This is a genomic window from Vibrio sp. 10N.286.49.C3, from assembly GCF_041469545.1.
Taxonomy (GTDB): Bacteria; Pseudomonadota; Gammaproteobacteria; order Enterobacterales; family Vibrionaceae; genus Vibrio; species Vibrio tasmaniensis_A.
In genome coordinates, this window is sequence record NZ_JBFRKT010000033.1 from 1 (window position 1) to 57671 (window position 57671).

Sequence of the window (57671 nt, forward strand, 5' to 3'; positions counted from 1 at the left end):
TGCCCGAAGGGTTCGAGCTGGGCGCCCCCGCAAAAAGCGTTTTACTCTTTGTTGAGGGAGATTTGCTTAGAATGACTAGGCTACTTCCCCTCGCCGCGATTAAAACGCTTTTATCTCGAACAAAATTTAACCTCGAAAGGTCAACACGCCCTAGTGTGAGCAGTCCTTTACTTCGTTTATTAACCAACTGTCATATTCAACTATTTTTTAATTTCGCTCTCGAAATAAATAAACTAATGACTCAGATCAACTTAATTGTGTTCATTTGGTGCTTTTTGCAAAACAAAAGTTGAAAGATTCAAAAATTATTGAATAATGGGCTTAACTAAAATTGAAGTAAACACTTCATCCAATTCGTACTGAAACAGGATCCATATCCAATGTCTAATTCGTTTGTTCTGGTTATTAACTCGGGTAGTTCATCCCTAAAATTTGCTGTTATTGATTCTGTTTCTGGTGAAGCCGTATTGAGTGGCTTAGGGGAGTGTTTTGGTCTTGAAGATGCTCGTATGAGCTGGAAGTATCAAGGTCAGAAAACTGAAATTGCCATTCAAGGTGAAGATAACCACCACAAAATTGCCATTGGCAAACTGGTTGGGTTGATGGAAGATCTAGGCTTCACTGCTGATATAGTGGCTATTGGTCACCGTATCGTTCACGGTGGCGAGAAGTTCACTCAAACGGTTCGAATTACTGAAGAAGTAACGAGTGAGATTGAGAGCCTATCTGACCTAGCTCCACTGCATAACCCTGCAGGTGCTATTGGTATCCGCGCTGCGATTGAAGCTTTCCCTTCTTTACCTCAATTTGCTGTATTTGATACGGCTTTCCACCAAACAATGCCACAACGTGCATTTACTGGTGCAATCGCAAAAGAACTATACACAGACTTCGGTGTTCGTCGTTACGGTTTCCACGGTACGAGCCACTACTTCGTTAGCCGGGAAGCTGCGAAAATGGTCAACAAGCCAGTTGAACAAGCTAGCTTCATCTCTGTTCACCTAGGTAACGGTGCATCTGTATGTGCTATCAAAGACGGTAACAGTGTTGATACGTCAATGGGCTTCACACCGCTTTCTGGCCTTATGATGGGCACACGTTGTGGTGATTTAGATCCAGGTATCATCGAATACCTACTTAAAAAAGGTTGGTCACAAGAGCAAGTCTTTAATTCTCTAAACAAGGAGTCTGGTTTCCTTGGCGTGTCTGGTCTAACGAGCGATGCTCGTGGCATTCTAGAAGCGATGGAAGAGGGCCACGAAGGCGCTAAGCTTGCTTTCGAGGTGTTTACTTACCGCGTTGCTAAATACGTTGCTTCTTACCTTGCAACGCTAGACTCTTTAGACGGCATCATCTTCACTGGTGGTATCGGTGAGAACTCTCTACCAATTCGCCGTGAGATCCTAAGCAACCTTAAGATTCTTGGTTTTGTTGAAGACGTAGCAGGCAATGAAGCCGCTCGCTTTGGTGCAGAAGGCATCATCGCTAAGTCTGAAATGTTAGACGCGGTAGCAATGGTTATTCCAACCAATGAAGAATTCGTAATTGCTCAACAGTCGGTAGAACTTCTGTAATCCAAGCAGCCGCTTAATAAAATATAGACAATGTGAAAGCGAGCCCTAGTGGCTCGCTTTTTTTATTTTCTTGTTCGGGATGAGTTGTAGTAGATCTGCTTGTTACCTGTCTCCTCTATTCGTTATCGAAGGAGAAAAAAGGCTACGAATGTAGCCTTAGAGTCATCTTGTATCGAAGCCCGCACCACTCGAGGGTGATACGCGCTATGACGATGTCGTAAGTTATGTCGTTTTGAGGGGAATGCTCGTTAGTTGAATTCCCCGTTTCTGCGAGAACGCTAAAAGACGAGAATATGGCATGCCTTCTTTGCTAATCATGTTTGTCAGTCAACATAGGCTACTGAGCTTGGTTCTTTGTAGATACAATCAACTCCAGTCACATTTCCGTTGTTGTCTTGAATTATTGAACATTATTTTGAGGTGTGACCAGTTAATAGGCACGCCGTACTAAAGGGTATTAATCCCATCCGTTACCTGGCTCAAACCTTTATTTATTTGCTGTCTTTCTCCCTATCGAAAAGTCCTTTTTCTAAGTATTCCCAACCGTCGAACCTCGTTTTTACCTACTTTTATACGACATTATCCAATGTCTTAAGAGGCTTGTTCTTTTTATGATTTTGTTTTTATTGATTATTTTGTAAATAGCAATGTTGCATATCGTGCTGGAGGGGTAGGCGGTAAAATATATATTGCAAATATAAATGATATTTGTTCTTATTCGCGTCCGTTGTGATTTATAAACTAAACCGGAATTAGAATATGAACGTTAGATTGGCTTTCACCCCTCTCGCCTTGGCAATTGGAGGTGCATTAACCACAGTGGCTACCGTGTCGAATGCAATGGCTTCAGAAGAAGTAACGGTGGATGAAACCGTGCAAGTTATTGGTCATCAGTACGAAGGCTACGCGGAGCACATGCCGCAATCGGGTACCAAAACGGATGTCGAATGGCTCGATGTCCCACAAGCCGTTTCAGTGGTCACTAAAACAGAGATGGAAGACCGTGGTGCGGTCCGTTTAGTGGATGCTCTTGATGGTGTTGCTGGTGTCAATAATACCTTAGGTGAAGGCAGTCGAGATCAGTTCGTTATTCGTGGCTTTGATGCACTGAATGACATGTATCGTGATGGCATGCGTGATGATGGAACTTTACAGTCGTATCGAAGCCTATCCAATATTGAGCGTGTTGAAGTGGTAAAAGGCCCTGCAGGTGCTCTGTATGGTAGGGGTTCTGCTGGCGGCATCATTAACTTAGTCACCAAGCGAGCGAATGGCGACAATTTTACCAATGTGAACGGCAGTGTTGGCAGTAACAGCCAATTTGTAGGGCAGGTGGATAGCTCAATGGCGTTTTCAGATAAGGTCAATGGACGTATTAACCTGGAACACCGACAGGCTGATTCGTATGTTAACCATGTCGATTCGAATGATTTCTTTATCGCACCAACCATTCGAGTGCTGCCAGCTGAAGGGCATACCGTTGACTTAGATGTCGAATATGCACACCAAGAGCTGGTGCCATATCGTGGTGTTCCATCCAAAAATGGCAAACCTGTCGATGTCTCTGAGAGTTCTTTCTACGGTGGCACTAACGATTATCAAGAGTCCGATAGCCTGCGTGTTGGCATTAATTATGAGTGGAGCTTGAATAGCGAGTGGGTATGGACAAACCGAGCTGCATACAATCATATCGAACTTGAGCAAAAGGGCACGCGTCAAGGTACTGTGGCGGGAGATAAAGTTTCTCAAACCGTGAACAATTTCGGTTATGACCCTCGAACCACAACGACGATGCAATCCGAATTAGTGTGGGAAACCGATTCTAACCAAATGATGATTGGTGCGGATTATAACCAGATCAATATCGATTTAACGCTAGCAAGCGATAAAACCTTACCTCCGAAACACATCTATAATCCCGTCGTAGGAGCAACGCCTGATCCGGGTTTCAAGCCTTTCCGTGATAACACAACGACGACGACGGGTATCTACCTTCAAGACGTTTACACCTTGGGTGATCTATCGGTGATAGGTAACGTGCGCTATGACTCTATGGAACTTGAGCAGCAAAAAGCCGGGAAAGCCCAAGAGAAGCTAGATGATAACAAAGTGAGCTACCGTGGTGGCTTGGTCTATCGTATCAACAACGATATGTCGGTATACGCAAGCTTAGCTCGTTCGTGGCAATTGCCTTACTCCGGTATTTATATCAACCCTAAACTGGCTGAATTCTTCCATACCGATCTAAAAGAAGTGGGTGCGAAAGCTTACTTACTCGATAACGCTTTGATGCTCAATGCCGCTATTTTCCAAATTGATCGAGAACAACCACAAACCAATATTAATGGCGACGTTATCAATAAGATTGAAGCACGTCACCAAGGTATTGAACTGGAAGCTCGCGGTCAGATTACAGAGTTGTGGGATATTTCAGTTGGTTATAGCTACTTAGATGCAGAAGATAAAGATACAGGTAAAAAGCCGAATGATGTATCCGATCATCTGTTCTCACTCTGGAGTACTTACCAATTATACGAAAACTGGCGTTTGGGCGGTGGTGTGAAATACGTAGGGGACCGCTACGCAGGTAACAATGAAGCCGTCGCATTAGGTGATTACACCACTGTTGATTTGATGGCAGCGTACACCACGGGTCGTCACAAAGTTCAAGCGAACGCTTATAACGTACTTGGCGAGAAATACATTCTCGGGGCAACCAGTGGTAAGTCGGGTACTAACCAGATTGGTTACGGAGCGCCAGCTGAATTCATGCTCAGCTACGGCTATCAGTTCTAAAAGCGAGTTCTGCTCGAAGATTTAGTTTATTTCTAAGCGTTATTACGTTTCTAAGAGCTAGTACGTGATTAAAAGCTATTTCAACAGAAAAAACTATTGATTTGTTCGCTACGAGTGAGTGAACAGTTGGCCTCATTTTGAGGTCGTTTAGCCCAATGGGTCAAAGCGTTGGCATAACTTAAAAGCACAGCCTTTGACCCTAATTTGCCTACTTAGGAGATTTTCATGCCTTACCAGAATTTGGATGGTAAACCCCACGCGCAACATAAACTGCGCTTGACCGTACTTGCAACAGCCATCGCTTCAGTGACTTCCATGAGTGCATTCGCTGCGTCTGATCCGCAAACGACGACCATGGAAACGGTTGTCGTGACGGGCAGCTTGATCGGTAATTCAGAATTAGAAGATGTGAAAGAGTATCCGGGAGCGCGTACCGTTCTAACTAACGAACAAATTAAAAAGACTGGCGCACTCTCTATTGATTCAGCATTTCAAAGTGTACCGGGCATTAAGGTTCAAGACGAAACGGGCACGGGTGTATTGCCTAACATCTCGGTGCGCGGCTTGAAAGCGAGCCGCAGTGGTCATGCTCAATTTCTAATGGATGGTGTACCACTGACTCTTGCGCCTTATGGTCATACCGGACAATCTATTTTCCCAGCAACGCTATCTATGCTTGACCGAATTGATATCGTACGTGGTGGCGCTGCTGTGCAGTACGGGCCAAACAATGTGGGTGGTGTGATCAACTTGGTGACTAAGCCTATTCCACACCAATGGCAAACTGAAATCAGTAATCGCTTTACGGTATTTGAAGATGGTAATACACCACTGAATGACTTTTACCTACGTACCGGTGGTTGGTTAACCGATACGCTGGCACTTCAAGTGGAAGGTAACTTCCTAAAAGGTGAAAGCTTCCGTGATCATTCAGATACAGATGTAAAAAACTTCCAAGCGAAGTTGCAATGGTTACTCAGCGATACCCAGGAGCTACAAGCATTCGTTCAGCGTTACGATGCCGACACCCAAATGCCGGGCGCTTTATCGCCAAAAGATTACCAGAAAGATCGTACTCAATCGAAGCGACCATATGACGAATACAAAGGCACATCAACACGTTGGAGCCTGAAGTATTTGCATGATTTGAATATTGCAGATGGCGCAGAGTTAGAGGTTCTGACATTCGGTCACCACTCTGAGCGTTTCTTCCAATGGGGCTTTAATAGCGCAGGCGGTCACTGGGCTGATCCAGCATTACCATCAACAGATATTCGCACCTCACCACGTGAGTTCGCTGTTTATGGTGTGGAACCTAAGTTAGCGATGTACTTTGACGGTAATACGGTGACGCAAAACTTGATTGTGGGTGCTCGCTATGTAAATGAAGATATCGATTACAAGCTAACGCAAACGCCAATTGCTGGCGGAGTAACAAAAGTGCCACGTGATTGGAACTTGAATACCGATGCATTCGCAGGTTACATCAGCAATGAAGTTGGCCTGTTTAACGACGTGCTAAAGGTTACTCCAGGTATTCGCTACGAATCGATTGATATGACCTTTAATGATAAGGGTAAAGCTCAGAGTACAGACAACAAAGTGACGGAGTGGTTGCCGGGCTTAACCGTGGCATACCATTTAACTGAGCAATGGGTTGGGTACACCAATGCGCAGAAATCTTTGCGCGCACCACAAATCGCTTACATCCGAGGCAAGGGTGAAGAGGGCAGTGAGCTAGCATGGAACTACGAGTTGGGTGCTCGTTACAATCAAGATTCAACTAGCTTTAATGTCGCGCTCTACCGCATTGATTTTGAAGACCAACTCCAATGGCAAAGCGGAACACAGACCTTTGATAATATTGGTAAAACGCTTCATCAAGGTATTGAGCTCTCAGGTCGTTATGTTCCGCAGGCTATGCAAGCTCTGAGTTTAGGCGCGGGTTATAACTATTTGGATGCGACGATAGAGGCAGAAGGTGCAAACAAAGGTAAGCAACTTCCTTACACATCTGAGCATCAACTTAGCTGGGATGCGACTTACGCCTTTAGCAGGGTAGATACGACCTTATCTGGTTACTATTTCAGTGAGTCTTATTCTGACAATGCCAATACCAGTGCTGAAGATGCAACGGGTGCGAAAGGCAAAGTACCTGCTTACATGGTATGGAACTTAAACCTAGGCTCAGACTTGTATAAAGATGAAAACAGTAAGTTACGTATGAATGTTGCAGTGAACAATTTGTTTGCTGAGGACTACTACTTCCGCGGTATTGATACCAGTCCGGTTGGCCGCTATCCAGCGCCAGGGCGTTCATACACTTTGGATCTGAACTATCAGTTCTAATCGGTAATTGATTAAAAATAATAACGAATATAAGTCGCCAATATTATTGGCGACTTTCACGGTTCTAGTGTTTAAGGAAAAGTAAATATGGAAAACAGTTCTCGACTTTTATTTTCGAATCAATGGCTGCTGCCGAACGGACTGCTGTCATTCAAAAGGCATTTTTTATTCAGCAGGATAGCGATAACCTTAGCTTTGTTGGCTTTAAGCTTGTTCTCATTCTCCAGTTCAGCAAAAACGAGGATCATTCAAGATGAGCAAGGTCAGTTTGAGATAGCGACTACCCCGCAACGCGTTGTGGTGTTGGAGTTCTCATTTGTCGATGCGTTAGCTGCGGTAGGCGTGTCTCCGGTTGGTGTTGCCGATGACAATGATATTTCGCGAGTGATTCCGGCGGTGCGTGAATTAGTGCAACCATGGGAATCGGTTGGGATGCGTTCGCAGCCTAGTCTAGAAGCCATTGCGGTATTAAAGCCCGACCTGATCATTGCCGATGCAGAGCGTCATCGTACGGTTTATCAAGATCTACAGCGAATCGCACCAACTCTGCTGCTCAAAAGCCGTGGAGAGACTTATCAAGAGAACTTGGAATCTGCGCTTAAGGTTGGTATCGCCCTCGATAAGCAATCGGCAATGGAACAAAGAATTCACCAACATCAACAAGCCATGGTGGAATTTAAAAGTCATTTCTCGCTTAAACAAACTGTCCAATTTGCTGTCGTGTCGGAAAAAGGAATGTGGCTACATAGCCCTGCTTCTTATGCCGGAGGTGTACTCACCACATTAGGTATTGCTAGCCCAATAGTGGAGCCGACAGACAAGGCGTACTTACCAACCAGCTTTGAGTTGTTGTTGAAAACGAATCCAGATTGGTTGCTCCTTGGTGCTTACTCAGATCCAAATATCGTTGATGATTGGCAGAAAAACCCACTGTTTAATGTCTTAACATCCGCGAAGAATCAACAAGTGGTAGAAGTGTCACCAGCACTATGGTCATTGAATCGAGGCATGTTGGCCGCGGAACAAATGGCGAAAAATCTAGAGCAGATCTTGGATCGTTCATGAGTTCGATGTTGCTCTCTAGAGGTAAGCGACGTTCGCTTATAGTGTCGTGGCTTACGGTATTAGTGTCGTGGCGAGTCACGTTATTTACGGCTTTAGTGTCGTGTTTGGCGATGTCTGGTTACGTGGCCTCGATGCTAGGTTGGTCGAATTTCTCCCTAACATTGAGTGACTTAGTTCACTATTGGTTTGCGTTTGATGAGAGCAATATGACTCATCAAATATTGGCGACACTTAGAGCTCCAAGGGCTCACGCTGGGTTATTGATTGGTGCAAGCTTAGCCGTCGCCGGACTGTTGATGCAGGGATTAACACGTAACCCACTTGCGTCTCCATCAATTTTAGGTATTAACGCTGGCGCAGCCTGTTTTATGGCTTTAGCTGCGATAGGCATACCTGTGGTGAGTGATTTAACCCCGATCCTTAATGCTGTTCTTGGTGCATTGCTAGGCGGTGGTGCTGTGATGCTCCTCGGTGGCTTCTTCTCCGAACGTTCTCATCCGTTACGTTTGGTTTTAGCGGGTATCGCCATTACTGCTTTATTGATTGGGTTAACTCGAGCAGCGTTGATTCTAGCTGATGATATGGCTTATAGCGTGCTGCATTGGCTTACCGGTTCATTGTCTAGCGTGGATGAGGGACAGTGGCAACAGCTTTGGCCGCCAGCAGTGATTGGTTTGGTGTTGGCTGTTAGCCTTGCTCGTAACCTCAACTTATTGGCGCTTGGTGAAGAAGTGGCTGTGGGGTTGGGCAGTAATATCCGGCTTACTCGCCTCATGAGTGGATTGGCTATCGTGTTGCTTGCGGGTGCCAGTGTCGCTATCGCTGGTCCCATTGGCTTTGTAGGATTGTTGGTTCCTCATTTGGTTCGGCCCATGGTTGGGCACAATTACCATCTACTGATTCCTATCTCCGCAATGGCAGGTGCAGCATTAGTGTCTTGGTCAGATGCGTTGTCACGATCGATTGCTTTCCCGACTGAAACGCCCGTTGGTGTTATTACAGCCCTACTTGGGACACCTTGTTTTATTTTGATTGCGACGAGGAGATCTTAATGCACCATCACACTAAGATAGTTTTGTTATCAGGGATTCTCATATTAGTGGCATCTGCGGGCTTGTTTGTCGGTGCTGCGTCACTTTCTATTCCTCAAGTCATCGAACATTTGGTCGCCTTTTCCAGTGACGACTTTGTTATCCATCAGTATCGGCTACCACGTATGTTACTCGCGATAAGCGTGGGCGCAGGGTTGGGGCTATCCGGCGTATTAGTGCAAGGTGTGATACGTAACCCGTTAGCATCGCCTGATCTTATGGGCATTAGCGCCGGGGCAGGGCTTGCTGCGACTGCGAGTTTAGTGTGGTTCCCTAATGCGGCAGTTAGCGTACTGCCTGTGGTGGCGATGTTCGGTGGGGTATTGGCTGCTGGGCTGATTGCGCTATTGGCATGGTGGTCAAGGCCAACACCCGCCAAGTTGGCCTTGATTGGTATTGCAGTGAGTGCGTTTCTGGCGAGTTGTATCGACTTCTTGCTTGTCACTAACCCCATCGAGATCAACACTGCGATGGTATGGCTAACTGGCAGCCTCTGGGGACGAAATTGGCAGCAAGTTCCCTTTATTTGGGGAGCATTGCTCTTGTTGTTGCCAATGGCATTTTGGCTTGCTTGGCGATTGGATGTGATGGGGCTTGGTGAGGAAAGTGCCACCACATTGGGTACTAAGCCAAAACAGATACAAGCTCTTGCACTATTGGCCGCAGTGTTGCTTGCCAGCGTCAGCGTTTCAGTGGCTGGAACGATCAGTTTTGTGGGTTTATTAGCACCTCACTTAGCGCGCTTGTTGTTTGGGCATAATCATAAGTTGTTAATCCCGGCGTCTGCTCTGGTGGGTGCGATTCTGGTTACTTGTGCCGACGGCTTGGCAAGAGGTCTACAACCACCGATTGAATTACCTGCAGGGGTACTTACTTCTGTCATTGGCGCGCCTTATTTCATCTTTCTTCTCTATCGTTATCGAGGTTGGTAACCATGCTAAAAACGCAAAATCTTTCCGTCGCGTACGGCAAACAAACGATCATACCGAACCTTTCGGTGTCCATCCCAAAGGGAAAAATCACAGCCTTAATTGGACCCAATGGATGTGGTAAATCTACCTTGTTAAAGACGTTAGTCAGGATCAATAAGCCGGTGACAGGAGAGGTGTTATTTGAAGACAAACCGTTGTCGAGCTATGGCGATAAAGTGCTCGCGCGTTCGTTGTCGCTTCTGCCGCAAATATTGGTCAGCCCTGAAGGCATTTCGGTCAGAAAACTGGTTGAATATGGCCGTTCTCCTTATGTGTCCCATTGGGGAAGGTTAGGGCAAGAAGACCAAGCTATTGTCGAACAAGCAATGCATGATACCGGCGTACTTGAGTTTGCTGATAAACCGATTGAGTCACTGTCGGGTGGGCAGCGTCAAAGAGCATGGATAGCGATGATAATAGCGCAAGACACAGATGTCGTGATGTTGGATGAACCGACCACTTATCTTGATATGTCTCACCAAGTTGAATTAATGAACTTGATGCAGCAGATGAATGACAAGGGAAAAACGGTGGTGGTTGTGCTCCATGATCTGAACCAAGCGAGCCGTTACTGCGATCATTTAATCGTTTTGGAAAGAGGTGGTTTAGTGGCTGAAGGCACCCCCGATGAGGTCATGACCGAGACATTGCTGAATGATGTTTTTGATCTCAAAGCGAGCGTATTTCGTGACCCTATATCCAATACGCCGATGTGTGTGGCGATTTAAGCAAATAGCCGATGATTAAAGTTGTCAGTATGGCTTGCTGTGCATCTGGTTAAAATAATCAGAGCGAATCAATTTTTGGTGTTGATTGAGATAGTATTTTGCTATAAAACGCGCATAATCTCGCTATACAACACTTAAAGAAGAAATTACCTATGACTACCTTTCAATACTACTTTCACCAACTACCTTGCTTCGACTGTAAAAAAACGACAGTAAGTACTGATCTTGGTTGGTTAACGCCTGCGATGAAAGATACTGCTCTAGAGCAAGTGACAAAGACACTTGCGGAAGGTGAAGTTACGCCTGATCTTTCAGCAAATGTGGTTTGTACCAAAGACGAAGCTCGCGAGTATCTATTACTGAATTTCTTCGGTTATTCAGAAGAAGAGTTAGCGAGCGGAATTGAAGCTGATGATGAGCAAGAAGTCGCGGATGAAATTGCAGAACTTCTAGAAGAAGGCCAAGATACAATCACCTTCGAACATGAAATTGCGCTTCAGTGCTGTGCTGATTGCGATGTTGAAGAAGAGTCAAACTAAGCACTCGCATTTAAGTATTAGTATTAATGTAGATACATCCATTAATACAGGGTGATGTTCAAATGAAGAAAGGCGTTAGTGGCTTAAAAGTTCACTAACGCCTTTTTTATCTCTAGATCGCTAAGACTTTTGAGTATCTATAATGCTTTGTTTGCTCAGTTGAGAAAGGATCTCTGCGGTTTTCTCGCGGAATAAATCTCTTAATAAGCGAACCGTTGGTGTGATGGATTGACGACTAGGGCAGACTAACCACAACTCGGTTGGTGTTGGTTTAAATTCAGGCATAACTTTAACCACTTCGCCCGAAAGCAAATGCTTCGACATATCTAAACAAGACTTTATCGCCAAGCCTTTACCGGCAACACACCAACGTCTAACAAGGTCAGCATCGTTCGATGCACGATTCCCTTTCAGCTTCACTTTGTGATCCTGCTTACCATCGTTAAACACCCATTCGTCTTGCAACATATCATGCAGCTGATAAAGCAAACCATTATGTTGAGCTAAGTCACTCGGGTGTTTTGGTGTTCCCATTTCAGCCAAATATTCAGGAGCCGCACACAATATTCTCGGCACATCGCAGATCTTGAAACCATACATGTTGGCGTCAGTAGGGGAGCCATAGCGAAGCGCCATATCAACGGAGTCACGGTAAAAATCGATATTACTGTCACTGATGCTCGTTCTAAGTGATGCTTTAGGGTATTCAAGCAAGAACTCATCTAACCAAGGTGTGATGAGGTTGCGGCCTAGATCCGATGAAAGCGCAATGCGGATTTCTCCATCGAGAATACCAAGCTCTTCGCGCATGCTGAGCTTGGCTTGCTCTAATATTTTCAAGGCCTGTTCACACTCAGGTAAATAGCGTTCGCCTGCTGAAGAGAGCCTTAAATGGCGAGTGGTTCTTACAAACAGTTCAGCGCCTAGTGCGGCTTCAACTCGTTTGACGGCAGCACTCGCGGTAGCAGTACGCATGTCTAGGTTGGTGGCTGCTGCGGTGATGCTGCGAAACTCCGCCACTTTTAAAATGACCTGTAAGTCTTCAAGAAGCATCTTATCTACCTGTGTTTGATAATGTTCTAAACATTGTATTGAAATCTTTGCTAATCACAAAGCGGGTTAACCCTTATTTGCCTCTTCTAAGCTAACTTTATACGCTTAATTATCAAAATATATTTGAAAATCATTCAAATGTTAGACGGTTTATCTAGAGTGAGAATTGACTAAGATTAACTCGTCTAATTCAAGGAGAAAGCACAATGTCAGTACCATCAAAAATGAAAGCTATTGGATTTACTCAGTCATTTGCGATTACAGAGCAAGACAGTTTATTTGAGTTTGAAACGAGTCTGCCAGAACTAAAAAATAATGACTTGCTGGTAAAAGTGAGCGCGACTTCTATCAACCCTGCTGACGCAAAAATTCGTATTCGTAGTGCTAAGGATAAAACACTCGAACAACCTAAAGTGCTGGGCTATGACGCAGTCGGTGAAGTTGTCGGTAAAGGTACAGACGTTGAAGGTTTTGAATTAGGTGACCGTGTTTACTACGCTGGTGACGTCACTCGCATGGGAGCTAACGCGGAATACCAAGCCGTTGATTACCGTATTGCGGCGAAAGCACCAAAGAGCCTTTCTGATGAAGCTGCTGCTGTGATGCCGCTAGCGACACTCACTGCGTGGGAAGCGTTGTTTGACCGCTTGCGTGTTCGTCCTGAAGAGCAAAAGTCGATTCTGATTATTGGTGGCGCTGGTGGCGTAGGTTCAATCACTATTCAATTGGCGAGCCAACTGACTAACCTGACTGTCATTGCGACGGCTTCAAGACCTGAAACCAAGCAGTGGGTAAGGGATATGGGTGCAGACCATGTGGTGAATCACCGTAACTTGGTTGAGTCTGTGCGCGAGCAAGGCATCCAGCATGTCGATTACATTTTTAATGTCGCGGATACCAAAGGGCACTGGGAATCGATGGTGGAGCTGATTGCACCACAAGGCATGATCAGTTCGATTGTGGAATTCGATGGTGGAATTGATTTGTCGGCGCTTCAAGGTAAGTCTGTCGGTTTTGTGTGGGAGCTGATGTTTACCCGTTCACTGTTCAACACAGACGATATCCAGAAGCAACAAGACATCTTATTCCAAGCTGCGAACTTGATTGATGCAGGCCGCATTAAATCGACACTAACGACGACGTTGAATGGTTTTAGTATTGAAACTCTGAAAGATGCGCACCAACGTATTGAAAGCAGTACGTCGATTGGAAAAACAGCCATTAAATATTAATAGTTAATGATTTAGATCTTTGACGGTTTGAAGCATTGATCTTTTGAACGCTTGAATAGAAAGCCCCTGATATCTATCGCGAATCGGTAAGATATCAGGGGCTTTTGTTCGTCTGTGGTTTATTCAGACTTTACCTTATTCCAACAAAGCGTTACTCCGTTTCTTGCGAGGTTTTAAATTGAATCTGAAGTAAGTTTAGCTCGAAGTGCAGAGGCTGTTTATCTGCAATCAAAAAGCCGATCTGTTTAATGTGTTGAGCTTTAAGCCCCGGAGCTTCGTTGAGTAACCGACCTCTAAACACCGCTTGAAAGTCGTTTAGTCGGAAGATTTTCTTGAGTTGTACACCTTTAATTGTCTCAAAGTTGTGCTTGTAGTTGGTCCTGTTTCCATCTATCCATGTTGTGAACCTTAATTGGTAAGTACGACCATCACCCACAAACGTCAACTCTACGCTGTCCGTTTCAGAACTTAGTGTTTTAACAGAGCGATTGATTGAACTGAAGCCACCATTGTTCTCTAACGATAGCTCGCCCTTAAATTGACTCGTCTCGCCATCATGAATAAGACCGCCTGTTGAGATGCCGCCCATCACATTGTCGTTGGTCGCTGTCCAATTCTTCTGTTCGTTCGCTTGTGTAAAATCAATCATATCTATTCCTGCTACAGATACTTGAGACCATAAAAAAGAAAGGCTGAGTATTAGGCACAAAGAAGCGATTCGTTTACGCAGTAAGTGCGTTTTAAAGTCAGTTTCGTGCATGATTTTCTCCATTAGTTGCTAGGGCGTGTTGACCTTTCGTACTTATGGAGAAGGCTCTGTAGCAAGCATAGCCAAACAATGGTTTATGAAGTCTTCATAGTTCGACGCTTTGTCGTATTCGATTTTTAATGAACCGTGGAACATCAGGGTTACCGTAACGTCTCTGTAGCTTAGCCAACAGGTGTAACCGTCGTAATCGTGCCAAGCAAACATCTCACCTAATTGATATTTATTGTCCAGCTGTTCGCCCGTTGAACGAAGGTAATCGAACACTCTGAGAAATTCTTTGATGGTAATTCTGCTGTCCATGTATCACTCCCGCTACGCAGTCGACTAAAAAATACTAAGTGCTTGTATTTCAATTAACTACGGTTTGGTTCTGCATTGCGATCACTGAGGGGAGGCCTGTATACAGCATCCATTTCATCGGCTCACTTTGTGGAAGGTGTAGTTTGGATAGAACACCTCCCATAAAGTCACTGGTATTAAGTACAAAGAACATAATACGAGGCAAGAGAGTTACATTGGATTAGGTCGTCTAAACTTACAGTTTGTATGTAGTCAAAGCAGAGCCATTTGGACTCTAAAGACGTTCTCGAAAATAAACGTAAATTAGTTCTTTACCTCAACTTAACTTGAGGTATTAGGATATGCAACGTTGCTTAAGAGAATACTTTAAGGAGAGAAGAATGATCCAACTTGAACATGTAAATTTAGTGGTTAAAGATATCCCAGAGATGCTGACTTTCTATAAAGCAGCTTTCCCTCACTGGTATGTGCGTGATGAAGGGCAAGGCGAATGGTCTGGCAAGCCACGTAACTGGCTACATTTTGGTGATGAATATCAATACATCGCGTTGAGCGATCACGGCGAAGGAGAAAACAGAGATTTGGCTGGGCATTCTGTCGGTCTCGCACATTTTGCTTATGTAACCAACAATATCGAGAGCGTGATTGAGCGCCTTATTGATGCGGGTTTCCCAATAGCCAAACCCGGCGCCGACGAACCTTATCGCAAAAACGTTTACTTTGTTGATCCAGCGGGCTTTGAAATCGAGTTTGTAGAATATCTGAGTGATGATCCCAAGCTGCGCAATGCCACGTAGTAGAACTCGCAATCGAGTTGGTGTACTAGAGCTAGATTGTTTGAAATAAAACGTCTAAGAAAGGGTGCTAGGAAGACTCACAGAAAAGGGCATTGTGGAATATTCCGCAATGCCCTTTTTAGATCTATTAGCTGATTGGCTAACTGATATTTACTCTGTTAGTCGCTTAGTCGCTTAGTCGCTTAGTCGCTTAGTTGGTTACTTAGCTACTTAGCCTTGAATGGCACTAACAACTGTTTGCCAAACACGTTAATGAGTGCGCCCGTGACAATTAGACCACCACCTAGGTAAGTCCAAACTGATGGAATCTCATTGAAGATCCACACGCCTAACAGCGCTGAGAATACGATTTGAACGTATGAGTAAGCCGAAGCTTTACCGGCAGCTTGAGTTTGCATCGCTTTGGTTAAACCGTATTGACCGATCTGAGTGAAAATCCCGACCAGAACCAACATAACGGTTAAGAATAAGCTCGGCCATACAAAGTCGTTCCAGATCAGGGCTGTTGAGATTGGAAGAGCAACCAGCGGGAAGTAGAAGATGATCACCGAGCTATCTTCAGTTTGGCTAAGCTTTCTCACAATTACATAAGCAATTGAGCTACCAAACGCGCCCAATAACGCCACCATAATGCTGAACATGGGTAACTCGCTGTTTACGCCACTGTTCATGCTTGGTTGTACCATCACCAGCAATCCCGCGAGGCAGAATGCAATGCAGATCATGGTCGACTTTTGCACGCGCTCTTTTAAGAACAACACGCCAAGCAACGCAGTAAACACGGGATGTACGTATTGTAGAATGGTTGCTTCTGCTAATGGCAAGGTGGTGACAGCGTAGTAAACACACATCAACGCCGCAGTACCAACAGCACCACGAACAAACAACAAAGGTTTGTTATTACCCCAGATCGAGATGCCTTTTCGTTTCACATCGATATAGCTGATGATCAAAGAGACCAAAGCCCTTGCTGCAACAATTTCAAATACAGGTATACCGTAGTTGCTGATGTATTTCACACAAGCAGACATCAGTGCGAACCCAAAAGCGGAGAGGATCATGAACCTAACCCCAACAGGGATCATTGAAACAGAGAAAGAAGGCATAAAAATATCAATCGGGTGAGGGAAGGGGAATCATAGCTTAATTTAAGAGAGTCGACCAAAGCCTTTGTCTTGCTCTATTACACCAAACCATTGATATTGCTGTGCGAGTGATTTCAGCAACTCGATCTCTTTTGCTGTCTCTTCCCTCAGCCATTCAATAAGGTCATTGATGATAGGCGTGTGTGTACGCTGGTGCATGAAGTAAGTCCAAGCACTGTGTTGAATCTTTGCATCCTTAGGGCAGTACAAGAAGCCCCGTTGTAGATCCTGCAAAACCAACAGTAAATCCGTCACCGTGACCCCTTCACCCGACAAGCAAGCACTGAGTGCCATATCCAAAGACAAGAAGCTGGTATTTCTAACGGGCTTTTTCGGCGGGGACTCGACATCAGCAAGCCACACTTTCCAGTCGTGATGATCTAAGGTTGGGTGGAGCCTTGGTAAGGTTAATATTGAATCGAGGTCAGTATCTTGGTTCGTTAAACTAGTCGAACAGACCGGCGCCATAAACTCTTCACGTAAGAAGGTGATGTTAGGTGCCTTGTCATAGCGTTTTTTGAAGCGTGTATGGAAGATCAGTAGGTCATATTCGCTGCTGTTGATCGATTCGTCTTCCTCAATCACAGGCACAATGACGATTTCATAATCTTGATAACGCTCGTTTAATTCCCGGACTTTAGAGATCAATACGCGCGTCGCGAAACTCAAAGTCGCTTTGATCACAATACGTTTCTGCTTTGGCTCACCCCAAGAAGCAATAACCGTTTCGACATTGGCATAGCTTTCACGTAAAGCCACGTACAAATCGTGACCATGTTCTGTTAGTTCAATCGCTCGATGCTTACGAATAACCAATGATGCGTTTAACTCATCTTCAAGCTGTTTAATCTGACGGCTGATCGCACTTTGTGTCACATGCAGTTCATCGGCGGCCAACGTAAAGCTCATCAGCCTTGCAGCAGCTTCGAAGGCTTTTAAGCCATTATGGGATGATGGCAAGCTAGGATATGGGGTCATAATTCGTTCGCATGAGTTTATGGAATGTTAGAGTCGCAAATTTATCAATTGAACGCCAGCTTCATCGATCGTATTTTGGGCGAAATTACCTGAGGCGCTCATGAAAAAAATACTCACACTTGCATTCCCTTTGATCATTTCACAGCTGATCTCTATGGCGTTAGTCCTTACTGATGTTTGGATGATGTCGCGTATCAGTGTGTCAGCCCTTGCGGCTGGTGGCTTAGGCGCCTCTATCTACTTTTTCATCTTTATTATTGCGAGTAGCACCGTGGGGTGTGTCGCGAACTTGATTGCGATCGCTTACGGTCAGCGCGTAGCTCGCCCTGAGTTTGGTAATACACAAATCAGATTGGCGGTGAAAGGCGCAACCATGTTGGCATTCGTGCTCAGCGTGACCTTAATGGCCAGCTTCTGGTTTGCTCCGTTGGTATTAGAAGCAGCCAAACAGCCACCAGAAGTGATCACTTTAGCCATGGAATATGTCCATGCTTTGAAGTGGGTGATGTTGCCTTCGCTTATCTTGTTGGTACTGCGTGGATTAACCAGTGCGTTTGGCAATGTGCGTTCTATTCTTGTGATGTCTATTATCACCGTAATTCTGAATGTGCCAGTGAGCTATTTCTTAACTTTCCAATTAGACATGGGTTTAACTGGTTTAGGGTTAGGTACGGCTATCGCGGCCTTTATCGTGATGGTTGGATACACGGTTTGGGTATTCAAGCGTGACGAATTCAAGCAGTTCGCCCCTTGGTTAAACACAGAAGAGTATTCAATCAAATTAATGAGCCCTTTATTGATGATGGGTTTGCCTATTGGGCTCGCTGCATTACTTGAACATGGCTTGATATACGGCGGAACTCTGATGGCGGGGACGATCAGTATTGCTTCTCTAGCACTGCACCAAATCCTACTGCAATGCTTAAGCTTTACTTGGAACTTCAATTTCGGTTTCTCACAAGCTGCGGCGATTTTGGTTGGCCGTGATTTCGGTGCGGGTAACTACGAAGGCATCAAAAGAACCTCGATTCTAAGCTTTATATTGGTGTCGGTGTTGAGCGTAGCCTTATCTGCCGTGTTCATCATCTGGCCAGAAATGATCGCGTCTATCTTCAAGTTAGACGATGGTACGGGCGCAATGACTTCGCTATTGGCCTCTGTTATTTGGGTGGTTGCGTTGTGCTTTATTGTAGACGCTTGGCAGTTATTGGCGATTAACCTGTTGAGAGGGATGAAGATTGTCTCAATGCCAACCGTAATGACAGCCATTGGTTACTGGGTATTTGGTTTGCCAGCGGCTTGGTATTTGATGTCTAAGTTTGAATTGGCAGGGATCTGGGGCGGAATCGGTGTTGGTTTAGGTGTGACAGGGATTCTGCTGCTTATCCAGCTGATGTGTGTCATTCAAAAGAACAGTAAGTCTCCGGATCTCTCGACTCATGCTTATTCGTGATCTGCTTGTGATGCTCGCCTTTACCATGGAACCTTGAACGATAAACTTTGTAATACTGACCAAGAACTATAAATTACCAGTTACCAATTTCTAATTACCAACAATGGGCTATAAGCTAAAAGCTAAAAGCCCTGAATTGCGTACTTCGTAATTTAGACCTTGGTCTTACAGAAACCGAGCGTAAAGGTGGCTAGAATGATTTAAGTCGCTCACCGTTTTATCAAGGAAAATACAAATGGAAGTTGGATTGTTTTGGGCTGAGAAAGGAATGCTAGTACTTGGTGCTCTGTTTGTTTTGACGAGCATGATGCAGTACGGAAGACGCAGTAGTGATTGGAAAGGCGTGATTACTATGTTTTATAAGCGTATCCCAATGAATATTGCGGAATACAAATGGTACCGTTTGGGCATCGCTTTACTGGTGTTTGCTGTGGTTATTCGTTTCGCATTACTGATTCTATGGCCTACATATCAGTTTTAGCTCCCTTGTACTCATTATGTAAAACGGATAAAAACGTCAACCTGATAAACGCGTAGTAGGCGATCAACACGAACAGTTGAGCAACATGTATAGTTGAGCAAACATGTATGGCTGTTGCGTGAATCGGCAAGTCGAGCCTTAGTAGGCTACTTATTAAGGCTTTTATTCTATAAATTATCGCAGTCATTTCATGAAATAGTGCAATTACTTTATAAAAAGGCTTATTACTATCTCTGTAGCATATTGTTTTTCATAAAGAATAATCAGAGATAATCGAATATCCGCTTTTCCCATCAATCTGACTAATAATCTACATATAAATTCATTCACCCCGTACCTGATACGATAATGATCTGTTACACTCCTCGAAATTAGCTTTAATTTGTCGGTGGTGCATTTATGTCGTTCCCAGTTCTTATATGTGATGATTCTGCATTAGCAAGGAAGCAGATGGCTCGATCACTGCCTAGTTCTCTAAATGCAGATATAACTTTTGCTGTTCATGGGCTTAATGCACTTGAAGAGTTAGCTCAAAACCAGTTTAAACTGATGTTCCTCGACTTGACCATGCCAGAGCTAGATGGCTATGGCACATTGGAAGAGATGCAACGCTTAGGTGATAACACACCTGTTGTCGTTGTTTCCGGTGACATCCAGCCAAAAGCGCAGCAGAGGGTCATGGACCTTGGTGCTAAAGCGTTTTTACAAAAACCGATCGATAAAGAAGCCTTAAAAGGCATTTTACGTGAACTTGTTGAGCCGCCAACACAGCCTCAGGTTGTTACCCCTACCGCTTTAGATCTTCCAATACTACGCAGACGCGATATCTACATGGAAGTGGCGAACGTAGCAATCGGCCGCGCCGCCGATGCGCTGGCGCGCCATTTTGATGTATTTGTCCATTTACCACTACCGAACGTGAATATTTTGGAAGTGAGTGAATTGCACATGGCACTTCGCGACTTAGCAGACAACGACCAAGTGTCGGGTGTTTGCCAAGGCTTTAGTGGAGAAGGTATTGCAGGTGAAGCGTTAGTCTTGCTGAGTGATTCCAGTGTGAGCGATCTTAAAAAGCTCATGAAGGTGCCAACAGAAAGCGAACAGTTAGAAGAATTAGAGCTGTTGATGGATGTGTCTAATATCCTTGTGGGTTCATTCCTGAATGGGTTAGGTGAGCAGTCAGAAGTTCGTTTCTTCCAGAGCTCTCCGGTGTTGCTGGGTCAACACATCTCAATCGATTCCGTTATTGAAAATACCGGCGGCTCATTCAAGAAAACGATGACTTTCGAAGTCAGCTATAACATAGATGGCACTTCAATCCGTTGTGACCTTCTATTCATGTTTGTTGATGAATCTTTGCCACTTCTAGATAATAAATTGGCCTACCTAATGGAGGAGTTTTAATATGTTGAATCTTCCTGCTGAATTTGAACAGTTCCACTGGATGGTGGACATGGTTCAGAACGTCGATATGGGGCTGGTGGTTATTAATCGCGATTTTGAGGTGCAAGTTTGGAATGGCTTCATGACTCACCATAGCGGTAAGCAATCACATGATGCTATCGGTAAGTCGATCTTTGAGTTATTCCCTGAAATCCCAGAAGAGTGGTTTAGGCTGAAAACCAAGCCAGTCTATGATTTAGGTTGTCGCAGCTTTATTACATGGCCACAAAGACCTTACTTGTTCAAGTGCCGCAATGTTCGCCCTGTCACTCAACAAGCTGATTTCATGTACCAGAACGTGACGCTAAACCCGATGCGTTCGCCTACTGGACAAATCACGTCATTGTTCTTGTCGATTCAAGATGCGACGGCAGAAGCGTTAAGCGCTCAAAAGAATTAGCACCTGTCTTAATTCGATACTCATAGCTTGTAAAGAACAATTCAAAACATCGAATAAAAATGGCTAAGGTTAATTACCTTAGCCATTTTTTTTGTTTTTTATCTTCCAACCTAATCTTCCCCCTAGCTTTTCACGTTAACCAATTCTCTTTTTCCATGCGCTTTACTGAATGTTTTAGGTTAAATCAACGAAAGGGCAGCCACGAAATGTGCTTTCGGCGCGGCAATGCTACGGGTGAATAGAAAGTGGATTTATAAAGTTTGAGTTTGAAAGCTTCATTTAATGGAGTGCGAGGGCTGAATTATCAAACCCAAGTGAGTATTGGCCTCTAGATTGAGTCGTTTTCACTCTACTTTTCCAAGTGACCGCAAAACAGAAACGTCACGAGACTGCCCAATTTGGTCAAAAACCGATAAAAATTAGAAAAAAATCGAATTTATTTATGAAAAAAGGCATTTTTTTGTTGGAGAAAAGTGTGGTTTTTATGTGATTTCGAGGCACTTTCCTCACATATTTGCTTTGTGAGGGGGATATTACGTAAAAAAGGGAGGAAAACGATTGCGCAATAAACCAACAGTGTTTGCGTGAATGGTTCGCTAAGTTATTAATTAGTAAGAATTTAGTGGGAAAGTGTCACTAGAGGAGTTTTAGCAGGTATGGAATCTTTGAGAGGATAGCATAAAAAAAAGTGAAATATCAGACTTGCTGTTACTAAATCACGACCTATAATGCTGAAAACCGGAGCGTCTGCCAACGCTCCGGTTTTTTTGTGTCCGAAGAAAAGTAAACTCGTCTGCCAACGGTTTTACTACGCATTTCGCGAGAGACACATAATTTTATGAATCAAGGAAAACACCATGCGTATCGAACAAGAACTTAAGTTAGGTTTCAAAGATGTACTCTTCCGTCCGAAGCGTTCTACCCTTAAAAGCCGTTCTCAAGTTGAATTAACCCGCGATTTTACATTCAAGCATAGCGGTCGTCAATGGTCTGGTACTCCAGTAATTGCAGCTAACATGGATTCGGTAGCAAGCTTTGAAATGGCAGCTGCTCTAGCAGAGCATGGTGTTATGACTGCAGTACACAAGCACTACACAGTAGAGCAGTGGGCTGAGTTTGCTAAAACAGCAGACAAGAAAACTCTGAACAACGTTTTTGTATCAACAGGTACATCTGAAGCTGAGTTCGAGAAAGTTAAGAAGATCATGGCGCTTAGCGAAGAGTTTGTATTCATCTGTATCGATATCGCTAACGGCTACTCAGAACACCTAGTTGAGTTCGTACAAAAAGTACGTGCTGAATTCCCGACTAAAGTTATCTCTGCGGGTAACGTTGTAACGGGTGACATGGTTGAAGAGCTAATTCTAGCGGGCGCAGACATCGTTAAGGTTGGTATCGGCCCTGGTTCTGTTTGTACTACACGTGTTAAAACAGGCGTAGGTTACCCTCAACTTTCTGCAATCATCGAGTGTGGCGACGCGGCACACGGCCTTGGCGGCATGATCATCGGTGACGGTGGCTGTTCATGTGCGGGTGACGTATCTAAAGCGTTCGGCGGCGGTGCTGATTTCGTAATGCTAGGCGGCATGCTAGCTGGTCACTCTGAGTCAGGCGGTGAAGTTGTAGAGCAAGACGGTAAGCAATACATGAAGTTCTATGGAATGTCTTCACAGTCAGCTATGGACAAGCACTCAGGTGGTGTTGCTAAGTACCGTGCTGCGGAAGGTAAAACTGTTTTACTTCCATACCGTGGTTCAGTTCACAACACAATTTCTGACATCCTTGGTGGTGTACGTTCAACTTGTACATACGTAGGCGCAGCGAAGCTTAAAGAGCTAACTAAGCGTACGACTTTCATTCGTGTACAAGAGCAAGAGAACAACGTATTCGGTAAAGAGTAATCTGAACGAGTTCGAATAGTTTGAAAATCAAGAGCCGCTTTTGCGGCTCTTTTTTTGTGTGGTTGTTAGACAGCTCAATACGTATCGTTATTTTCTGCAAAGTGATGGTTCAACGGCAAATTTCTTACCAAAAAAAGGAAGGTAAGACGTTGGAATACCAGAGCATGCTTTGAGGCCTGCCTCTTCATACTTTGACTCGTAAATCGAAGGGGTCATGAATGTTAAAACTAAAGCAATCCCGGCTAATGCTATTGCTGAAAGAGGTAAGGCTCCACCATACCTATCTTCCCAGCGTGTTTCGGTAAATATGAAATATGTTCCCACTATAAAAAATACAAGCATTATTAACCCTATAGGAATTAGGGCAAGATCAAATCGAGAGTATACAGCGACATCACCAATATCTTCATTCAGTGAAATGATATTATTGATTCCAAAGGCTAGGCTTACAAATGACAAAGTTAATCCAATAAAAACTGCAGGAATAAACTTTGAGACTCTTTTGAGTTTGTTTATCGTACTTCTAATGTTCATAATTCTCTTGGTAAAAGCTCATTTAGTGAGTTTTTGACGAACGTTTTAATTTCAGTTTCTATTACTTCTTTGCTCGTTTCGAGCACTCCAGATACTAACATCGCTGCCAAATCAATAACGCTGTCTTAAACTTCTTATATTTTTGCTCGTCAAATGTTAAGGCTGCAAAGTTTAGCCCTCATTTCTTGCAAAGAGATGGGTCAATAGCATATTTCTTTGCAAAGAAAGGTAGGTAACCTACAGGTGTACCAGAGCATACTTTGAGGCCAGAATTTTCGAAGCGTGACTCGTATATTGATGGTGTGATTAGTGTTACTAACACAGATAATATGAATGAAATCATTATACTGTAGCTAACAGTATTCCCAGAAACGTCATCAAGACGTGTTTCTTTTACTACAAAGTAAACGGCAGCCACGAACAATGAAGTCAAAGCACCAGCTATCGGAATCATTGCTAAGTTAAACCGATAATATACCTCTACATCAGATACTTCATTTGAAAGAGAGAGGAGTTCGTTAATCCCAATGTATAAGCTAACAAGGGCTAGGAACACCACTAAAACAGCCCCAATAAATAGTTTGTAAACTCTTTTAATTTTTTCTAATGCTGATTTAAGGTTCATAATGGTTTCAAAACTAATTCATTTGGTGGTTTTTTGAACATGTTATTTTAACCTTTACTATTGGCCTTTACATAATTCTGGAGAGATTACATAAGTTCGATTTGAATACCTCAATGTATTTGTATTTTTACTTGTGCATTCAATATAGCCTTCTAAATTTTTCTGGATTTGATTATCAGTCATGTAAGTAAAGATCGGAGCCATGATTATCAAAACAAATAGGATAGATTCTCGTTTAGAATGGGGAGTGGTAAGTTGAAAATGAGAGCTAGTGAACCACTTAACGAAGCCAGAGCAACGAAAAAAACACCATATGTGGAGCCAATGTTCATAATTCCATCAACTTTAACCACATCACCAACTTTTTGAACCATGAGTATGTTTTGGTAGCTAAAATAACCGGATAAAATGATCGTAAAAACTATAATTAACAACTTCACGTACTTGGTCATAATGCAGCATTCCTTAAAGCGTCTGACATTGAATAGCTGTAACCGTTAATGTCCTGGATGTAGTCCTCGGCATCTTCTTTTGCTTTATTTTGTGTATAGCCTGTTATAGCGTCTTTCTATTCCTCGAAAGCAACATTAACAGCTTGACCAACAAAATATGATACGGCTACAAATAATAAACCAGCCCCTATAATTGACACTGTAGCTATACCAGACAATAAAACAGCGGTTACAGTCGCCGAAGCTGCTAATGCAACGATACCCTTTACAATATCTTGTGCAGAGCTGCCTATAAACTGCTCCAGGGTAGCATCATCTCTTAAAATGTAGTCGACAGCATTGCTTCCTAGTGAAAATGCGACTTCTAATCCAGTATTTACCCGAACAAAGCTTTTAAACGCCTGAAGATCCCTGATACCTAATCCCATTTTTATCACTTGAGGGTTATTCATTTTCCATTTGTAACCACTCATAATTGTTTGTTGATGGAAGCGGAAGTTTTTAATGATAAACCAATCGACGTTATGTAAGGCATCAGGAGAAGAAAGAGCGCGTGGAACAGCAGCAATTAGCGCTGGACTAAACAAAGACTCCTTTTAGGGGGCTCACACAAAGCCACCTTCTTTAGAAGGTGGTAATTTACTTGCTTGTTAGGCAGCTCAATACGTATCGTTATTTTCTGCAAAGTGATGGATCAGCTGCAAATTTCTTACCAAAAAAAGGAAGGTAAGAAGTTGGAACACCAGAGCATGCTTTGAGGCCTGCCTCTTCATACTTTGACTCGTAAATCGAAGGGGTTATGAGTGTTAAAATTAACGCAATTCCGACGAATACTAATGAAGATAATGGTAGCACTCCACCATATCTGTCTTCCCAACGTTCCCCTGTAATAATATAGAAAATGCTTATAATGGTCATTACAAGTGTAAAAATTCCCATAGGAAAAAGGGATAAGTTGAATCGTGAGTATGTTTCGACCTCACCTATAGGTTGCCCAAACTCTAAAATATTTAAGCATCCCGTATAGAGTGCGTACACAGTGATAGTCGCAAAAATTATGACTCCTGCTACGAGGGTGCAAACTCTTTTAAGTTTATTTACAAAGGATTTCATATCAGCTTGTATTCGTTCTTTGTTCGTGTCGAGGCTCTCGCGACCAACATTGAAGCTAAATCAATAACGCTGTCTTAAACTTCTTACTTTTTTGCTCGTCAAATGTTAAGGCAGCAAAGTTTAGCCCTCATTTCTTGCAAAGTGATGGTTCAACGGCAAATTTCTTACCAAAGAATGGCATGTATCCTACTGGAGTTCCGGTACATTCTTGTAGCCCTGCCTCTTTATATCTCGACTCATAAATATAAGGTGTGGCAAGTGTTAATAGAATAGCTAAAGCAGCAAACCCTAAACTAGAAAGCGGCAATCTTGCACTGTACCTATCTTCCCACCGCTCTTCTGTTATCACATAGCATATACCCAAGATGAGCACTATTAGCATCATTACGCCCATAGGAATAACTGCGAGGTCAAATCGAGAGTATACCTCAACATCACCAATAGGTTGCCTTAATTCAATGATATTGTTCCATCCCATATAAAATGAAGCGGCTGTCATAATAGCAAAAAGCAGTGTACCTGCAGCTATCTTGTAAACTCTTTTGATTTTTTCTAATGCAGGTTTTAGCTTCATAATGGTTTCAAAATTAATTCATTTAGTGATGTTTTTATAAAGTGTCGGATTTCTGCCTCGACTACTTCTTTTCCTGTTTCCAGAGCCCCTTCTACAAGCATTTCGGCAAGATCTAAGAAGCTATCATAGGCGTCTTTTTGTAGCTCTTTCCCTTTCTCAACAGCTTCTTGTTGTGCTTTTTCTAGTAATTCTATCACTTTAGCAGTAATGCCATAGTGGTTATCCAATTCATTTAATACCATTGACGTTAATAATCCTGCAGCTACTACTACTACTAAATGTGCTGCAACGAAAGATGTTAGAGCCATTGCTGTAGCACCAAATGCAGCAGAGACAATCGAAGATATTCCTATTTTAACTAAATCTGTCGCCAGAGAACCGATGAGGTCAGTCAAAAACACTTCATCATTAAGTGCGTAGTCTAATATTCGATATCCAGCAGCGACATAAATAGTTAGAACGGTTCCAGATTTTATAGAGTGGGATAAGCCATACTTGCCAATACCTAGCTGTACAATCTTTGGATTATCGAGTCTGTAGTATGATGCTGTTAAAATACGTCTTAAGCCTGAATGACCAGTTAGTTTGATCATTTCATTGCCAATTTTGTTGAATTCAGTAGCCATTTTCATACCAAAAGTGGCTTTTAATCCAAGTTTTGTTGCCCTTAAACCATGGAGGTTAAATTGAGCAATAACCATTGAAGTTGATACAACATCCTTACCATTGACCCCATAATTAATCATAACTTGACTGCCAGTTGAGGTTGTCATGGACTTCCAAGTATCTTTAGTATCCATCCAGCCCCAACTTTGTAGGACTCTAAACGCCTCTTCTAAAGTTAAAAGCATAACTTCAGTGTGACTATTTTGTAATTGCGTCCTTAGCGCGTCATCAGGTAGTACCTTCGTATTGATGTATTCCCCCTCAATAAAATTATAAGGAGGCCAATACATATTTTCAGGGGCAATGTTTGCAGTTTGAGTCGGCGCATTTTGTTGTGCTGTTGCTTGCATGTACCCAGATTTTTTTAAGGGTGGTAAAAAGCCTTGCCCCATCCCTGGTGTAATACGAGATGCTTTGACTTCATTTTGGTAAGCCATAGAGGTTTTTGGGAAAAATGTGTCCTCATCGGCATTAGAATTGATCGTTGATTTGTTAGTTAGTTCAGCCTCACGAGCCATTGACCTTTCTGGAAAAATACTCTTATTGTCACTCATTGTTTTAACACCCAATTTAATTTGTTATGAATTCTACTGATGCAAGAAAAAAAATTATCCTAAATGAATAGTGATTTTAACTAAATTACTATGAGTGCGGAGAATCTCACATACCTTTCATTGGTCTAGTTGGTATGTGTCAGGTATAAAATAATAAATCGTAGATAAAGGGGCTGGGGTTAGTGAAAACGGGTCTTCCAACTAAGATGCTTATGCTTTAATAGCCCTACATTCATAGCTGTTCTTTAATTTAGTCAAGACCAAGATGCATGAATTTGAATTTTTCAATAACGAAGAGCCACATTGAGCGGCTCTCGCTATTTTAGACTTAGTCGTCGCTTCGAACAGTGTTAAGCCTTAAGTCTCTTCTACTTCGCATAATTCGACGGAAACAGTGCTCGTTTCGCTTCTTCATCACGTTCGGTTTTAAATTCAATGCCTTTACCAATCTCGCGGGCACGTAGTGCAGCAGGGCGAGTGTTGATCGTGTTAAACCAACGCTTCAAGTTCGGGTAAGGTTCTAAGCCTTCTTCACCAAGCACGAAAGGTGCTTTATCAATCCAACCCCATGCAGCGACATCGGCAATGGTGTACTCATTTCCGACGATAAACTCACGACCTTCCATATGCTTTTCTAACACTTCGTAATGACGTTGTGCTTCACGTAGGTAACGGTTCACAGCGTAGTCGAGGCCTGCTGGTGCAGCATGGCGGAAGTGTACCGATTGACCTGAATAAGGGCCAAGGCCGCTCGCGATAAACATCATCCAAGAGAGCAGTTCGGCTCTGTCTTCTGGCTGACCACCAAGCTTGCCTGTCTTCTCTGATAGGTACAAAAGTATAGCGTTAGAATCGAACACGCGTTGCCCATCGTCTTCAATGGCTGGTGTTTTTCCGTTCGGGTTTATTAAGCGATATTCCGGAGTGTGTTGCTCGCCCTTTAAGGTATCAACAGGAACGAGTTCAAAATCTAGGCCTGTCTCTTCTAGAAACAGAGCGATCTTCATTGGGTTGGGTGTTTGGTGAAAATAGAACTTAAGCATGGGGTAACTCCTTGTATTGGTGATTCATTAAAGCACCACTTGAACGACCGTTCAATAATTGATTTTAATTTATTTGAAAATCGGCTGATGCGTGTTTTAAGTCTATGTGCTTAAAACTTCTTTATTAGAGCGAGAATGGAATCGAGCGATTCAGTATGTTGAATTTCAAGTTGTTGAAAAAATTAGCTTAAAGTTGCTTTTTGGGCGTGTTTTTTTTTGCGGAGTTCGGGTTTGTGATGGGTGGTTTTCGGTGGAATAGGGCGTATGAAATCCGCAGTCAGATATTCCAACAAAAACGTTGAGCACTGGTTCAAACCAGAATTATCTGGATACACAGGCTTATTGGTAAGTTCAAAATCGTGATCTGTTGCCACATCTTATGCAACAAATGAATATTAACCTTGGAGAGTAAGGTTTGGTTCACGGTTTTTTAATCTTGGGGGCTTACATTGGGGAGCAAATCTGATGTGAACACTTAACGACACAGGATCTTTCCATGAAAAAGAACATTATCGCCCTCGCTCTTGGTGGCATGCTTGCTTTTGGCGCAACACCTTATTCTTTTGCCGCTAACGATGGCGCAGTACAAGCTTCAGCAGATTACGCGCAGTTGGTGACTAAGCGACAAGTTGTCGACCAATTACTTCTTGATGCGTTGCAGGCGTTTAAGTCTCCGGCAAGAATTTCTCACGCGGGCTTCACGGCTAAAATGCCAAGCAACATGGAAATTGTGACTAACCGATTGTTAGAAGCGTACCAGCTAGAACCTTACCGTACTGACTTGTTGATCTCGGCAGCGAACGCTCAGATCTACAACAAGAATGCAGAGCGCGCTATTGAGCTGTTTGAACAAGCACTGACAGTTGCGCCAGACGATGTCGACTTGCACGCATATCTTGCGGTTTGGCAGCGATTTGAAGGCAATGAAAGTGAATCGAATAAGCACATGGACAAGCTGGAAAGCCTGAACAAAGGTAAAGCAGAAGACATCAAACGTATTTTTGCAACGGTCGACCGCGTGTTAGAAACACCTCTTAAAGAGTCTGCGGATAAGGGACTGTTGAGCGACCACGGTGCCATCGTCACTTTGGGCTACGCGCTTAATCCAGATGGTTCTATGCATGAAATCTTGATTGAACGTCTTGAAACAACATTAGCAATGTCGAAAGCTAACCCTGACGCGATGATCGTCTTAACCGGCGGCGTGCCTAAGAACCATAAGACAGAAGGTAAGTTAATGGCGGATTGGCTTATCTCAAAAGGGGTAAGCAAAGACCGCATCATTGAAGAGAACTACGCGACTAGCACGGTAGGCAACGCCTTGTTTAGTAGCTATGCGCTTGCTCGTCATGATATTAAACATGCGACCATTATTAGCTCGGCAAGTCATGTTCGTCGTGGTCAAACTCTGTTTGAAATTGCGAGCTGGCAAACGGGCCCTCAGGGTATTACCTTCGATACGGTTTCTTACCCAGATAAGCCGCTAGAAGATCTTAAGAAAGCGAGCAGTGGTGAGCTTCTAGGCATCTACCGTGACGCACTGAGAACGTATGGTATGTGGAGCTACCGCTCTTACCCATTAGAGTCTCGCTAAGCCCAAGCATTATTTGCGTTTGGGAAAAGTGCGGTTCGCGTTAAACCAAAGCGTCACTTGTTAGTACAATCGAGCACAGCTAGATGGTATGCTGTGCTCCTATTTAATTTAGTGTTTCAAAGGCAAAAAAATGAACCCGATTTTAGCAATGTTGAAAGAGAACAATATTAGCGACGAGCAGATCAGCGAGCTATTCAAAACGCTGACAGAGAACCCTCTTGCAGCAATGGCGACAATCAGCCAACTTGGTTTACCACAAGATAAGCTTCAAATGCTGATGGGTCAGGTAATGCAAAACCCTGCGCTAATCAAAGAAGCAGTTGAAGAGCTTGGCCTAGATTTTTCTAAGGTTGAAGCCGCTAAAGAGCAACTTCAAAAATAAGTGAGTTTGACTGAGCTGATATCGTCTTAGCTTAATCAAAATTCAATGAGAAGGTCGTTTAAGTTCAGCAATAGGCTGTCTTAACGGCCTTTTTTGATCTTGGTGGCGATTATTAACTTCGATCAAGTTGCTTTCAAACATTCTCTCCGAGCCTATACATACCGCCTATTTCAACATAATTGACAGCAACCTTGCTAAATACGCGCGACTACTGACAATTTACTTACTAGACTTAATTAACCTATGTGCGATCTGATATGTGCACCTTGATGAACAAAGCTTTTGGATGAAGAAAGCCTTAAATAATGGGGCTAACCGATTTGGCCATAAGCGCGTTTATCTATGAGTCACATTAAGGAAAAGAATAAGAGGGCAACAAACTAAGCCCTCTATTAAGCAGTGATTTATAGGACATGAGTTATGAAGTATTTAAAGGAAACCGCTTTAGCGAGCCTTGTGCTGGCTGGGCTTGTCGGTTGTGGTGGTGATTCAGGTTCATCAAGCAGCACGACACCGATTACCTTGAGTGTGAGTGATGCGCCCATTGATGATGTTAAAGACGTCACTGTGACATTCAGTAAGGTGGCTTTACTTCCGGGACAGGGAGGTACGCCATTGGTTTATGACGTGTATAAAACGGACGAAAACGGTAACTACGTGGACAAAAACGGTGACCCATTGCCAGATGGTGAGGAGCCTATTCCATTAAGTGTTAATTTATTGGATTACCAAGGCAGCGAGGCGCTTCCTTTGATCAAAAATGAGGTCATCCCGGTCGGCAGTTATAAGTTGTGTGCGTTTGCCCATGATGGTGACCACCCAACAACACCTTCTTACGTTATAGAAAACGATGATACGAACCGTCAGTTAACTGTGAAAGGTGAAGGTGCATGCCCGCAAGGTGTGGGTAAAGAAGATAACGCTGGTGTGCTGTATTTTAACAACTCATTTAATGTGAACCAACAAAGTAACGATTTTGTTGTTGAGTTCGATCTGCGACGCGGCTTAAAGAACAGTTCAAGTCTCCCTGATTACACCATTCAAAGAACGTCTGTGAGCCTTATCAATACGGTTGAGACAGGAAACATTGAAGGTACTGTAGCGACAACAACTTTTGGAGCTTGTAACCCTACAAATGACAATACCTTCGTTCAATCGGTTTATTTGTATGAAGGTGACATCGTTAAAGCTGACATGGCACCAATTGGTGGTCCAGCGGAGAAAAAACCGATCACTTCAGCGTCAGTGACATTGAATAAAGCGAAGACCAACTATGAGTTTTCTCTGGGCTTCATTGATTCAGGTACTTACTCTTTAGGCTATACCTGTACTGCACAGCATGACAGTGATGAAGACAATGCCGATCCGGTTGCTGATGGTTTTGAAATCTATGCTGTTGAAAATAGTGTTCAGGTAGTGATTGGTCAGAACAGCCAAGTATCGTTTTAAACCTTTAACGTGATTTACCACTCTATAATAAATACGGCCTCTCAATTAGAGTAGAGGCCGTTTTTGATCATGTCACCTAGCTAGCATGAATTTGATGCGCATTAAGTGTGACTCTAGGGAAGTGATAATGTAACTTTGTATCTCTTACTTTAACCTAGCGAAATGTACTCCGGCGTTGCTCATGAAATCTAGCTTAAGCATTCGATCTTACACCAAGCAGTTTAATACTCATGCTCATGATGACCATCATCAATTGGTATTGCCGATCCAAGGCAGTATTAATATTGAAATGGTGGGGTATGTCGGCAAAGTGGCCGTGGGAGAATGTGTGGTGATTCCGGTAACCACAGCGCATGCGTTTAAGGCGGATGAAGCAGCGCGGTTTATTGTCGCGGATATGGCGGAGTTGCCGCAGCACTTGTTAGAGCATGAGCTCTCGGTTTTTACGATCACACCACCTTTGATGAGCTTCTTACTGTTTGTTGAGAAGCAGCTGGAATATCAGGTCGATAGTGGCATTGAGTCATCAGTTTTGGATGTGTTTTCATTGCTGTTAGAGCAACAACAAGTCAGCAAGAGTATCGACCCAAGAATCCGTGCGGTACAAAGGCTGATTGCGGATAACTACACCCAGCCGTTATCCATTTCACAACTTGCTGAAACGGCCTGTTTGAGCCCTACTCAATTCAAAAAACGCTTCAAAGAATGTCTGGGCATCAGTGCGCTTAAATACATCACTCGATATCGTATGGAGAAAGCCCAAGCCTTGTTAACTCACACCGATTTACCGGTTCAATTGATTGCTGAAAATGTGGGATATAGTGATGTTTCTGCTTTCAGTCGTCGCTTCTCTCAGCACTTTGGTATGTCCCCAAGGGCGTTTCTAGGCTCAATGAAAGAGAGTCTTTAGAAACAACAATAGCGTCCTTTTGGCAAACTAACTCTTATCAATTTTCACTATTATCTATTTCAGAACTGAAAATTGGGTAATAGAAATGAGTCTTGCCATCAATCGCGTTAACGAATTCCAAACGGGCACTTTAGCCATCTTGTTTGCTTCTATTTTATGGGGCACGACAGGCACCGCCGCAAGTTTTGCTCCTGATCTAAGCCCATTAGCGATTGGTGCTTTTTCTATGGGCGTCGGTGGCCTAATGCAAGCGGGCTTGGCATATCGAAAAATCCTATTCGCTTTCGACAAGCTTTTGCAGAATAAGAAGCTGTTGGCAGTGAGCGCTTTGGCTTTGGCGGTCTACCCGTTAGCTTTCTATTCTTCAATGAAATTATCAGGTGTGGCGATTGGTACCGTGGTTTCGATTGCGACCGCACCTTTCTTTTCGGCACTGTTAGAGTGTCTGATTAGCAAAAAGAATAATATCAACAAACGTTGGCTCACTAGCTTTGCGATTGGTGTGGTAGGTATTGGATTGTTGGTGTTTTCAGAATCTTCATCGGCGAACGAATCCGGTGATGATCTCAAGCTGTTAGGTATTGGCTTAGGTCTGGTCGCTGGGTTGTGTTACGCCATTTATTCTTGGGCGACAAAAGCACTGATCGATAAAGGGATTAAGTCACAAGCAGCGATGGGCAGTATTTTTGGCCTTGGTGCGATGCTGTTGCTGCCAACGCTCTGGTTTACGGGTGAGAACCTGTTTTCCTCGCAGATTAACGTATTAGTCATCAGCTATCTTACGTTAATCCCACAATGCTTAGGCTATATCGCGTTCAGTTTTGGTTTACGCCACGTCACCGCGAGCAGTGCCAATCTGCTGACCTTGTTTGAACCAGTAGTCGCAGCGGTGCTTGCCGTTTGTGTTGTCGGTGAGCTGATTCCTTTTACAGGCTGGTTAGGTATGTCTCTGATTGTGTTGTGCTTGTTTATACAGTCGAAGCCATCTAAAGGAACGTTATAAGTATTTGTTTTGTTGGGCCTAATTGAAATTTGTTCATGCGGAATTAGTATAATTGAATAAAATGAGTATCTCAGTTTTAAGAGTGCTGTTATTATCGCTATCAATAGTCGGGGGGCATATACCTTATTTGGTGTTTGCTGAGATCGTTAGTCGAGACCCGTTGAACCTGATTCAGTTAACACTGGCGTAGGGAACTATGAGCACTCGATCTACGTCTGCACCCATGAAAGCTTTCATGAGCCTAATGCGACTTCTCCTTCGATCAGTGTTCGTTCTCCTACGTCTTGTAAGATAGTAGGAGCGACAATGACACACAGTTCTATTTCAAAAGCTTTAACGCCAAAAGCCTCAACTCCAAAATCCTCAACACAGCAGCACTCTGCTGAAGACACGACTCGCACGAATACTCCGATTGTTTTAACCATCGCGGGTTCTGACAGTGGCGGCGGTGCAGGTATCCAAGCTGATATTAAAGCCATGTCTGCTACCGGTAGTTTTGCTTGTTCTGTGATTACCGCTATCACTTCCCAGAACACTCAAGGCGTTTCCGCCATTTTTCCTATTCCACTCGACCATGTCGCTAGCCAGTTAGATGCGGTTTTTACTGATCTCAATATCGTGGCAGTGAAAGTCGGCATGTTGGCTGATTCTCAAATCATCAAAGTCGTTGCTGACAAAATTAAGCAGTACCAACCTAAGCATCTTGTAATTGACCCTGTAATGGTCGCGACAAGTGGCGATCTTCTTCTAGAAAACTCAGCTATCACGACGCTAAAGCAAGAGTTGATTCCGCTGGCAGACATTATCACCCCTAACTTACCAGAAGGCGCGGCATTAACAGGCAAGCCAGTACCTGAAAGCGAAGCTGAAATGCAGGGCATGATTGAGGACCTGCGTGCTTTGGGCGCGAAAGCGGTACTCCTAAAAGGCGGCCATTTAGAGAAAGATGAAAACAGTAACGACTTACTGATTCTACCAACCACCTCTGCCTTGATTAGTGCTAAGCGTTTCCCGACTAAAAACACCCACGGCACGGGCTGTACGCTTTCATCTGCCATTGCTTCTTTCTTGGCTCAGGGCAACACGCTGGCAGAAGCTGTTGACCTAGGCAAACAATACATTTCTCGCGCGATTGCTCATGCTGATGAGTTGCAAGTTGGTCAAGGTCATGGCCCGGTAAATCACTTCTTCGCTGGACACGGTAATGTCCGTTAATACGATTGGCGTTCAACTCAGCAATGCCTCTTTACGTTATAACGACAGTGAGCACGCGACCTTGTCTGGGTTGTCGCTTAGCTTAAACGCAGGTAAGTGGACGGTATTGCTAGGTCGAAGTGGCTGCGGAAAAACCACGGTGTTGCGTTATCTGGCAGGCTTACTGGACGATAAGGTGGAGTGGCAGGGCACATTGGCAACGTCTGATGAATTGCCTTTAACGGATCGCATCGCATACATGGCACAGCAAGACTTGTTACTGCCATGGTTGTCGGTTATCGACAATGTTTGCCTAAGTCATCGTTTTCAAAATCCAGCTTCTGATAAAGCACTGCAAACCAATCAAGCACTAGAGTTGCTCGCTGCGGTTGGTTTGGCTGATCACGCGTCTACTATGCCAAATCAATTGTCTGGCGGTATGCGTCAGCGTGTTGCTTTGGCTCGCACTTTAATGCAAGACAAACCAGTGGTACTGATGGATGAGCCTTTCTCTGCGCTGGATGCGGTAACAAGACATAAGTTACAGAGCTTAGCTTGTGAACTGTTAAGAGATAAAACCGTTGTGTTGATTACTCATGATCCACAAGAAGCGGTGCGTTTGGCGGATAACTTGTATGTGTTGCAAGGCACTCCGGCGAGTGCACAGTCACTGTCTGTGCCTAATACAGCGACACCAAGAGTGTTAGACGGTGAATGTGCTGAGTTACAACAAGCGATCTTAGATCAGTTGGAGCGTGATTATGAATGATCTAACGCGAAGCGAAGCTGTGGCGCGTTCAGCTAACGTACAGACTACCACTACACGCCCTCGTCAGATGAATCCCGTTATGCGTTTGCTTATCAGCAGTGCTGTGATTCTCGGTTTATGGCAAATGGTGGTGGTTATCTTTGAGATGCCTAGCTTCATTCTGCCAGCGCCTGCAGAAGTCTTTTTAAAACTTATTGAACGTTACGATGTGCTACTCAAACACACTTGGGTGACTGCGCAGGAGATCTTACTTGGTCTATTGCTCGGTTTATCCATGGGGCTGTTTTTCGCCCTACAGATGTTGATGTTCGAACCGCTGAAACGCTGGTTGTTGCCTATCTTAATTGCTAGCCAAGCCATCCCTGTGTTTGCGATTGCGCCAGTATTGATGCTGTGGCTGGGTTATGGCATCGCATCAAAAGTCGTGATGGCGGCGATCATTATCTTCTTCCCCGTGACCACTTGTTGTTACGACGGTCTGCGAAATACACCGACTGGTTATCTTGATCTTGCTAAGACCATGGGTGCATCGAAGTGGCAATTGCTCCGTTATATCCAATTGCCGGCGGCACTACCAACACTGGCGTCTGGTATTCGTGTCGCTGTGGTGATTGCCCCAATTGGTGCGGTTGTCGGCGAGTGGGTGGGTTCGAGTGAAGGGCTGGGTTACCTAATGCTGCAAGCGAACGCACGCATGATCATTGATGAGATGTTTGCAGCCTTGTTCATCTTGGCGGTGCTGTCTATCTCGCTCTACTTCATCACAGACAAATTACTCAAAAAAGCTATCCCTTGGGAGAACCAGTGATGGTTCGCTCAATAACACTTGTTTAATAAAGCTTCGCTCACGCTATTTATCTAAACAAAACTTCGTTAAAAATTAGCTCGATACACACAATAATAATATTCAAAAGGAAAGGTTAACTATGAAAAATACCAAATTGGTAGGTGCAGTGGCACTACTTGCTTCACTAGTTTCAGGTCACGCATTAGCGGATTCTGAACAAAAGAAACTGACACTGATGTTGGATTGGTTTGTGAACCCGAACCACGGCCCAATTGTGATTGCTCAAGAGCGTGGTTACTTTGCTGATCAAGGCCTAGAGGTTGAAATCCAAGAGCCAGCAGACCCAAGCACGCCAGCAAAATTGGTCGCAGCAGGTAAGGTCGATTTAGCGGTAACTTACCAACCAAGTTTAACCATGGATGTAGCGGCAGGTTTGCCTCTCGTTCGTGCATCTACTCTTATCGCAACGCCACTGAATACGTTGATGGTTTTAGATAATGGCAAGAACGATTCACTAGCGGATCTGAAAGGCAAAAAGATCGGTATTGCGATTGCGGGTAACGAAGAAGCGACCATCGGCACCATGCTAGCTCAAGAAAATGTTGCGTTTACAGACGTGCAAACCATCAATGTCGGTTGGGCACTGTCGTCTTCATTGGCATCAGGCAAGGTAGACGCAATTTGGGGTGGCTTACGTAACTTCGAAACTAACCAGTTAGCCCTTGAAGGCTTTAAAGCGAAAGCATTCTTCCCAGAAGAGCACGGTGTACCCGCTTACGACGAGCTTATCTTTGTTGCGAACGCAAAGCAGCACGACGATGAAGCGATCAAAGCATTCAACAAAGCATTGGAACAAGCAACGACTTACATTGTGAACCACCCACAAGAGTCATGGGGTGAGTTTGTGGCGTATTCACCAGATACGTTGAATAACGAACTTAACCAACGCGCATGGAACGACACGCTGACTCGTTTCGCACTTCGCCCTTCTGCAGTGGATATGAAGCGTTACGACGATTACGCACAGTTTATGTTCGACAAAGGCATCATCAAATCACTACCCAAAGCCGCTGATTACGTACCGACTTTTGACTAAGGAATCTCATGAAATACCAAGACTTAATCCAAGCCTGTCAGCAAGATTGGCAAGACTACACCGAGCATGATTTTGTTAAAACGCTGGCGAACGGCACCCTCGCTCAGCCGTGTTTTTTGCATTACCTGAAGCAAGATTTTCTGTTTTTGAAGCAGTATGCTCGCGCTTATGCATTGGCAATTTACAAGGCTAAAACCTTGGCTGATATGCGTCGTGCACTGCCAAGTGTTCATGCGCTGCTAGATTCTGAAATCTCTCACCATGTGACTTACTGTGGTCAGTGGGGTTTAACTGAGTCGGATTTAGAAAACGAACCGGAAGATTTCGGCACAGTTGCCTACACGCGCTACGTTCTAGATGCGGGTATGACGGGTGATCTTGTCGACTTATATGCGGCATTGGCTCCGTGTTCAATTGGTTACGCTGTTATCGGTAAAGTGTTGTTAGAGAGCAGTGATACCGTATTAGAAGGCAACCCATATGCGAGCTGGTTGCAACTGTATGGCGGTGAAGAATTCCAGTCTGGTGTGGCAACGGGTGCGGAATACTTCAATCAACTGCTTGCTGAAATTGATATCAACAGCGAGCGCGGTCAGAACATCGTTCATATCTTCAAAACCGCAACGCGTATGGAAGTGGCTTTTTGGCAGCAAGGGCTGAACGCTCTTAATGACTAATCACGGCTAAACCTTGTCGCTAGCCAACCTGCAGCGGCTTAAAACGACTTTCACGAATAAGGATTTACCCATGCTAACTGAACAAATCATCCAATCGTTGCGCGCAGTACGAGAGCAAAAACCACTGGTTGTGAACATTACCAACTACGTCGTGATGAACAATACGGCCAATGCGTTATTGGCGATTGGCGCTTCACCTATCATGGCGCACTCACAACAAGAACTGGCTGAGATGATGTCTTTCTCTGGCGCGCTTGTGATTAACATTGGCACGCTCGACAGTGTTTGGACGCCAAGAATGCGTTTCGCGGTTGAACAAGCGAATGCCAATAGCAAGGTTGTGGTTCTTGACCCGGTGGGTTGTGGCGCAAGTACGCTGCGTACCGAGACTTCTCGTGAAATTGCACGCTTAGCGGATAAGTTGATCATTCGTGGCAACGCGTCTGAGGTTATCGCGTTAGCGGGCGAGCAAGCACAGAGCAAAGGCGTTGATGCGCTAGATAGCAGTGATGCTGCATTAGGCGCAGCGCAATGCTTAGTCGTTGAATACGGTGCGAATGTGGTGATTTCTGGTGAGACAGATTACGTTGTCACCAAAGACAGTGTTGTGACGTTAAACAACGGTCATCCAATGATGCCGTATGTAACCGGCATGGGTTGTACTTTAACGGCATTGACGGGCGCATTTGCTGCTGTTGGTGATGAAAGTGGTTTGGCTGCTGCGGCGGTATTGGGTGTGGTTGGTGAAATCGCAGCTGAGAACTCACGCGGCCCAGGTAGTTTGCAAATGAACTTACTTGATGAGTTATATCAATTTGATGAAGAGACTCTGATTCAACGTTTGAAGATTCAGTAGATTCAATCTGGCTATAAGCACTTAGCTCACTAAAAAGCCCCCAACACGAATGTGCTGGGGGCTTTCTTATTATATAAACCGTGTTCGCTATGTTTTCAATAAGCGAGGCTCTAAATAACAGAGACTTTGAATAACAGAGACTTTGAATAACAGAGACAGAAAGTTAGCTAGGTTCTAAATCGATTCACTTGGTTTTCTAAGTGATGAGCAACTTCGGTTAAGTCGCTCGCTGCACCTGAAATGCTGCTGACTGACTCTTGGTTACTTTGTGCGATGGTATTGGCACCTTGCGCATTTTCACCCAGTGACTTGGTTAAGCAGTCTTGCTCATCGACGGATATCGCGATTTGGCTGTTGGCCTGATTCAAATCTTGGATGTGTTGGTTAATCACATGCAAGTTCTGAGAAGCTTGTTGCGCCTGAGTCGAAGCATCAGAAACCGTACTGTGACTCTCTTTGATTGACTCGAGTGCATCTTTAGCGCCACGTTGTAACGAGGTGATGAGCTCATCAATTTGGCTAGCTGAATCTTGGGTACGCTTAGCTAGCGTTCTCACTTCATCGGCTACGACTGCAAATCCACGACCTTGTTCACCCGCACGAGCGGCTTCAATGGCAGCGTTCAATGCCAATAGGTTAGTTTGCTCAGAAACGCCTTTGATTACTTCAAGAATGGCACCAATGTTCATCGACTCTTTGTGTAGGTCAGTCACTTTCTGGCTGCTGACCTGCATGCTTTCATCGGCGCTGCCAATTTCATGCAGTGTTTTGTCTACTTCTTTGAGTCCCATCGCCACATTCTCGGTTGCTTGGTTAGCAACTTGAGACGCGTGGTTAGCACTTGCAGCAATTTCTGATGTGCTGGAAGCCAATTGATCAACGGCAGAAGAGATATTGATCATCTCGATATTCAATTGTGTTGCGTTGGTCGAGCTGTTATTGGTCACTTGATTGAGTGACTCCGACATCTCACCAATACGCACGCTAGAGCGGTTCACTTGACCAACAATATCGCGCAGAGATTCAATGGTGATCTCCATATTAGTCAGCAGTTCGCCAATCTCATTCTTGCTCTCAATGTTCACTTCAACATTTAAGTTACCTTGAGAAAGCTCATTGGTGATCTGTTTAACTTGTGCGATGCCTTTGGTGATAGAGCGAGTCACCAAAACGGCGCTCGTCATGCCAATCACTAAAGCCACACCCGTTAGCAAGATGATGATTTGAACTGAACGTTTTTCACTGGCTTGCAGTACTGGCGTGAGTGCTTGTTTCTGCTGCTCGAGAATACTTTGAGCATCCGCGACCGCGATAGCCAAGCTGTCTCCAATCGAGGCAAGAGTCGCAGTTCTTTGGGTGTTCTCGATCATTTGTTGATGAACTTGCTCAAAGCCTTTTGCATACGCTTCGCGCTGATTCGAGAAGTCTTCAATCAGCTCACTTTGATAAGGCGATGATTTAAGAGATTCAATGTCGCCTTCAATACCTGGTAGCGCGTATTCAAAGATATCTTTACCCGCCTCATAGGTTTTAAGGTCATTGTTGTTTGAATAACTGAGTACGGTGATCTTGGCTGCGAGGAAATTCTCCATCAACATGCCCGCGTATAAACTCGCGTTAGGATCATTGTTATTGTAAGACTCATACAATAAGCTCTGAGCCGCTTTCAATGCGTTGGTTTCTCGTTTGACCATCTCGACATTCACCAATTGGTCGATGAGCAGCTGGCTCTGTTTCATTGAGCCATAAGCCGTGTCAAATGCCGCCACGCTGTCTTGCACTAATTGCAGACTAGCTAGGCTATCAGTTTTGGTGGTGGTTTGGATTAAGTTGTTGAGCAGTTCATCAATCGCGAGTTTACTTGATTGATAATTCGTTTCGTATTGCTCATCCAATGACTTTAAGTAACGCTCAGAGGCTAAGCGCATCTGTAGAAAATGCACTTGAATGTTGCCTGACAGTGTCGCTTTCTGGCTAAGTACACTGTATTGACTAAAGCCGTTCGACAAGGTTTGGATACCTTTGTAACTCACAAAGCCTGAAATGACGAAAAAGAGCAAGCAGATGGCATAACCTAGCTTGATCTTAAATGCTATAGAAAGGTGGCGCATAACTATCCCTATATTTACCTGATTCCTTCACTGCGAAGTATTCCATAAAACAGTGTTCTGGGCAGGCTTAAGTGAATAGTTTGTGTAATAAGTAACGCTTTCGTTAAAAAATCCGGTTTTTTAGTATCTTTTCAATGAGTTGCATATTTGTTGGAGCATGCTTAATTGAGCTAATTGTTTATTAACTTCCATGCACATGATGCGAATTGTCGGTAAAATAGTAGAAACGCAATTTAGACTCCGACTCCAAAGGCACGATATGAACCCTTATAAGCTCTACTTGGTTACTGATGACCAGCAAGATCTAGAAACGCTTAAGTTTGTAGTTGAACAAGCAATCGCTGGTGGTGTCACTATGGTTCAAGTAAGAGAGAAGCATGGAGATGTCAGAGCTTTCATTGAACGTGCGCAGGCCGTTAAGTCGATTTTGGCTGGCTCTGGTGTCCCGATGATCATTAACGATCGGGTAGACGTTACGTTGGCTGTGGATGCTGACGGCTTACATTTAGGACAGTCTGATATGCCTGCTGAGTTAGCACGTCAGTTGATTGGCCCAGACAAGATTCTTGGGTTATCAATTGAAACTGAACAGCAGTTACAAGAAGCCGATAGCTTACCGATCGATTACATTGGCCTCAGTGCGCTTTTTGCCACACCGACCAAGACGAATCTAAAGAAACATTGGGGCTATGATGGAATTAAAATGGCGTTGGAGACAACGAAGCTACCGATTGTCGGTATTGGTGGAATTAACGAATCGAACATCCCGCAGTTAGTTGAGAGCGGTATTCATGGGTTAGCACTGGTATCTGCGATATGTCACGCTGAAGATCCAAAACAAGCGACGCGGGATCTGTTGTCTCTGATGGGAGAGTGAAGGCTTTTAGACTAGAAGATAAATGAGTTTAACTGTTTGTTTTCTAGCTAAAACATAAGCACAGATATGTGCTTATGTTTATCGCTTGAGCTTTTAAGGCAATTTATTTAATACACAGTTTGGTTTACTGAGCGCATAAAGCAACAGTACCGATGATCATAAGAACGATCGCGGCATACCAGCCGTATTGTGCGGTCTTATCAGCAACAAACACCTTAATGTAGTTGAGTTCTTCATGCGCCATTGCAATGAAGTCTGTGTAGTTTATCGATAACTCGCGGCTGGCTTCTTTCAAGTCTTGCTGAAGTTTGTTGAAAGCCTCATCGATGAAGCCTTTTGTTTCTGAAACAGACGGAGTAGCAACCAAAGTTAAGCTATTCCAAACTGCCATACGCGATTCATACTCGCTTTCACTGACACAATTAAGTACGCGTAAATCATACTCTCGTTTGTTACGCTCTTTGCCCATTTTCTCAGGGCAAATATTTCTTAAAACGTTCACGACAAATTTTCCAAAAGGTTCATTTAGATATAAAAAAGCACTCGAAGAGGGCTCATAAACTGGGTGCGAATCAATATTCAAAAGTGATCTATTTGAAGCTTTCACAAGTGGTTGCAGGGCAGGGGCACTTATGTGGGAGATTTGAAGTTGGGTCAGTGGTGTTAAAGAGCGATTTGGGTTTGTCGATATCAGTTTGATAAGACAAACCCTTTGGGATCGCATACTAGTTATGTCACTTTGGGATATCAACTAGGGTGTTTTATCCACACGACAAAGAAAATTATCGGCACGAAAAGCGTAAATGAGGTAGTGCTGGAGAAAACACAACCGTCATTGACTTAGGATTCAGTTGCTGAAATAGGCTGAACTCAAGAATTGGGGGAGATTAGTTGGCTTGCCATTGATTGTTCTCTAATGAGTGGCCTTTTAGTTTTTCAAGTAAACTTGTTAACACTGGGCCATTGATATGGCTGCGAGACACCAAACAACCCACTGGAGTAATCCAACCACCATGCTCGTGTGCCACTGGCAGTGCTACGAGATCACCTTTCTGAATCCCTTCCATCACCATCATTTCAGGCACATTTGCCCACCCTACGTTCTGTTCAACGAGATCGATGATCGTTTTGTGGTTGTTGGCATACCAAAGCATGGAGCTGATGCCATAGGTGAACCACAATTCGCGCTGCTTAGAACTACGATGCACACATTGGCGGTAGCGCTTTAGGTCTGAGTCTTGAACGACGGGCATTTGGCTCAGCTCGTGAGTGGCGGAGCTAACTGTAAGAAAACGTGCTTGACCCAGTAAGAAGAAGTCCATATCTACTTTAAGTTCACCATCCGCATAGATGATGCCTATCTGTGCTTTGCCGCGTCTGACTAAGTCTTCAACATCGAAGGTTGAGGTGGTAATAATATCGAAGTGTGTGATTGGAAACTGATCGGCTAGTGATCTGATTATCTTAATGAAATTCTTATCTATGATGCTCTCATCAATGGCAATGATCAGTTCGTGTTCATCTTCTTGTGTCAGCGATTCTACTTTTTGGTCGAAGTACTTTTGTTGGTCGAGAATCGACTTAGCGACAGGCAATAAGGCTTTACCTGTGTTGGTCAAAACAGGGATGTTTTTCTCACGGTTAAACAGCTCTTGGTCGATGGCAATTTCTAGGTTGGCGATCGATTGGCTGACACCAGACTGAGCGCGTTTCAGCTTGCGTGCTGCGGCAGAGAAAGAGCCACTTTCACACACAGTGACGAAGACTTTTAATTGCTCAAAACTGTACATGTTACTTCTCGCTCAATAGCAAATGGGATGATAATGCTCAGGCTATCACTAATCGTGATGGCTGTTAACTTTCTCTTATTATTTTCGATGACATAATCCGAGCTAATCCAACACAGACTAGATTATTTAGAGGAATGTATGAGTACGTTAGAAAGAGTGTTCCACTCAGTGTTATTCGAGGTTTTGGCCGTAACACTTTCAATTATTGGTTTAGCGATATTTACCGATCATGATGTGAATGCCTTATCAGGAACCATGATAGTTGTTGCGACCATCGCCATGATTTGGAACTACTGTTTCAACCGCATTTTTGATCGCTACTTTACGGGTGAAAAATCTCAGCGTTCACTTAAGCTGAGAATATTCCATGTGGTTTTGTTTGAAGCAGGCTTGTTGATAGCGACGATCCCAGTGATGGCTTTCTTGCTTAATGTGGGGATTTGGCAGGCATTCTTAATGGATATCGGCGTGACCATTTTTATTACCATTTACGCGTTTGTGTTTAATCTGATTTACGATCACGTGAGAGCCTTCTTGGTACGCAGATCTTTCGCGGTTAAATTTAGAGCGAGCTAAAAGTGGTCTTAATCGTGGCGAGGGAGAAGTAACCTCGTCATTATAAGCTCATCTCCGTCAACACTCCCTCAAAAAAGCGCAAAACGCTTTTAACCGATCCTTCGGGAAGCGTTTTGCTTTTTAGTGATGCAACGTTATCGGCTTCCCGAGTAGCCCACTTATTGTTTGCAGTTCACTTGAAAATCGATAGAGCGCTTAGGCTTTTTCGGTTTTCTGCGTGTCATCCAATGCAAAGTAGATTTTAGAAACAATCACTTCGGCAACCAGAATGGTAAATACCACTGCAAAGAAGGCGACGACACCGTTCCAAGGCCCCGTGAAATCCACTTTGTCACCAAATAGAATGTTGATGGCTTCTAGCATCACGAATTTTGAACCGACGAGAATCACATAGCTCGACAGGCCTCTGTAGATCTTAGGGGCAGTGCCGGGTTTCGACTTGAAGTAATCCGCGAGCTTATGTTCTAAGCCGATGGATAACTTGAGCAACAGCTGTAGCAAAATCGCAGCAGCAAATGAGATGGTGAAAGACTCGATATTGACGAAATCCCAATATTCATCAAAAAAATTGAGAACGGTTAAATCAACGAGTACGGCGAGTGTGTAACCGACAAAGAGCCGTTGGGGCGTATTAAATCCATATACTTTTTCTATATTGCTCATCTACATCTTCCTGAGTAAAGGGTTATAAAAAACTTAGGAGATAAACTTATAACTTTCAAACGCTTATTATTTTATATGCGAAACAGCTCTTAAAGTGGGTGTGGCGCATTATGGTAAGTATCTCTGTCGAGATTGATCCAAGATGGTACTTCGACTTAAAGAGGAGTACGTATGATTATTTATTTTAGGGTACAAGACGTAGAAGAGCTTTGGGGCGCGATAGATTTAGCGACACTCTTACAAATGGAACTGGGAGGAAGGCCTGATGTACTTAGCCCAAAATTGTATTCAGTCCAAAACTACACTTAGTCCAAAATTGAACGTTGGTAAATCTTCGGCGTAAGACCAGACACACGCTTAAACGCACGTGAAAAATGAGAGATGTTGGTGTATCCCAACTGGCTCGAAATGTAGGTCAGCGTGTGTCCTTCTTCCATCAGCTCACATGCGACTGAAAACATTAGGTTTTCTTTGATTTTTCGATAGGTCGTATTTTCATTTTTGAGTTTGCGTTGAAAAGTTCGTACAGAAAAATTGAGCAGTTCAGCCGTTTCTTCAAGTGAGAGATCTTGTTCTTTCATGTAGGGCTTGAGTAGCTCATAAACGCTATCGGTAAAGCTGGTGTGCCACTCAATAAGCGTCGGTTTAGCACTGAGTTCTTTAGAGGTTAGGCGAATTGGGAGTTGTAAGATTTCTTCAGGGATCAGCACAGCCGTCGACGACTGTTCAACAAACAATTGGCAGCTACTTGGCACCAGTGTTTTGACGACATCGATGTCATGTCCTTGCAGACGCACCTTACTAGGCAACCATGGGGATTTGGATAAAATGGTTATTAACTCAATGATATATGTAATTGCAAAAGCTTCTCCCCATTGAAACGTAGGGGAATTGTCTTCGGGTGCAGTTCGGCAAAACCAACTTTGGCCGTGTTCTTGAATAAGCTCGACTTTGCTGCCTGGGGAGTCGTAGGCAAAGATTGAATTTAGGTGTTTCAGCGAATCACCAATGGTTTTAAATTCGGCAAATTGATGCAAGACATTTGGGATGATTCGACGTCGAAATGCGAGTCCTAGAATATCGGTGAACCGAGATACGCCAAGTTGCGCCGATGTGAGATAAATCAAACGCTTAATGGATTCCGATGGCACAAAATCGCTTTCTGATTCGATAAGGTCTGGTGGTAAACCGGAATCTTTAAGCAACATATGTAAATCAAGACCATAGTCAGAAAAAACCTGAACCAGAATTTTAGCGTAGTTCGTCTGAATTACTGGGACTTGGTAGTGACTAGAGGTCATGAGAATACAATCCTGTATATATTGTTGCATTATTAGACGTGCATATCATTTGCAACGTTTTGTTTACTAAATCTAACCCTATTTACTTGAGTTTTCCATTGCTGGGTTTATTTTTAAAGTATTAATTTTGTTGATGTTAGTTATCTAGAAGGGAGCCCCATGTCAGAAGCCAAAGGGAATAAGCAAGAAGCCAATGAAGAAGTTGGCCAGCAAGAAAATGGAAAAGACAAAGTAAGAAAGGTCACAAACTACCTATTGTTGTTTGTTGCATTCATGTTGCTCTTCAGTGTCATTTCAGACCGCATCATCCCTATAACTGATAATGCTCGTGTAAAAGGTTATATCGTTCCAATCAAGCCTGAGGTGTCGGGTAAAGTGCTCGATATACTGGTTCAACCAAACCAACTGGTTAATCAAGGTGACAAGTTAGCCATTTTAGATGAGTCTGATTACAAAATTGCAGTACAACAAGCCGAGCAAAATTTAGAGATTGCAGGCCAAAATGTCGGTGCTCAAACCGCGAGTATTGCTTCAGCGCAAGCGAAACTCACTTCAGCGATTGTTGAAAGACAAAACACCAAACTACAAGCCAAGCGTGTTTTAGAGATGGCAGACAAAGGTGTGGTTTCTAAATCAGATGCAGATAAAGCGCGAGCAGCATTAGCGACCTCTCGAGCAGCTGTTGTGAATGCAGAGGCTGATCTTGAAGGTGCGAAGCAACAAATGGGTAAAGAGGGACAAGAAAACAGTCAAGTGAAAGCGGCGTTGCTGGCACTTGAACAAGCTCAATTGAACCTAGAGCGCACCGTGATAACCGCGCCGACACAAGGTGGTGTTTCTAACTTTAGCCTGTCTGAAGGGTTTTATGCATCGGCAGGGCAAGCAATCATGACCTTTGTTTCAACCGAAGATATTTGGATTGAAGCTTATTATCGAGAGAACAGCCTAGGTAATGTAACGGTCGGTGATGAAGTTGAAGTGGCGTTAGACTTCGCACCGGGCAAAGTGGTAAAAGGGCGCGTAAGTAGCATCGATTGGGGTGTTGATTGGGGGCAAAATGATCAAGCAGGTAAGCTTGCGCAAGCTAGCCAACAAACGGGTTGGTTGCGCCAAACACAGATGCTTCCTATCACCATTGAATTTGATAATGAAGAAGTGACAGGCATGCTCCGAGTGGGTGGCCAAGCGGATGTGATTGTTTATAGCGGCGATAACTTTGTGTTCAACGCGATAGGCAAAGTATGGATTCGTCTGATTAGCGTATTGTCTTATGTCCGATAAGCGGATTCCTGACCAACAAACACAGCAACGTATCCTGCGATTTACTGTCGGGGTCACGTTGGCTGTTTTCTTGGCGGCGTGGATAAACTGGCCACTTGCGTTTGTGGCGCCAGTGTTCACTGCTAAGTTCTTAATTGATAAATCAAACCTCCATAAGGAAACGGTCTACGAATTGCTCTTGGCCGTTGTGGTGACGATGGGGTTAGGTTTATTGCTGTCGCGAGGAATTACCCATTACCCAATTCCATTGCTGATTTTGGTGGGGTTAATGATGCTGTGGGGTTACTACTTGTTTGTCGACCCAAAATGGAACCTGTTCGCCACCATACTGTTGATTGCGGTCTTGATGTTGCCATTCATGGCGATTGATAACCCTGGCGTTTCAGTCATGCTGGCCTCTGGCTTAGCGACCTCTGGTGTGGTTTCAGTCATGCTTTTTGCGTTAGTGCATGTGTTTTTCCCTGAGCCTAAATCGGCGTTCTCTGGCTTCGCTGCTGCGCCACTCGAAAAGAAACAGCGTTGGTATGCGGCCTTTAGGGCGATGATTATCTCCTATCCAGTGGTGTGTTTTTTCTTTATTTTTCAAATATCTGAAGCTTTGCTGACAATGATGTTCATTGCGTTGTTATCGTTGATGATTACGTCAGAGAAGTCGATAAAGTTGAGCGCTTTTCTGGTGATAAGTAACGGTATCGGGGGATTGCTCGCGATTGCTGCTTTTTCAATCCTTTCGATTGTTCCGAATATTATCTTCTACTCTTTATTCATAGGCTTGGTCGCTATTGTGATTGCTAAGAAAATCTACACGGTTCCCGAAAAAGCACCGATTTTCGCCACTGCATTTAGTACCTTGCTAGTACTTGTCGGTAGCACATTGATGAGCTCCGGCGATATCGATAGCAACACTTTTATTCGCATATTCCAATTATTGCTAATTGGCATATATATGATTTTGGCCTCTTTATTCCTAGAAACTCGGAATTGGAAGTTTCTACAAAATCAGCATTAATTTTGTCTAACAAGGACGTCTCATGAAGTTAACCGACGATTTTTCAAAACAGGCGATAGACGCTGCCATCAAAATTGCAGCGATTGCTATGCTCGTCTACTGGTGTTTTGCGATTTTACGCCCATTCATTCTATTGGTTATTTGGGGGGCGATCATTGCGACTGCGCTCTATCCAGTTGCTGTCGCGATTTCAAATAAGACGGGAATGTCGAAAGGAAAAGCCAGCGCATTACTGAGCTTTATCGGAGTACTGTTACTGCTCATTCCTTTAGTTGCGCTCTCTTCCGGTATTTACACCAGTGCTTCGGACCTAATGACAGGGCTACAGGACGGAACCCTGTCTCTGCCGAAACCCAAAGAGTCTTTACAAGATATTCCATTCATTGGGGAGAAGGTATATTCAACCTTGGTAGCTGCCTCCAATAATATTGAAGGTACGTTCATAAAGTATGCTGACGAACTGAAACAGTTTGCGACGAAAGCTGCTTCTGTTTTAGGCTCTCTCGGCGGTGGGTTTATTCAGTTTATTATTTCTACCATCATTGCTGGCGCATTTATGAGTAACGCCGATAAGTGCCAAACGGGGGTCACTCACTTAGTGGCTCGCCTAACCGATGGTAAAGGTGAAGAGTTGGTACAGTTATCTAAATCAACGGTACGTAGTGTCGTGCAGGGTGTGATAGGTGTTGCTGTGATTCAATCCATTATGTCAGCAATTGGTTTAGTTATTGCAGGCGTTCCTGCGGCTGCGTTTTGGGCATTAGCTGTTCTGCTCATTGCAATTATTCAACTTCCGCCGATTCTTGCTTTATTACCTGCAATTATTTACATGTTCAGTGTTGAATCGACGCTAGCGGCGAGCCTGTTCTTAGTGTGGTGTATTTTGGTCAGTGGCAGTGACGCTATTTTGAAACCGATGCTATTGAGCCGCGGCTCTCATATCCCAATGTTGGTTATTCTACTGGGTGCATTGGGCGGAATGGCGATGTCAGGCATCGTTGGTCTGTTTGTTGGTGCTGTGATACTGAGTTTAAGCTATGAGCTGATGATGGCATGGCTTGGACTTGAAGAGAAAAACCAAGAAGAAACTGAGAAAAAACCAGCAGAGGCAGAGGAAAAATAGATGAAGCCAGTCTCTAAAGACGACAACTTCTACTTCTTATTCTATGCACTGTTGGTGTTGTTTTTTGGTTGCGCGGTGATGCAGCAGTTTTATCCGCAAGGTCAAAAGACCATTCTGTTTTTGATCATTATTACTTTGGCTGTTTCGATAGTGGGAATACATAAAGAGCGAGCCTTGTATCGCTCTTGGTATGGTCTGCTATTGATAACCGCTACGGTGTCGGGGGTATTCTCGTTTTTGGAGGACTATAACCTTTCGATAGTGACGTTAACGGCATTGGCGGTGTTTCTGTTCTCACATATTTATTCCGCTCTCAAACAGGTAATGAAAGCAAAGACGGTGACGCCCAATCACATTATTGGTTCTATCTGTATTTACTTGTTGTTAGGGTTCGCTTGGTCGACTATCTACTTGTTGATTTTAGAAATCTTCCCTAATGCATTTAACGGGTTAGAAGAGCAAATCTGGCTGACCAACTTGTTCAATGCGATGTACTTTAGCTTTATCACCTTGACCACGGTTGGCTATGGCGACATATCACCGGCTTTGCCTATTGCTCAATTCTTTGTGTTCATGGAGTCCATTATCGGCAGTTTCTATTTAGCCATCATGGTCGCGAGCTTGGTGAGCATCCGACTTGCGCAGTCTCAATCTTAAGTGCAATCTTTTTCATTTTAGTACCTGTATAAGTTAGAAGTCTGTTTTGTTGGTACAGGTGTAGTATGGTTTTTATTCGATGATCAGTTTTACCATTTCATGCCAAGTAGTGTGAAAACTAGCCAAAAAATAACGTGTTGCGAGAAATTAAGTACGTAGCTAGATGTAACCTATCAAGTTACCGAAAAAACGAGGTTATATAGTGGTATGATCGCGGGCTCAGCACCATAAGTGATAAAGAATAGGAAACAGAATGACTCACCTTACAGAGCAGCAAGAAGCTGCAATGGCGACGTTTAAGGAAAACTTACACCTTCCAAACGGTGGTTTTCATAAACTGATTATCGAGCTAAGTAAGGAATATCAGCTGCCTTTTCAAAAGGTGCGTGCGGTTTTAAAGAAAGCTCAAAAAGGTGTTGAACGACAGATACGAGAAGACTTTAACAGTGTTGATGGCACAGTACTGAGCCAAGAGAATTGGGTGAACATTATTAAGTCGAAGCTTGTTGAGTTAGCGGAAGAAAACCAAACGGTGATGGATAAGCTGCAACAAAACCTGAAGTATCAAAAAGTGTTGTCGGCAACCGAAGGTTCAATCGCAAGTGAAGACGAACGTGACGAGTTGATTGAAGAGTTGATTCAAGCTTATGAGAAAGAGGTGTTCAAACCTTTACTGGCGATGCTGCATACAACAAAGCTGTATTGGAAGTTAATGCTGGTGGATGAGACATGTAAGATGAATGAGGAGAATCGTGAGAAATTCAGCGATTACCCTCAACACATGCAAGCTGCAGAACACTTATATACTCTTGATCAAAAGTTAAGGTCGATGCCGTTAACTTATTAGTCCATGAATGCAATGATAATGACTCATTGGTGATTCAGAGTTTGATATAAGTTGGTTTCAATAGAAGCACGATAACCTAGCTAGCGTTAGCCGCGTGTGAAATGCAAAAAGGGCTAGGTTTCTGATCTGTTTTACTTCTACTCTATTTTGTTCTGCTAGAGCGAATTGAGGGTGACATCTTTGACTTTTTTTATATCTGTCGAACTAGACGGTGTTTCTTTTGCAGCCTATGGGAAATGCTATAGGAGTGTGAAATGTCCTAGGGTGTTTCCGTTGCCTGAAACGATAGTTCCGATGCTTTCTCGTTCATTAAATTCAAAGTCGATGAGATAACTGTGATGTTGTAGCTTGGGCAATATGTGGCGGTGGAGTATATCGCTATTGAGCTGTCGAATCTCGGTGACCCATGAAATCTCTTCTTTGTGTAAGTCTATTTTAATCTTGAGCATTTATTACCTTTTAGTTTATTGACTGTTTTTTCGCGTGATAGTTGGTACCAATGGGTTTGTCGTGTTGTTCTGCGTGACATAACTGTGCCTTGTGTTTATTACATTTGTATTTAAGTGATCGATCTATTCTGACTTCGCTGATAAAAGAGCGAATGACGAGAGATCGGTAGTAGGATCGAATTTAAAAGCTATTGAATGACTATCTGGGTGAAAGCTGACGCAGAGATGGTGTAACGAGGGAATCGAGAACTGTCTATGTGGAACTTGGACTTACTTTAGCATTAACAGCTCTATAGATTAGAGCCAGGTGGCGAACTATACGCCTAGTTTTTTAAATTACAACCCTATTTCTAATTAAATTTAAAAATATTTTTGAATGATTTGCCGTCGCTTATTGATAGTTAAATGAACGAAGGACAGGGGATTGACCAAGGTATCTGACTGAGGCTCTGTTTTGCACCGCTTCGTATTCTTTGTCATTGGTGGTTTTAATTGAGGTATTAATTTAGTGGTGGTTAAGTGTCTGTTATACTTGGTCTTTACATTGTAAATTGCAATTTGTGACTCTGAGGTTTAGCGTTGTAATTAGGAGGTTTAGCGTTGTAATTACAGGGTTTTCGGACATTTTCCCCCATCAGGTTTTTTCTTCAGATTGATGATCATTTTCCTCTTCGCGCTTTTTGCTATTTTTGATTCCTAATATATCTCCCGACTACGCAAAACATGAATACTCACTTTTACATTTCTGAATAATAAAGTTGTTGTGTCGCTAATTTAACGCAAATATAATTGATAATAGTTCTCACTTGCGTTACAGGTTTGTTGTCAAAGCAATGACAGACTTTAAATTATCGTTATTTAGCCGTTGTGTACGCCCCATGCTCATCTATGAGTAATGTGACTTTTATTGTCATGAGTGGTGGTTTGTATCCTTGGCAAAGGAAGACACATGAAGAAAACAATCAATTCAGTTCGTCAGTTATTGGGTGGGCTTGCTATCGCTCTTGCATCATCATTGATAATGACCGCTCAAGCGGAAACAATCACTATTGAACACGTAAAGGGCACGGTGCAGTTTACCGAAGTACCACAGCGCGTTGTAGTACTTGGCTTTGGTAGCTTAGATGTGCTTGATCAGATTGGTATACAGCCAGTTGGCGCGCCTCACAGCCTAATGCCTGACTATCTAGCTTCGTACAAAGATACGACGGCAAATACGGGCTCATTGAGTGAACCTGATTTTGAAGCTATCTACATGCTGAAGCCTGACATCATCATTGCCGAAAACCGTATGCTTAAGGTTTACGATCAACTAGCAAAAATAGCTCCGACCATCATGTTCTCTATTGAAGGTGACAAATACTGGGCTGATGCTCAGCAAAACTGGCGCGCGCTAGGCAAGCTCTTCGGTAAGCAAGCTAAAGTAGAAGCGCTCATTAAAGAGACTCAAGCGTCTATCACGGCGGTTAACGACAAAGTCGCGTCTGACGAAACGTCAGCAATGATGCTAATGAACAACGGCAACAACATTGCGATGTTCAATAAGGGCAGTCGCTTCTCAATCATCTTTGATGACTTTGGCTTTGTGGAGTCAAAGAGTGCGACAGTGGCTCCGATTAAAGGGAATCACGGCAATCTAATCTCGTTTGAATATATTGCTGACGCAAAACCTGAAGTGCTTTACGTGCTTGACCGCGAAAAAGCGATCGGTAAGTCAGAAGGGCGCGCACAACAGCTGTTTGACAACCCACTGGTTGCAGCAACACCTGCAGCGCAGCAAGGCAACATCGTTTACCTTGATTCAAGTGCTTGGTATCTGGTAGGTGGCGGCGTAACAGCGATTCACAGAATGCTTGGCGACATTGAACGTACGATTCAATAGTTACTAGTCATCAGATTCTCGGGCTTATAAGAGTGTTCTTATAAGCCCTTTTTCACTTTTTTATACGGTCTCCCCGATCCTACCTTTAGTATTACTTCTATGTTAAAACCCATTGCAGCTGCTGTATTTCTTGTTGTGTTATGCGTTGCGTCATTAATGATTGGAGTCGCTGAGATCAGTTTTAGCGATTTTTTCAATGGCAACCAACACGCCAACTCTATTTATGTTGTTAGTCGGATCCCTCGACTGTTCGCGATTGTGCTTGCCGGTGCTGGCTTGAGTGTTGCTGGCTTGATAATGCAACAGATTGTTCAGAATAAGTTTGCTGCACCTTCTACGATGGGCACCATTGATTGCGCCATGTTGGGGTACATCGTCGGTATTCTGGTGCTGGGTAATGCCGCTCAATGGAGCTACTTAGGCTTTATCTTTGCGTTTGCGGTGTTAGGCACCATGCTATTGGTCCGCTTTCTACAACACTTGAAGTTCAAGAATGCGGTGTTGGTACCTTTGATTGGCATCATGTATGGCAACGTTATTTCCTCTCTAACAACCTTTATCGCTTACAAATACGATTTAGTACAAACCATGTCAGCTTGGACGATGGCGAACTTTGCGAGTGTATTGCAAGGCAGCTATGAAATCCTTTACCTCGCGGTTCCTGCATGTGTGTTGGCTTATTACTTTGCGAGTCAGTTCAGTGCGGCAAGTATTGGTGAAAGCTTCGCAAAAAACATTGGCCTCAATTATCAGAAGATCGTCTTCATTGGTGTGGCATTGGTTGCTATCTGCGCCTCTTCTGTAGTGATGATCGTCGGTGTTATCCCATTCCTTGGCCTTATCGTGCCGAATATCGTGTCGCTGATGATGGGCGATAACATGAAGAAGATTCTGCCTTGGACAGCCTATTGGGGCGTGATCTTGGTATTGGTTTGTGACTTGTTAGCTCGAATCGTCATCTTCCCTTATGAGATACCAATCTCGATGGTAATCAGCATCTTTGGTGGCTTGATTTTTATCTACCTAATCATGAGAGACAAGTCGAATGCGTGATTCAGTAAAAATTGCGATTCTGGCTATCGCGTCTTTGGGGATGGCGGCAGTATTTGTGGGGCAAGGACTTGCGTGGGATAACTACGAGTTCTTCTTATCTTTGCGACTACCAAAACTGCTGTCGATTGTGTTGGCGGCGGTGGCGATCTCTGCATCGTCATTGGTGTTCCAAACCATTACTAATAATCGAATTCTAACCCCATCCATCTTGGGCTTTGACAGTCTGTATATGCTGGTTCAAACGGTGCTTCTGTTTGTGTTTGGCAGTACCAGTTTCTGGGTGATTGATTCAATCGTAAACTTTTCATTGTCTGTGACTGTGATGATCTTGTTCTCGTTTGCGCTGTTCCATTTTTACTTCAAGAGCAAGCGAAACAACGTATTTACACTGTTGTTGATTGGTATTGTGTGCGGCAGCGTATTCTCAAGCTTGGCTAACTTCCTTGCGATGTTAATTGACCCGAACGAGTTTGCCGTGCTGCAGAATGTGATGTTCGCAAGCTTCAATAACGTGAAAGGCGAACTGGTTTACCTCAGCCTTATTCCATTAGGTTTGAGCTTGCTTGGCCTGTGGTTGTTAGCGCCTAAGCTTGATGTGCTTTGGCTTGGTATTGATAACGCAACAAGCTTGGGTGTGAACACCAAGCGACTGACTCAGATTACTTTGGTGATTGTGTCAGTGATGGTCGCGGTATCGACTGCTTTGGTTGGCCCTGTGTTGTTCTTTGGTTTAATCACCGTGAGCTTAGCTCGTCAGATATTCAAATCTTATCAACATCGTGTGCTTATCATCGCGAGCAGTTTGTTAGCGGTCGTTCTATTGGTTTCAGGCCAATGGTTTATCGAAAAAGTAATGGCGTTTGAAACCACAGTAAGCGTGATCATTAACTTGGTCGGTGGTTTGTATTTTATGTTCTTGTTGTTACGTACCAGAATTCAGTAAAGGTAGTAAGTAGTGATTAAATTAACAGGTTTAACTAAGAAGTATGGCAAGTCACTCGTGGTTGATGATGCCAGTGCTATGTTCCCGAAAGGGGAAGTGACTTCTATTATTGGCCCAAATGGTGCGGGTAAAAGTACGCTGCTTTCTATGGCGAGTCGCTTAACCGAAAGTGATGCGGGCGAGGTCGTTATTGGCGATAAATTACTGGCTGAATGGGATACCAAAGAGCTTGCGAAGCACCTTGCTGTGTTAAGACAATCAAACAACATCAATATGCGATTTACGATTCGTGAGTTGGTCTGTTTTGGGCGTTTCCCACATTCTCAAGGTCGCTTGAAAGACGAAGATCATAAGATCGTCGATACGGCACTAGAGCACCTTGGCATTACCGATATTCAAAACAAATACTTAGATGAGCTCAGTGGCGGTCAGCGTCAAATGGCGTTTATTGCAATGGTAGTGGCGCAAGATACCGACTATGTCTTCTTGGATGAGCCACTAAACAACCTAGATATTAAACACTCTGTAGAAATCATGCAGACGCTACGTCGTCTAGCGCATGAGTTTAATAAGGCGGTGGTTATTGTGATTCACGACATCAACTTTGCTTCTTGTTACTCAGATAACATTGTCGCGATGAAGAGGGGCCAAGTGGTTAAGTCGGGCAAGGTCTCTGAAGTGGTTGAAAAGTCAGTGATGGAGTCGATTTACGAGATCCCATTTGAGATTCGTGAGTTCGATGGTGTTCGAATCTGTATGTATTATTCAGGTCGTTAGGTTGCGGGTTCGCTAGGCTATTTTTTCTGATTAACCTCTAAAAATCGTTCTACACTATATTTATAACTGTTTGATTTTTATACGAGGTATCAATGAGTCGTAAACCCATAGTGTTAGTCGTAGATGACACCCCAAGCAATTTGGATGTGTTGACTGCAATACTTAAAGATACCTATCAAGTCAAAGTAGCAATTAACGGTACCATTGGCATCAAGATAGCCAAGATGGTGCCTCAGCCAGACCTCATTCTCCTCGATATCATGATGCCTGATATTGACGGTTATGAAGTTTGCAGACAGCTCAAAGAACAGCCCAACACCGCGCATATCCCCATTATCTTCGTTACTGCCAAAATTGGACCTGAAGCCGAAGTAAAAGGGCTCTCCTTGGGGGCTGTAGATTACCTAACCAAACCGATAACCCCTGCTATTGCACTCCAGCGTGTGAAAACGCATATCGCACTTTATGACCAACAACGCGCGTTGTTTAGTCAGGTAAAAGAGAAAACTCAAGAGATCAATCTCGGTAAGCTAGAAACACTGAACATACTGGGTAGAGCTGCTGAATTTAAAGACAATGAAACAGGCATGCACGTTAAGCGTATGAGTCACTACTGTGAAGTGCTAGCTAAAGCCTTGGGAATGACTGACGAAGATACCGAGACGTTGCGTGATGCAGCACCAATGCATGATATTGGCAAGATTGGCATTCCCGATAGTGTGCTGCTAAAGCCTGGTAAGTTGGATGCCGGTGAGTGGAGTACCATGCAGAAACACGTCGAGTACGGTGTTGAAATTCTTGGTAGGCAGAGTGATTCCAAACTGATGCGTATGGCGATTCAGGTGGCGCAATATCATCATGAGAAATGGGATGGCAGCGGTTACCCAAACCAGATCGCGGGTGAAGAAATTCCTTTGGTAGGAAGAATCGCTGCGGTGGCTGATGTGTTTGATGCCTTGACAGCAGAGCGTCCTTATAAGAAGGCTTGG

General features: G+C 43.8%; 56 protein-coding genes and 1 riboswitch (1 of these 57 running past the window's edge). Of the genes, 38 read left to right on the forward strand and 18 right to left on the reverse strand.

All coding sequences use genetic code 11. The annotated features are described in order from the left end of the window. The first annotated feature begins 380 nt into the window (after nt 1–380). The 8 genes from AB4180_RS14860 (at nt 381) to AB4180_RS14895 (ending at nt 11113) form a co-directional block, all read left to right on the forward strand. Complete coding sequence (locus AB4180_RS14860; protein WP_009844798.1) at nt 381–1574, forward strand: acetate/propionate family kinase; 1194 nt, start codon at nt 381–383, stop codon at nt 1572–1574. Nucleotides 1575–2333: 759 nt separating this feature from the next. Continuing rightward, complete coding sequence (locus AB4180_RS14865) at nt 2334–4370, forward strand: TonB-dependent siderophore receptor (protein WP_102250273.1); 2037 nt, start codon at nt 2334–2336, stop codon at nt 4368–4370. 225 nt (nt 4371–4595) lie between these two features. Beyond that, nucleotides 4596–6719 (forward strand): TonB-dependent siderophore receptor, encoded by a 2124-nt coding sequence (locus AB4180_RS14870; RefSeq protein WP_102250274.1) that lies wholly within the window; start codon nt 4596–4598, stop codon nt 6717–6719. Between the two features lie 87 nt (nt 6720–6806). Beyond that, entirely contained in the window at nt 6807–7784 is a 978-nt protein-coding gene (locus AB4180_RS14875; protein WP_102250275.1) for a Fe(3+) dicitrate ABC transporter substrate-binding protein, read from the forward strand. Beyond that, complete coding sequence (locus AB4180_RS14880) at nt 7781–8836, forward strand: iron ABC transporter permease (protein ID WP_102250276.1); 1056 nt, start codon at nt 7781–7783, stop codon at nt 8834–8836. The genes AB4180_RS14875 and AB4180_RS14880 overlap by 4 nt, the downstream gene beginning before the upstream one ends. Continuing rightward, nucleotides 8836–9807, forward strand: a complete 972-nt coding sequence (locus tag AB4180_RS14885) for an iron chelate uptake ABC transporter family permease subunit (RefSeq protein WP_029225349.1) — start codon at nt 8836–8838, stop codon at nt 9805–9807. The genes AB4180_RS14880 and AB4180_RS14885 overlap by 1 nt, the downstream gene beginning before the upstream one ends. 2 nt (nt 9808–9809) lie before the next feature. Further along, a complete protein-coding gene (gene fecE / locus AB4180_RS14890) occupies nt 9810–10574 on the forward strand; it encodes a Fe(3+) dicitrate ABC transporter ATP-binding protein FecE (protein ID WP_102250277.1) in 765 nt (254 codons plus the stop codon). Nucleotides 10575–10726: 152 nt separating this feature from the next. Then, entirely contained in the window at nt 10727–11113 is a 387-nt protein-coding gene (locus AB4180_RS14895) for a hypothetical protein (RefSeq protein WP_009844806.1), read from the forward strand. Between the two features lie 120 nt (nt 11114–11233). On the opposite strand, the gene AB4180_RS14900 is transcribed toward AB4180_RS14895, so the two are convergent. Then, entirely contained in the window at nt 11234–12166 is a 933-nt protein-coding gene (locus AB4180_RS14900; RefSeq protein ID WP_102250278.1) for a LysR family transcriptional regulator, read from the reverse strand. A gap of 206 nt (nt 12167–12372) precedes the next feature. Between AB4180_RS14900 and AB4180_RS14905 the strand changes: the two genes are divergently transcribed. Next, nucleotides 12373–13398: a zinc-binding alcohol dehydrogenase family protein gene (locus AB4180_RS14905; RefSeq protein WP_102250279.1), complete on the forward strand. Its 1026-nt coding sequence runs from the start codon at nt 12373–12375 to the stop codon at nt 13396–13398. A gap of 151 nt (nt 13399–13549) precedes the next feature. On the opposite strand, the gene AB4180_RS14910 is transcribed toward AB4180_RS14905, so the two are convergent. Further along, on the reverse strand, nt 13550–14170 hold the full coding sequence (locus AB4180_RS14910) for a CIA30 family protein (protein WP_198592272.1): 621 nt from the start codon (nt 14168–14170) through the stop codon (nt 13550–13552). 30 nt (nt 14171–14200) lie between these two features. Then, nucleotides 14201–14467, reverse strand: a complete 267-nt coding sequence (locus tag AB4180_RS14915; protein ID WP_086051208.1) for a DUF3081 domain-containing protein — start codon at nt 14465–14467, stop codon at nt 14201–14203. A gap of 380 nt (nt 14468–14847) precedes the next feature. On the opposite strand from AB4180_RS14915, the gene AB4180_RS14920 reads away from it, so the two are divergent. Then, nucleotides 14848–15264 (forward strand): VOC family protein, encoded by a 417-nt coding sequence (locus AB4180_RS14920; protein WP_029223734.1) that lies wholly within the window; start codon nt 14848–14850, stop codon nt 15262–15264. A gap of 206 nt (nt 15265–15470) precedes the next feature. Here AB4180_RS14920 and AB4180_RS14925 read toward each other — a convergent pair whose 3' ends face one another. Together AB4180_RS14925 and AB4180_RS14930 are read right to left on the reverse strand one after the other, a co-directional pair. Beyond that, on the reverse strand, nt 15471–16370 hold the full coding sequence (locus tag AB4180_RS14925) for a DMT family transporter (RefSeq protein ID WP_017103817.1): 900 nt from the start codon (nt 16368–16370) through the stop codon (nt 15471–15473). A gap of 42 nt (nt 16371–16412) precedes the next feature. After that, nucleotides 16413–17387 carry a LysR family transcriptional regulator gene (locus AB4180_RS14930; RefSeq protein WP_017096389.1) on the reverse strand — a complete coding sequence of 325 codons (975 nt, stop codon included), beginning with the start codon at nt 17385–17387 and terminating at the stop codon, nt 16413–16415. Nucleotides 17388–17487: 100 nt separating this feature from the next. Here AB4180_RS14930 and AB4180_RS14935 point away from each other — a divergent pair, with 100 nt between their 5' ends. The 5 genes from AB4180_RS14935 (at nt 17488) to AB4180_RS14955 (ending at nt 23065) form a co-directional block, all read left to right on the forward strand. Then, on the forward strand, nt 17488–18840 hold the full coding sequence (locus AB4180_RS14935; RefSeq protein WP_017096388.1) for an MATE family efflux transporter: 1353 nt from the start codon (nt 17488–17490) through the stop codon (nt 18838–18840). 235 nt (nt 18841–19075) lie between these two features. Further along, entirely contained in the window at nt 19076–19321 is a 246-nt protein-coding gene (locus AB4180_RS14940; protein ID WP_009844815.1) for a hypothetical protein, read from the forward strand. A 399-nt stretch (nt 19322–19720) separates the two neighbouring features. Then, nucleotides 19721–20725, forward strand: a complete 1005-nt coding sequence (locus tag AB4180_RS14945) for a response regulator (protein WP_012600962.1) — start codon at nt 19721–19723, stop codon at nt 20723–20725. Between the two features lies 1 nt (nt 20726). Next, nucleotides 20727–21164 (forward strand): PAS domain-containing protein, encoded by a 438-nt coding sequence (locus AB4180_RS14950; RefSeq protein WP_009844817.1) that lies wholly within the window; start codon nt 20727–20729, stop codon nt 21162–21164. Nucleotides 21165–22021: 857 nt separating this feature from the next. After that, a complete protein-coding gene (locus AB4180_RS14955; protein WP_009844818.1) occupies nt 22022–23065 on the forward strand; it encodes a GMP reductase in 1044 nt (347 codons plus the stop codon). A gap of 87 nt (nt 23066–23152) precedes the next feature. On the opposite strand, the gene AB4180_RS14960 is transcribed toward AB4180_RS14955, so the two are convergent. The 7 genes from AB4180_RS14960 to AB4180_RS14990 form a co-directional block, all read right to left on the reverse strand. Continuing rightward, nucleotides 23153–23599, reverse strand: coding sequence for a DUF2079 domain-containing protein (locus tag AB4180_RS14960; RefSeq protein WP_102250281.1), 447 nt, complete (start codon nt 23597–23599; stop codon nt 23153–23155). 178 nt (nt 23600–23777) lie between these two features. After that, nucleotides 23778–24224, reverse strand: a complete 447-nt coding sequence (locus AB4180_RS14965; protein ID WP_017096315.1) for a hypothetical protein — start codon at nt 24222–24224, stop codon at nt 23778–23780. A gap of 568 nt (nt 24225–24792) precedes the next feature. After that, nucleotides 24793–25263, reverse strand: a complete 471-nt coding sequence (locus tag AB4180_RS14970; protein ID WP_017096313.1) for a hypothetical protein — start codon at nt 25261–25263, stop codon at nt 24793–24795. An 85-nt stretch (nt 25264–25348) separates the two neighbouring features. After that, nucleotides 25349–25789, reverse strand: a complete 441-nt coding sequence (locus tag AB4180_RS14975) for a DUF2079 domain-containing protein (RefSeq protein ID WP_102250282.1) — start codon at nt 25787–25789, stop codon at nt 25349–25351. 127 nt (nt 25790–25916) lie between these two features. Then, the gene (locus AB4180_RS14980) at nt 25917–26363 is read right to left on the reverse strand and encodes a hypothetical protein (protein WP_017096386.1); all 447 of its coding nucleotides are present in this window, start codon (nt 26361–26363) and stop codon (nt 25917–25919) included. Then, nucleotides 26360–27583 carry a hypothetical protein gene (locus AB4180_RS14985; protein ID WP_241820686.1) on the reverse strand — a complete coding sequence of 408 codons (1224 nt, stop codon included), beginning with the start codon at nt 27581–27583 and terminating at the stop codon, nt 26360–26362. The genes AB4180_RS14980 and AB4180_RS14985 overlap by 4 nt, the downstream gene beginning before the upstream one ends. A 368-nt stretch (nt 27584–27951) precedes the next feature. Next, entirely contained in the window at nt 27952–28626 is a 675-nt protein-coding gene (locus tag AB4180_RS14990) for a glutathione S-transferase family protein (protein ID WP_017096384.1), read from the reverse strand. Nucleotides 28627–29122: 496 nt separating this feature from the next. Here AB4180_RS14990 and AB4180_RS14995 point away from each other — a divergent pair, with 496 nt between their 5' ends. The 11 genes from AB4180_RS14995 to thiM all read left to right on the forward strand — a co-directional run bounded on the left by AB4180_RS14995 (nt 29123) and on the right by thiM (nt 39343). Further along, entirely contained in the window at nt 29123–30220 is a 1098-nt protein-coding gene (locus AB4180_RS14995; protein ID WP_017096383.1) for a YdcF family protein, read from the forward strand. A 130-nt stretch (nt 30221–30350) separates the two neighbouring features. Continuing rightward, on the forward strand, nt 30351–30602 hold the full coding sequence (locus AB4180_RS15000) for a DUF2999 family protein (RefSeq protein ID WP_004731647.1): 252 nt from the start codon (nt 30351–30353) through the stop codon (nt 30600–30602). 420 nt (nt 30603–31022) lie between these two features. Continuing rightward, entirely contained in the window at nt 31023–32051 is a 1029-nt protein-coding gene (locus AB4180_RS15005) for a DUF4382 domain-containing protein (RefSeq protein ID WP_029223733.1), read from the forward strand. Between the two features lie 181 nt (nt 32052–32232). Continuing rightward, nucleotides 32233–32961, forward strand: coding sequence for an AraC family transcriptional regulator (locus AB4180_RS15010; RefSeq protein WP_029223732.1), 729 nt, complete (start codon nt 32233–32235; stop codon nt 32959–32961). Nucleotides 32962–33046: 85 nt separating this feature from the next. After that, nucleotides 33047–33964, forward strand: coding sequence for a DMT family transporter (locus AB4180_RS15015; protein ID WP_017096381.1), 918 nt, complete (start codon nt 33047–33049; stop codon nt 33962–33964). A gap of 98 nt (nt 33965–34062) precedes the next feature. Then, nucleotides 34063–34174: riboswitch (TPP riboswitch) on the forward strand. A gap of 96 nt (nt 34175–34270) precedes the next feature. Beyond that, the gene (gene thiD / locus AB4180_RS15020; protein ID WP_017096380.1) at nt 34271–35179 is read left to right on the forward strand and encodes a bifunctional hydroxymethylpyrimidine kinase/phosphomethylpyrimidine kinase; all 909 of its coding nucleotides are present in this window, start codon (nt 34271–34273) and stop codon (nt 35177–35179) included. Then, a complete protein-coding gene (locus AB4180_RS15025) occupies nt 35169–35927 on the forward strand; it encodes an ABC transporter ATP-binding protein (protein WP_017096379.1) in 759 nt (252 codons plus the stop codon). Before thiD ends, AB4180_RS15025 begins: the two co-directional genes overlap by 11 nt. Continuing rightward, complete coding sequence (locus AB4180_RS15030; RefSeq protein ID WP_017096378.1) at nt 35920–36735, forward strand: ABC transporter permease; 816 nt, start codon at nt 35920–35922, stop codon at nt 36733–36735. The genes AB4180_RS15025 and AB4180_RS15030 overlap by 8 nt, the downstream gene beginning before the upstream one ends. Before the next feature lie 118 nt (nt 36736–36853). After that, complete coding sequence (locus tag AB4180_RS15035) at nt 36854–37810, forward strand: ABC transporter substrate-binding protein (RefSeq protein WP_017096377.1); 957 nt, start codon at nt 36854–36856, stop codon at nt 37808–37810. Nucleotides 37811–37818: 8 nt separating this feature from the next. Beyond that, nucleotides 37819–38487: a thiaminase II gene (gene tenA, locus AB4180_RS15040; protein ID WP_017096376.1), complete on the forward strand. Its 669-nt coding sequence runs from the start codon at nt 37819–37821 to the stop codon at nt 38485–38487. 70 nt (nt 38488–38557) lie between these two features. Beyond that, entirely contained in the window at nt 38558–39343 is a 786-nt protein-coding gene (thiM, locus tag AB4180_RS15045; RefSeq protein ID WP_029223731.1) for a hydroxyethylthiazole kinase, read from the forward strand. A gap of 167 nt (nt 39344–39510) precedes the next feature. Here thiM and AB4180_RS15050 read toward each other — a convergent pair whose 3' ends face one another. Continuing rightward, a complete protein-coding gene (locus AB4180_RS15050) occupies nt 39511–41454 on the reverse strand; it encodes a methyl-accepting chemotaxis protein (RefSeq protein ID WP_102250283.1) in 1944 nt (647 codons plus the stop codon). Nucleotides 41455–41713: 259 nt separating this feature from the next. Here AB4180_RS15050 and thiE point away from each other — a divergent pair, with 259 nt between their 5' ends. Continuing rightward, nucleotides 41714–42331, forward strand: a complete 618-nt coding sequence (gene thiE, locus AB4180_RS15055) for a thiamine phosphate synthase (protein WP_102250284.1) — start codon at nt 41714–41716, stop codon at nt 42329–42331. Between the two features lie 124 nt (nt 42332–42455). Here thiE and AB4180_RS15060 read toward each other — a convergent pair whose 3' ends face one another. Both AB4180_RS15060 and AB4180_RS15065 read right to left on the reverse strand, forming a co-directional pair. Further along, nucleotides 42456–42800, reverse strand: a complete 345-nt coding sequence (locus AB4180_RS15060) for a hypothetical protein (protein WP_009844840.1) — start codon at nt 42798–42800, stop codon at nt 42456–42458. A 418-nt stretch (nt 42801–43218) separates the two neighbouring features. Further along, entirely contained in the window at nt 43219–44121 is a 903-nt protein-coding gene (locus AB4180_RS15065) for a LysR family transcriptional regulator (protein ID WP_102250285.1), read from the reverse strand. A gap of 138 nt (nt 44122–44259) precedes the next feature. On the opposite strand from AB4180_RS15065, the gene AB4180_RS15070 reads away from it, so the two are divergent. Beyond that, on the forward strand, nt 44260–44697 hold the full coding sequence (locus AB4180_RS15070) for a PACE efflux transporter (protein ID WP_102250286.1): 438 nt from the start codon (nt 44260–44262) through the stop codon (nt 44695–44697). 195 nt (nt 44698–44892) lie between these two features. On the opposite strand, the gene AB4180_RS15075 is transcribed toward AB4180_RS15070, so the two are convergent. After that, nucleotides 44893–45360: a hypothetical protein gene (locus AB4180_RS15075; protein WP_012600934.1), complete on the reverse strand. Its 468-nt coding sequence runs from the start codon at nt 45358–45360 to the stop codon at nt 44893–44895. 305 nt (nt 45361–45665) lie between these two features. Continuing rightward, on the reverse strand, nt 45666–46661 hold the full coding sequence (locus AB4180_RS15080) for an AraC family transcriptional regulator (protein WP_102250287.1): 996 nt from the start codon (nt 46659–46661) through the stop codon (nt 45666–45668). A 159-nt stretch (nt 46662–46820) separates the two neighbouring features. Between AB4180_RS15080 and AB4180_RS15085 the strand changes: the two genes are divergently transcribed. The 5 genes from AB4180_RS15085 to AB4180_RS15105 all read left to right on the forward strand — a co-directional run bounded on the left by AB4180_RS15085 (nt 46821) and on the right by AB4180_RS15105 (nt 51578). Further along, a complete protein-coding gene (locus AB4180_RS15085; RefSeq protein WP_017096363.1) occupies nt 46821–47942 on the forward strand; it encodes an HlyD family secretion protein in 1122 nt (373 codons plus the stop codon). Further along, complete coding sequence (locus tag AB4180_RS15090; RefSeq protein ID WP_017096362.1) at nt 47932–48951, forward strand: DUF2955 domain-containing protein; 1020 nt, start codon at nt 47932–47934, stop codon at nt 48949–48951. Before AB4180_RS15085 ends, AB4180_RS15090 begins: the two co-directional genes overlap by 11 nt. 22 nt (nt 48952–48973) lie before the next feature. Continuing rightward, entirely contained in the window at nt 48974–50074 is a 1101-nt protein-coding gene (locus AB4180_RS15095; protein ID WP_017096361.1) for an AI-2E family transporter, read from the forward strand. Continuing rightward, nucleotides 50075–50731, forward strand: a complete 657-nt coding sequence (locus AB4180_RS15100) for a potassium channel family protein (RefSeq protein ID WP_017096360.1) — start codon at nt 50075–50077, stop codon at nt 50729–50731. 253 nt (nt 50732–50984) lie between these two features. Continuing rightward, nucleotides 50985–51578: a hypothetical protein gene (locus AB4180_RS15105; protein WP_102250288.1), complete on the forward strand. Its 594-nt coding sequence runs from the start codon at nt 50985–50987 to the stop codon at nt 51576–51578. 239 nt (nt 51579–51817) lie between these two features. Here AB4180_RS15105 and AB4180_RS15110 read toward each other — a convergent pair whose 3' ends face one another. Next, nucleotides 51818–52027, reverse strand: coding sequence for a hypothetical protein (locus AB4180_RS15110; protein ID WP_004731601.1), 210 nt, complete (start codon nt 52025–52027; stop codon nt 51818–51820). A 949-nt stretch (nt 52028–52976) separates the two neighbouring features. On the opposite strand from AB4180_RS15110, the gene AB4180_RS15115 reads away from it, so the two are divergent. The 5 genes from AB4180_RS15115 to AB4180_RS15135 all read left to right on the forward strand — a co-directional run. Then, a complete protein-coding gene (locus AB4180_RS15115; protein ID WP_029223728.1) occupies nt 52977–53909 on the forward strand; it encodes a siderophore ABC transporter substrate-binding protein in 933 nt (310 codons plus the stop codon). 99 nt (nt 53910–54008) lie between these two features. Then, nucleotides 54009–54962, forward strand: a complete 954-nt coding sequence (locus AB4180_RS15120) for an ABC transporter permease (protein WP_009844852.1) — start codon at nt 54009–54011, stop codon at nt 54960–54962. Continuing rightward, nucleotides 54955–55905: an iron chelate uptake ABC transporter family permease subunit gene (locus tag AB4180_RS15125; protein ID WP_017096357.1), complete on the forward strand. Its 951-nt coding sequence runs from the start codon at nt 54955–54957 to the stop codon at nt 55903–55905. Before AB4180_RS15120 ends, AB4180_RS15125 begins: the two co-directional genes overlap by 8 nt. A 12-nt stretch (nt 55906–55917) precedes the next feature. Then, nucleotides 55918–56682, forward strand: a complete 765-nt coding sequence (locus AB4180_RS15130) for an ABC transporter ATP-binding protein (RefSeq protein WP_017096356.1) — start codon at nt 55918–55920, stop codon at nt 56680–56682. A 92-nt stretch (nt 56683–56774) separates the two neighbouring features. Further along, on the forward strand, nt 56775–57671 hold the 5' portion of the coding sequence (locus AB4180_RS15135) for a two-component system response regulator (RefSeq protein WP_102250289.1). Its footprint extends 129 nt past the window's final position; the window shows 897 of its 1026 coding nt (coding positions 1–897); the start codon lies at nt 56775–56777; its stop codon lies beyond the right edge, outside the window.

What these genes read in the sequence shown, in the direction of transcription:
- AB4180_RS14860 (WP_009844798.1), top strand. Translation starts at nt 381, where the DNA reads ATGTCTAATTCGTTTGTTCTGGTTATTAACTCGGGTAGTTCATCCCTA.
- AB4180_RS14865 (WP_102250273.1), top strand. Translation starts at nt 2,334, where the DNA reads ATGAACGTTAGATTGGCTTTCACCCCTCTCGCCTTGGCAATTGGAGGT.
- AB4180_RS14870 (WP_102250274.1), top strand. Translation starts at nt 4,596, where the DNA reads ATGCCTTACCAGAATTTGGATGGTAAACCCCACGCGCAACATAAACTG.
- AB4180_RS14875 (WP_102250275.1), top strand. Translation starts at nt 6,807, where the DNA reads ATGGAAAACAGTTCTCGACTTTTATTTTCGAATCAATGGCTGCTGCCG.
- AB4180_RS14880 (WP_102250276.1), top strand. Translation starts at nt 7,781, where the DNA reads ATGAGTTCGATGTTGCTCTCTAGAGGTAAGCGACGTTCGCTTATAGTG.
- AB4180_RS14885 (WP_029225349.1), top strand. Translation starts at nt 8,836, where the DNA reads ATGCACCATCACACTAAGATAGTTTTGTTATCAGGGATTCTCATATTA.
- fecE (WP_102250277.1), top strand. Translation starts at nt 9,810, where the DNA reads ATGCTAAAAACGCAAAATCTTTCCGTCGCGTACGGCAAACAAACGATC.
- AB4180_RS14895 (WP_009844806.1), top strand. Translation starts at nt 10,727, where the DNA reads ATGACTACCTTTCAATACTACTTTCACCAACTACCTTGCTTCGACTGT.
- AB4180_RS14900 (WP_102250278.1), bottom strand. Translation starts at nt 12,166, where the DNA reads ATGCTTCTTGAAGACTTACAGGTCATTTTAAAAGTGGCGGAGTTTCGC.
- AB4180_RS14905 (WP_102250279.1), top strand. Translation starts at nt 12,373, where the DNA reads ATGTCAGTACCATCAAAAATGAAAGCTATTGGATTTACTCAGTCATTT.
- AB4180_RS14910 (WP_198592272.1), bottom strand. Translation starts at nt 14,170, where the DNA reads ATGGAGAAAATCATGCACGAAACTGACTTTAAAACGCACTTACTGCGT.
- AB4180_RS14915 (WP_086051208.1), bottom strand. Translation starts at nt 14,467, where the DNA reads ATGGACAGCAGAATTACCATCAAAGAATTTCTCAGAGTGTTCGATTAC.
- AB4180_RS14920 (WP_029223734.1), top strand. Translation starts at nt 14,848, where the DNA reads ATGATCCAACTTGAACATGTAAATTTAGTGGTTAAAGATATCCCAGAG.
- AB4180_RS14925 (WP_017103817.1), bottom strand. Translation starts at nt 16,370, where the DNA reads ATGCCTTCTTTCTCTGTTTCAATGATCCCTGTTGGGGTTAGGTTCATG.
- AB4180_RS14930 (WP_017096389.1), bottom strand. Translation starts at nt 17,387, where the DNA reads ATGACCCCATATCCTAGCTTGCCATCATCCCATAATGGCTTAAAAGCC.
- AB4180_RS14935 (WP_017096388.1), top strand. Translation starts at nt 17,488, where the DNA reads ATGAAAAAAATACTCACACTTGCATTCCCTTTGATCATTTCACAGCTG.
- AB4180_RS14940 (WP_009844815.1), top strand. Translation starts at nt 19,076, where the DNA reads ATGGAAGTTGGATTGTTTTGGGCTGAGAAAGGAATGCTAGTACTTGGT.
- AB4180_RS14945 (WP_012600962.1), top strand. Translation starts at nt 19,721, where the DNA reads ATGTCGTTCCCAGTTCTTATATGTGATGATTCTGCATTAGCAAGGAAG.
- AB4180_RS14950 (WP_009844817.1), top strand. Translation starts at nt 20,727, where the DNA reads ATGTTGAATCTTCCTGCTGAATTTGAACAGTTCCACTGGATGGTGGAC.
- AB4180_RS14955 (WP_009844818.1), top strand. Translation starts at nt 22,022, where the DNA reads ATGCGTATCGAACAAGAACTTAAGTTAGGTTTCAAAGATGTACTCTTC.
- AB4180_RS14960 (WP_102250281.1), bottom strand. Translation starts at nt 23,599, where the DNA reads ATGAACATTAGAAGTACGATAAACAAACTCAAAAGAGTCTCAAAGTTT.
- AB4180_RS14965 (WP_017096315.1), bottom strand. Translation starts at nt 24,224, where the DNA reads ATGAACCTTAAATCAGCATTAGAAAAAATTAAAAGAGTTTACAAACTA.
- AB4180_RS14975 (WP_102250282.1), bottom strand. Translation starts at nt 25,789, where the DNA reads ATGAAATCCTTTGTAAATAAACTTAAAAGAGTTTGCACCCTCGTAGCA.
- AB4180_RS14980 (WP_017096386.1), bottom strand. Translation starts at nt 26,363, where the DNA reads ATGAAGCTAAAACCTGCATTAGAAAAAATCAAAAGAGTTTACAAGATA.
- AB4180_RS14985 (WP_241820686.1), bottom strand. Translation starts at nt 27,583, where the DNA reads ATGAGTGACAATAAGAGTATTTTTCCAGAAAGGTCAATGGCTCGTGAG.
- AB4180_RS14990 (WP_017096384.1), bottom strand. Translation starts at nt 28,626, where the DNA reads ATGCTTAAGTTCTATTTTCACCAAACACCCAACCCAATGAAGATCGCT.
- AB4180_RS14995 (WP_017096383.1), top strand. Translation starts at nt 29,123, where the DNA reads ATGAAAAAGAACATTATCGCCCTCGCTCTTGGTGGCATGCTTGCTTTT.
- AB4180_RS15000 (WP_004731647.1), top strand. Translation starts at nt 30,351, where the DNA reads ATGAACCCGATTTTAGCAATGTTGAAAGAGAACAATATTAGCGACGAG.
- AB4180_RS15005 (WP_029223733.1), top strand. Translation starts at nt 31,023, where the DNA reads ATGAAGTATTTAAAGGAAACCGCTTTAGCGAGCCTTGTGCTGGCTGGG.
- AB4180_RS15010 (WP_029223732.1), top strand. Translation starts at nt 32,233, where the DNA reads ATGAAATCTAGCTTAAGCATTCGATCTTACACCAAGCAGTTTAATACT.
- AB4180_RS15015 (WP_017096381.1), top strand. Translation starts at nt 33,047, where the DNA reads ATGAGTCTTGCCATCAATCGCGTTAACGAATTCCAAACGGGCACTTTA.
- thiD (WP_017096380.1), top strand. Translation starts at nt 34,271, where the DNA reads ATGACACACAGTTCTATTTCAAAAGCTTTAACGCCAAAAGCCTCAACT.
- AB4180_RS15025 (WP_017096379.1), top strand. Translation starts at nt 35,169, where the DNA reads ATGTCCGTTAATACGATTGGCGTTCAACTCAGCAATGCCTCTTTACGT.
- AB4180_RS15030 (WP_017096378.1), top strand. Translation starts at nt 35,920, where the DNA reads ATGAATGATCTAACGCGAAGCGAAGCTGTGGCGCGTTCAGCTAACGTA.
- AB4180_RS15035 (WP_017096377.1), top strand. Translation starts at nt 36,854, where the DNA reads ATGAAAAATACCAAATTGGTAGGTGCAGTGGCACTACTTGCTTCACTA.
- tenA (WP_017096376.1), top strand. Translation starts at nt 37,819, where the DNA reads ATGAAATACCAAGACTTAATCCAAGCCTGTCAGCAAGATTGGCAAGAC.
- thiM (WP_029223731.1), top strand. Translation starts at nt 38,558, where the DNA reads ATGCTAACTGAACAAATCATCCAATCGTTGCGCGCAGTACGAGAGCAA.
- AB4180_RS15050 (WP_102250283.1), bottom strand. Translation starts at nt 41,454, where the DNA reads ATGCGCCACCTTTCTATAGCATTTAAGATCAAGCTAGGTTATGCCATC.
- thiE (WP_102250284.1), top strand. Translation starts at nt 41,714, where the DNA reads ATGAACCCTTATAAGCTCTACTTGGTTACTGATGACCAGCAAGATCTA.
- AB4180_RS15060 (WP_009844840.1), bottom strand. Translation starts at nt 42,800, where the DNA reads ATGGGCAAAGAGCGTAACAAACGAGAGTATGATTTACGCGTACTTAAT.
- AB4180_RS15065 (WP_102250285.1), bottom strand. Translation starts at nt 44,121, where the DNA reads ATGTACAGTTTTGAGCAATTAAAAGTCTTCGTCACTGTGTGTGAAAGT.
- AB4180_RS15070 (WP_102250286.1), top strand. Translation starts at nt 44,260, where the DNA reads ATGAGTACGTTAGAAAGAGTGTTCCACTCAGTGTTATTCGAGGTTTTG.
- AB4180_RS15075 (WP_012600934.1), bottom strand. Translation starts at nt 45,360, where the DNA reads ATGAGCAATATAGAAAAAGTATATGGATTTAATACGCCCCAACGGCTC.
- AB4180_RS15080 (WP_102250287.1), bottom strand. Translation starts at nt 46,661, where the DNA reads ATGACCTCTAGTCACTACCAAGTCCCAGTAATTCAGACGAACTACGCT.
- AB4180_RS15085 (WP_017096363.1), top strand. Translation starts at nt 46,821, where the DNA reads ATGTCAGAAGCCAAAGGGAATAAGCAAGAAGCCAATGAAGAAGTTGGC.
- AB4180_RS15090 (WP_017096362.1), top strand. Translation starts at nt 47,932, where the DNA reads ATGTCCGATAAGCGGATTCCTGACCAACAAACACAGCAACGTATCCTG.
- AB4180_RS15095 (WP_017096361.1), top strand. Translation starts at nt 48,974, where the DNA reads ATGAAGTTAACCGACGATTTTTCAAAACAGGCGATAGACGCTGCCATC.
- AB4180_RS15100 (WP_017096360.1), top strand. Translation starts at nt 50,075, where the DNA reads ATGAAGCCAGTCTCTAAAGACGACAACTTCTACTTCTTATTCTATGCA.
- AB4180_RS15105 (WP_102250288.1), top strand. Translation starts at nt 50,985, where the DNA reads ATGACTCACCTTACAGAGCAGCAAGAAGCTGCAATGGCGACGTTTAAG.
- AB4180_RS15110 (WP_004731601.1), bottom strand. Translation starts at nt 52,027, where the DNA reads ATGCTCAAGATTAAAATAGACTTACACAAAGAAGAGATTTCATGGGTC.
- AB4180_RS15115 (WP_029223728.1), top strand. Translation starts at nt 52,977, where the DNA reads ATGAAGAAAACAATCAATTCAGTTCGTCAGTTATTGGGTGGGCTTGCT.
- AB4180_RS15120 (WP_009844852.1), top strand. Translation starts at nt 54,009, where the DNA reads ATGTTAAAACCCATTGCAGCTGCTGTATTTCTTGTTGTGTTATGCGTT.
- AB4180_RS15125 (WP_017096357.1), top strand. Translation starts at nt 54,955, where the DNA reads ATGCGTGATTCAGTAAAAATTGCGATTCTGGCTATCGCGTCTTTGGGG.